Raw genomic sequence first — 57671 nt, forward strand, 5'->3', positions numbered from 1 at the left:
TTGTCTGCATGTTTCCGCATCCTCACAGACAATCGCAAACTCATCCCCACTGAAACGAAAGACACGTGCAGTGGGCTGCTGCTTTTCCAGATAGGAACATATTCTCATCAGTAAAACATCACCGGCCTTCTGAGAAAAATGGTCATTGATAAAGCGAAAGCCCTTCAGCGACAGCACGATGATGGAATAGGACGCTGTATCCTTCATACGGATTTCCAAAAGGCGGTTAAATTCCTGACGGTTTAAAATACCGGTCAGCGGATCTGTAAACAGCTGCTTATTCTGCAAATACAGATAAATGATCAGCAGCGCGCTTGTCGCGGCAGTTCCCGTAAGGATGTAATTGGGGTACAGCAGCTGAAACAGGATCACTGCTGCCGAGAGCACCGGAAAGAAATTCAGAATGATGAATACGGCAGAATCCAGGTTACGGCGTTTGGAAATCGTAAAGAACACCGAAAATAATACATAGATATAAAAGACGATATAGGTCAGAGAAACCCAAGGTCCCCGCTCATAGCCAACGGCAAGATCCAGAGTAAACAGCAAATGCGTCAGCGGATTGCTCAGCAGGCACAGCAGATAGAGCAGAGCCGGTATCCCTGCAAACAGGATATGCTTTTTCAGCTTGTCAGGATCCTGTTCAAATACGGTGGTCAGCGTATAGATAAAGTACACAACGCCCATAAGCGGTGTGGATATGTAATTCAAATGCAGGAGCACCTGATTGATGAGGATAGTGGATGGAGAAAGCTGTGCCAGCAGCAGGGTTGACAAAATATTTGTCAGAATGGAGAGATAGGTTATCAAAAGGCAGGCACGAAAGGCCTGATTTTTTCGCGAGGGAAGCAGATTCCCCTTCCATGAATATACCATGATGATGTTAAGCATGATGACAGATACACACTCTGCCGAGATATCCCATTCCATAAATTATCACCTATGCAGATATTGTATCACACATCCATCACAAAGAGCTATGCAGGAAGGACATCAAATGTAAAAAAGATGAAAAAAAGGCACCTATAGCGGCTATAGATGTCGTTTCTCATTCTTTTCTTACCTAAATCACTGCTAATTTCTATTTTCCGTCGTCAAGCTCCAGCTGCAGGATGTAATCATCCATAATAAAGCCCTGCCCGATATCCGTTTGTACAGAGTCAATATCCTTAAACCCCTTCGCCCGATATACATCCAGACTGTGCTGATTGAATTTGTTGCAGGTCAGATAAATGGCTTTTTTATCCTGCTCCCTCGCAAAGGAAATCGCCCGCTTCAGCAATATGCTGGACAGCCCCTTTCCTCTGGCATCCTTATGCAGATACAGCTTACTGAGAAACAGACGGTCCTTTTCCGGCTTCACACCGCAAAATCCGATCATCGCCCCCTCCTCATAAGCAAGAAAATAGGTGTAGTGCTCCTCCTCAATGGCTTTCTTCAGTGCCGGATAGCTCTGAAATTTCTCAACCATATAATCAATCTGTTCCTTTGAAATGATGGCTGTGAAATACTCATGCCAGATTTCTGTGGCAAGTGCTGCCAATGCGCGGATATCCTCATCGCTGCTACAGACACGCAGTTCCATATACATTCCTCCCTTGTTTTTTTACCATTATAGAGCAAGGCTTACCATTTGTAAATGTCTATTCGTTGTGTAGATACGATACACAGGCAGCCGTTAATCCCTTTTCAATACGTGTTTTTAATGAAAAGCAGAACTCTTTATCCCTGTTCATCAGCCATATACAAAGCATATTACGGCTATCGAGTTCCTGTTCTGGTTTCCCCTACGATATTGTAACTTTAAGGTTTCTTTCGGATATCGCGGTGTGCAGCTATGCCCCTTTGTATGCAGTCCAGAAACCGCCTGCTACGGGAAGCCGCTCTGTAACAACCGCTTTGCTCTTTTTATCTGTGCTTGGACCGTATAAATAAAGGCGTTCTTTGCATTCACGTAAGGAGTTGTGCAATGAAAAAAAACGCAGCTGTACCCTGTGGCGATAGCATCTGCGTTATATTGTAGTACCCTTACCCTGCATGCGTAGTTGCCTCAGGATCCATTTGTATGCTGGTGCTGTCGTATGCTTCCCAGCATCTTCACATACCGCCCTCATGTTCCATCAGCGCCTGCTTCCACTGTGCAAACAAGGTCTCCTCACGTATACTGCGATTCGCATTGCTCGTACTTGGCAGATAGCTGCAGGGTAAAGCGATATCCGAAAAATGCTTCTGATACAGCGCATAGGCTTTTCTGCCGTTGCAGATTACCTTTTGCAGCGTAGGATACACCGCTGTCAGGTGTGCGATGTCATTCACCCTTTCCCGACGGATGGCGCTGTCTAAACTGCCCTCTCGCTCACACTCTCCAATCACATCCCATAGCAGAATATGATGCTGATACAAAATTTCCTTTTTCTGAGCATAGGTATCAATCGGCATATCAAATACCGCATGCAGTATCTTCCAGAACCGGTTATGGGCAAAGCCGTAATATTCCTGTTTATCCAGGGAGGTCACGCTGGGCATAGAGCCCAGAATCATCAGCCTTGGATGTTCGGGGATGATGGGATCAAAGCCCTTCAGCACACTTCCACTCCCTTGAAGTCATGCGGCAATGCCTCCGTGATCCGTACCTTTACAAAGCTTCCGTATTCGATAAAGCGCTCACTTTTAAACATCACGATACCATCGACCTCATCTGGTGCCGAGCTGGCTCCGCGTCCACGATAGATACCGGTAAGTCCTTCCTGATCCTCAACCAGAACCTCAATGACCTCACCGACCATCCGGCTCTGATTCTCCAGTGATATTTCCTCCTGACGCTTCATCAGCTGAGCTAAACGCGCTTCCTTGATCTCCTCATCCACAGCCCCTTCCATGGAATAGGCAGGGGTATCCTCCTCAGGAGAATAGGGAAAGGCTCCCATGCGGTCCCAGTGGATATCCTCTACAAACTGCATAAGCTCCCTGAAATCCGCTTCCTCCTCTGTCGGGAACCCAACAATGAAGGTCGAACGCAGCGTTGGATAGGAAAAGGTTTCCCGAATCTTCTTCACCAGAGCCGCAACCTCTTCCCTACTTCCTCTTCGATTCATCAGATGCAGCATTCGATTGGACGCATGCTGCATCGGAATGTCAAAATAAGGCAGCACCTTTGGCAGCTTTGCCATCCCCTCGATCAGCCGGGCATCGATTTCATCCGGATACATATACAGAATACGGATCCAGTGGAAGCCTTCGATTTCATGCAGCCTCTGCAAGAGATCAAGCAGTGCTCTTCTGCCATACAGATCGACACCGTATTTTGTCGTATCCTGTGCAATCACCACCAGCTCTTTGACACCGCGCTGCGCCAGCTGTTTCGCCTCGTCCACCAGCTGCTCGATTGGAAAGGACACATTATCCCCGCGAATCAGTGGAATCGCACAATAGGTGCAGTGATTGCTGCAGCCCTCGGCAATTTTCAGATATGCTGTCCACGGCTTGCTGGACACCTTCCGCTCACATTTGTCGTAGCTTACCAGATCATGCCCGTCCAGCAGCTCCTGTAAAATTTCATGCAGGTGCGGATATTCCCGGATGCTGATCACTGCATCGATTTCCGGTATATCCTGCTCCAGCTGTTCCTTATAACGCTGTGCCAGACAGCCGACAACGATCAGCTTTCTGCATTTGTGCTTTTTATATTCCGCCATCTGAAAAATCGTCTGAATGGCCTCTTCCTTTGCGGAATTGATGAATCCGCACGTATTGATAATGATTGCCTCTGCCTCATCCGCATTGTGGACAAGCTCATGGCCGCCGCTATTGATCATACCCATCATTTTTTCACTGTCTACCAGATTTTTGCTGCAGCCTAGTGATATAAACCCAATTTTCATATAAAACACCTCGATTACTACTATACCATGAAGACCGGCTTCATGAAAGCCGCAAATTATGTAAAATTTTGTTATTGTCATGCTGGAATCATATAAATTCCTTCTGTTCTCTGCTATAATTATATTCAGAATATCACAGGGAGGTAACGTATGTACGGACGAGTGGAAATCGATGATGAAACAAAAAAGAAGCTGTCGCTTCTATTAAAATATTATCGCAAAAAAGCAAATCTGAACCAGCGTGACTTCATCACCTACAACGGGGCAACGATCTGTTCTGCCGATACCTACAGTAAAATAGAAAATTGTAAAATCATCAAAAGCAATTCCATCTATCATTATCTGCTGGTACAGATTCATGCTGAGCTCAATCTTCCTTCCAGCTGGTGGGAGCCCTGGAGCACCTATTTTCAGGAGCTGCTGGAGCTGGTGACGCGCTATGACCTTGCAGGGCTGGCAGAGCGATGTGCCGCCCTTTTTGCACAGCTTGGGGAAAAAACCGATATTTTTGCAGTTGAGTATCGGGAGCTTCTGCAGCTGATGGCTTCCTATTATGAAAACTGCAGTGAAATGAATGAGGAACAATTTCAGAAATACATGGAGCTACTGCCGGTCTTTGATATAAGCATACAGGAGATTTTGAAGGATATGCTGTATACATATACCGTTCACAGACATCGTGATGCAAGAAAAAACGCTGCTGTCTTCAACCGCCTGCATATGGCGGAAAGCACCTCACTGCTCAATATATTGAATCGCAGCTACCAGGCCTATTATGAGGAGCGCTTTCTGGATTGCTTCCGGGATTCCCTGTATCTGGAACAGACATTTTTGAAGCAGCACAATTACAATCGTCTGCTGGATGTATACGATGCAATCGTCCTGCTGTATGCAGATGTACAAAAGGATGCGGCCAATCATGAATATGTCGAAAAACTCTTTGCCATCGTTCGTGACCACGCTGGGGAGCTGCACCGCAACAAATATCTGCAAAGCCTGTACCAATGTGGAATGCTATATTATGAAACAGAACAATATGAAAAAGCATGTGACTATTTCTGTGAGCTGGCGAAGCAGGACGATTATCATTTTCTGCCTGCCGCACTGCTTGCCTGTATCCTTTGTGAGCAGCTAGACCGCGAATTTCCTCCTGAAATATTACAGGAGCCGCGCTACCCCGAGCGTTTCCCGCAGCATGTAACTGCCTACCACCGGTATTGCCGCTTCAAGCAGCGCGAGCACGATCCCTTCCTGCGGGAGGACTACTTTTTGAAGCATGTGATAACCCAGATATACAGTGAAGATCAACTGATTTGGGAGCCTGCCTGCAGAGAGCTGGAACAGCTGATTCGATCAACTCGCCATTATCACCTGAAAAAACGCATACAGAGCAGTTGAATTCAGAAATTATACAATTTTATACCGAATATCTGACAAAAATCACATATTTTTTCTAAATTTCAATTTTGTAATCTTTTCTTCTTTATTTCATGATATAATTTCTACATACAGGATACCATAATCCTGTGCAATCAAACATTTGATAGGGAGGACAATATGAAAAAATTACTTTGCGCTGCATTTGCCGTACTGGTATTAGCAGGATGCTCCGGAGGAGCAAAAACAGAAACAAAGACTTGCTCATTGGAAGAGAGCGGTATGAAAATGGATGCCACATTCACTGCTGAGGATGATAAAATCACAAAAACCTCTGTAAAGGTAACGATGGATCTTTCTGCTGCAGGTCTTGGAGACAAGGAGCTGACAGACGATCAGAAAAAACAGCTGGAAACTGCTGTATTAAGCCAGTTAGGCGTTGAAGAAGGAAAAGGTGTAAGTGTCAGTGCGGAATTCAAGGACAAGAACATCATTGCAACCGTTGACGTAGATATGAAAGACGGAGATACAGCTACCCTGAAGAAGCTGGGCTTTGGTGGAGAAGCAAGTCTGTCCAAGACGCTGGAAGAAGCAAAAGACGGCGGAGCTACTTGTAAATAATCTTTGAAACTCAGGGCTAAGCTCTGAGTTTTGCCATTATGAAAGAAAGGGAAAACGCTATGAAAAAATTAGTATGTGCTGCATTTGCAGTTGCTTTGCTGGCAGGCTGCTCCGGCGGTAAAGAAGAAACAAAGACGATGACCTGTACAGCAGAACAGAAATCCAATGGTTCTACCATTACACAGACCATCAAATTCGACTATCAGGGTGACAATATCACCAAGCAGGATCAGAAAACTGTCATCGTTGCTCCGGATAAGAAAACCTATGAAGCTATGCTGCCAACGCTGAAGGGTGCTTCCTTGGAAGACAAGGCGAAGGGTGTTGAAGGCATGAGCTACAGTCTGAAAGAGGATAAGGATAAGTTCTCTATAACAGAATCCATTGTTTTTGATATCACGAAGATCGACCCAAAGGACTATGGTTCCTTTACCAATCAGAAGCTGAGCGGTAAAAAAATGGTGATGGATCTGGAAAAGACAAAAGAAAACATCGAAAAGGGCGGTTTAACCTGTAAGAAATAAACTGATAAATCCATGAAGAAATCGTAGATGCAAGCTGAAGAAGCTCTCTGTTGCATAGCCAATAGAGAGCTTTTTTACGCCTTACAGCAGCCGCAGTTCACCATGAGGATAGAACGGGCATCCCCTGTTTTACCTGCTGGCTCTCCTCTGTCTACACATTCATGCGATGTGCCACACGCCTATGCACCTTATCCTGCCTGTGCAATTCAGAAAAGACAACATTTTTGGTTGAACTTATCGAATATATCTGCTTTTATCTATCATAAAGTGATATAATTACAATATCAAAAAACATAAGATATATGAACGGGTGGTGGTTCCTCCCGCCTCTTTCAGCTTCGTATGTCCATCGCACTGAACCAGTGGCTACAGGGCAGGGCGATCATGCTTTATCAGAAAGGCTGGCTGCAGGAATGCTATCCCATATATATAGTGTTCCACACAAAGCGGTGAATGCAGCATCACAGCTTGCTTTACAGCAGGGAATGGAAAGATCGGAGGATTACGGGCATGCGGATGAAACTTAATGAGAACAATTACAGCTATTATATTTATCGCAACCTGATCTGTCTGGCGATCCTTCTGCATATCGTCTATACCATGCTTATGGGATGTTTGCACTATGGCATTCCCCTCTTCTATAATATATGCAGTGTCCTGTTTTACATCGGTATGCTGTTGCTGGTCATGAAAAGAAAGCAATATGCTCTTGCCGTATCTTTGATTCATCTGGAAACGATCTGCTTTGTTGTATTGCACACCGTGCTGTTTGGATGGCATTCTTCGTTCTTTCTCTTTCTGATTGCAATGGCCTCTCTTGTGTATTTCTGTCCCTATCGCAGTCCCTATATCCCCTATCTGTTTTCCATCCTGCATATGCTCACCTTCTTTTTGCTGTATGTTCAAAGCAAGGAAACGATCGTCTATCCTCTGCCTGCTGTTTCCTTACAGCTTTTATTTCTATGCAACAGCTTTGGGGCGTTTCTTACCATCCTCTATGTCGCTTATGTTTCCAATGCCAGTGCCGATATTGGCAAGGAGGTTTTGAAAAAGCAGAATGAAAGTCTTTTGCAAATTGCTAATTACGATTCTCTCACCGGGCTGTACAATCGCACCTATTTGAAAAAAACAGCGTCTCAGCTTCATCTGAAGGATTGCTGTCTTGCTATTGGCGACATTGATGATTTTAAACAGATCAATGACACCTATGGGCATTTATGCGGGGATGCCATCCTAAAGCAGCTTGCAGAGCATATGCGAAGCAGGCTGGATCCTGCGATTTTCATCTGTCGCTGGGGTGGCGAGGAATTTGTCTTTCTCTTCCACGATACAAAGGAGCAGGACGCCCTGCAGCAGCTGAGAGATTTCTGTCACTGGATGAATCACACCGAATTTGAATACGGGGAACAAAAAATCCGAGTCACCATGACATTTGGTATCTGCTGCCATCAACAGCTTTCTCTGGATGAGCTAATCAATAAAGCAGATCAGCTGCTGTATCAGGGAAAGCAGAAAGGGAAGCACACGGTCGTAAGCGAATAAAGCGGCTTACAGCTGCATGAAGCGTTGCCTCCAATACCATAATACCAATAGGAGTGGTTACAATGATGAAACAAATCCTGCTGGCAGGTCTATTGCTTCTATTGAGTGGCTGTACGAAAAAAGCAGAAGCAGGTGGTGTAAGCAGAACAACATGCCGTGGTACCCTGATGGACACATTGATTGAAACGACAATGGAGGCAGAAAATCAAAGGATCGTAAAACAGAGCATTCAGCTGCATACAGATTACCATACGCTTGGCTACAGCAAGCAGCAGGCACAGACCTGTATACGGCAGCACCAAAAGGAGTATGCGAACATCAGAGGCTTGACCTATCAGGCGTCTGTCACAGATAAAGAAATGAAGCAGCTGCTTGTCCTAACGCTAACGGACATCGACACCGCACAGCTGAAGAAGCTGGAATTCATTCAGACCTCAGATGAAGCTGTCTTCGATTTACATACTGCACGAACCGTTTATGAACAGCAGGGACTTAGCTGTCATACAAAGCCCGCAGCGTAACTGCAGTACAGCCCTTAAACAGGTGAACACAAAACACGAGAAAAAGTCCTTCTATCGCTCAATTCGTACATAAGAAGTGTATATTTCGCCTTCCCAAGAGCTGTCTTTGCTTACATAGAGCGTATGCAAAAGCAGGCAAGGCCTTCCTATATGCTTTAGGACCCTATGATGAAAAGCAGACGATTCTGCTTTTTTTCTCATTTCGTATTTCTCTGCTTTTTTTAGATGTATCTGTCTTACATTTTCTTTATGTAGGCAATTCACAGATCATGAAAAAAATCAGATATCCCACGTTCAGGCATCTGATCCTTTTTTTGCATACCTATTTACGGCAGCTCATTCGTTTGTAATTTCCTTTCGCTCCCATGCTTCCCATGTCTCAGCGATGCGACGCAGCGCTTCCTGAAGAATTGACTTCTGTGTTCCGATATTCAGGCGTACCCAGCCATAGCCATCCTGCACAAAATAGCTGCCGACAACCATAGAAACATTTGCCTTGATAAAGAAGGCACGCATTTCATCCTCATCTGCAAACACGGAACGCATATCGATCCAAGCCAGAAAACTGGAATCACTTCGCATTACGCTTGCCTGAGGCATGTGCTGTTCAAACCAGTCATATACAATGGTGAAATTCTCAGCGATATACGCAGTCAGCTGATCCAGCCATTCCTCTGAATCATTGTAAGCCGCAATGATAGCCGGTACTGCAAACACATGCGGACTGGTGACATACACCTTTTGCAGATAGCTTAACAGGCGCTCCCGGATTTTCTTATTCTTCACAATGATATAGGAGGATTTTAAACCGCCGAGGTTAAAGCCCTTATTCGGCGATACACACATAATCGATGCATCCGCAATATCCGCATGCGCATTCCATAGCGTGGTAAAGCTTTCCCGTTCAAAAATCACATCCCTGTGTATTTCATCACAGACAAGCAAAACGTGGTGCTTCAGACACAGCTCGCTGAGCTGATGCAGCTCCTCCCTCGTCCAAACGCGTCCGCTTGGATTTTGCGGTGAACAGAAGATAAACAGCTTGACATCCTCTTCTATCATCTGGCGTTCCATCTCTTCAAAATCAAGATAATAGCGCATATTTTCCAGCTTCAGGGAATTGCAGATCAAACGACAGCCGCCGCGTTTTACCGCTTCTGCGAAGGGATCATAGGCAGGGGTATTGATCATAACTGCATCCCCCTCGTTACAGAAGCACTGCACGATATAATGCAGGGTGCCGCAGGTTCCAAAGGTCAGCTTGATCCATTCCTTTTCAATATCAACATGAAAACGGCGCTTGTTCCAGTCAATCAGAGCATCATAATATGCATCATACGTATACGTATAGCCATAGTCTCCCAAAGCGGCACGCTCGATCATCGCCTGCTTGATTGCCGGCGCACATTCAAAATCCAGATCGGCAAGATCCATGGGGATCGCTTCTTCATTCAAACCGAATTTTTCCTTCAAAATGGTATTGTCCCATTTTCTGCATTTTCCAAGCTTGCGGTCAATGACATGGTCAAAATCATACTTCATATTCGTTTCCCTCCAAAATGATGAGTTCCTTTGTTGTGGCATTCAAGGGAACACCGCGGCCGTTTTCAATGAGGACATCATCCTCAATTCGCACACCGCCAAGACCAGGAACATAGATTCCCGGCTCACAGGACATGATCATGCCCTCCTCCAGCACGGTTTCACTGCCTGCATTCAGCATGGGAAGCTCTCCATCCCCCATGCCCATGCCATGACCAAGACCGTGTGTAAAATATTGTCCATAGCCATGTTCCTGTATGATGCCGCGCACATGGGCATCCACGTCCTTACCCCTGATACCGGCTTTGATAAAGTCAACACCGGCACACTGTGCTTCCAGCACAATATCATAAATTTTCTTCAGCTTTGGCTTCGGCTCCTGAATACATACCGTTCTGGTCATATCGGACTGGTAGCCCTGATAGGTGATACCAAAATCAATCGTGATGAATTCATGAGCTTCTAAGGTTTTCTCACTTGGCCGTCCATGTGGCATACATCCGCGGACTCCGCTTGCGACAATCGTATCGAATGCCATAGCGCTGGCGCCGTTTTTGATTGCCAGATACTGCAGCAACGCACTGATCTCCGTTTCCTTCATCCCGATGCGAATTGTAGAAATCGTTTCCTGAAAAATCGCATCCGTAATTTCACAGGCCCTGCGCACCAGTGCGATTTCCTGCGCATCCTTACAGCGGCGTGCTTCCTCCAGCTCATGCTCCAAAAGCACGGTTTTCAACCCGTATTCCTGCATGGTCAGATATTCCTTCACGAGTACCTGTCCCGCTTCAATTCCAATACGGGCATGGCTCCCCAGAAGCTGAACCACCGCATCCAGATAGCTGCTGCCCTGTTCATGCACGATTAGGGTAAAGCCGCTTGTTGTTTCTCTTGCTTCATTGCTGTAACGCCCATCCATGATCTGATACAGCGCATCTCTTGTCACCAGCACCTTGACGCCGCTTCCCGTTAGTGCACCGAGATAGCGCTTGTTGGAACGGCTTTTGATCAAGATGGCGTCGATTTGTTTTTCCTCCAGAATGGAGCGGATTTTTTGGATTCTCTGCATACTGCTTCCTCCTTTTATGATATACCTCTGCACCGGTATTTCGCCTTTGTGCAGCTGTATGGAAAGCGGCACCCGCAAACGGATGCCGCTGGCTATGACTAGAAATCAAGATCCAGATCGTTCAGTAAAGCCTCTTCATCATCCGAGAAGATGTTTTTTGCTTCCTCAGCTTTCTTCGCTCTTGCTTCTTCCTCACGCAGCTCCTGACGCTCCATGATTTTAAAGAACGGCAGATAGAGCAGAATAGCCAGAATCAGCTGTGCACCGCACGCCAGAATAACTCGCCAGTCACCGTTTGTCAGGAATCCCTCTAGGAAGACACCGACATAAGGCGGATCGAAGAACGGCTTGTCCAGCAGACCGTAGTGCATTAAGAACATTGGCATCGTACCGATGATGGCACCACCGAATACGAATGGAATAAACATGATCGGATTCAGGATGATCGGTGCACCGAAGAGAATCGGTTCATTGATACCGAACAGCGATGGGAACAAGGCGACCTGCCCGATCTTACGATAACGCTTGGATTTGGACAGCATACATGCCACTACACATCCGATGGTGATACCGGCGCCGGTGAATCCAAAGAACGCACTGGAGGTACCTGCCGTATAAAAGTGTGGCAGAGGCTCTCCGGCCTGTCTTGCGATGATGTTTTCCGCAATGAACGTAGCCATGATCGGACGTGTAATCGGTCCGAAGACAGATGAGTGAATACCGAAGAAGAAAATCAGACAGATCATGAAATGCAGGAACAATACTGCCCACGGGTTGTCCATGGAACCAACCAGCGGTGCCAGAAACTGTGTCAGAATCTGCGGAGGCAGTGCTCCGAAAATCTGCTGAGAGAAGAAGCGTACAGCAATGAAGGTTCCGGCAACGATGATAGTTGTAGGAATCAACTCAAAGGATTTGGATACGAAGTCCGGTACCCCCTCCGGCATGCGGACCGTCAGATTCTTTTCCTTGCAGAAGCGATACAGCTCTGTCGCAGCCATACCGACCAGCATGGCACAGAACAGTCCCTTTGCCCCGAAATTGGTGATGCTGATACCGCCCTCTACGTTTTCAGCAGCTACAAACAGGAAGGCAAAGGTGGATAGGGTGATACAGCCTGGAATATACAGCTTGTAGTGATTTCCCAGATTGTATGCAATACACATAGTTACGTATACACTCATCATACCGATGGATAAGGTAACCGGCAGGTCAAGCAGCTCCGCATTGTTCAGAATGAACTGACTGAATGCGTTATTTTCTCCAATCATGTTTGGTAATGCGGGGATAATAGCGAAGAAGCTCCCCAGAATCGTAAATGGTGTCATAGCCACCATGGATGCCTTAATGGCACTCAGATGACGCTGTTTATCTACTTTTTGAGCAATTGGCATCAGCCATTTGTTCATAAAGGCCTCAAATTTATTAAACATACTAGGTTCCTTTCTATTGCTATATGCTGTCTTCACATAACACAGCAAGTGAACATTCCTGAAGGTATTCACCTGCTTATCCATCTCATAGCCTGATGAACAGTATGAGATTAGCTGCCAATGAAGACGCATAGCATTTTATGATTCTAAATCAGGGATTACTTTCCCATTTCGTGTTTCTTGCGTGTAACCAGAGCGAGCTTTAAAACGGTAGCTCCATCCATCTGTCCGTATACATCCTTGTCAATGACTGCAAACGGCACGTTTTTCGGTTTGCATACAGCCTCGATGAAGTCAATCTTGTGGGATACCTGCGGCCCTACCAGAACCACGTCCCAGTTATCGATTTCCTCCTCCAAAGAGTCTGCAGGAATCGCCGTAAACTTAAAATCCTCTTCGTTCAGCTTAGCACTTTCCTTTACTACCTTTTTCATGTTCTGCATCAGCATATTGGTGGAGAAGCCACCTGCACAGCATAATAAAATTCTCATGTTAGTTTCCTCCTTCTTTTGTTTCAAATACATCTACCAGCGCCTCGATGACATCTCTTGCCAGCTGGCTGGTCATATAATGATCCTGCGCATGAACCATGAGCAGTGACAGCTCCGGCTTTTCAGCCTCCGGATCCATTTCCGACTGGATCAGCTTGGTCTGGATTTTGTGTGCCTCCAGATCGATTTTTCTGCTTTCCTCAAGCAGTGCGCGAGCTCCCTCATAATCGCTTTCCTTTACCTTGCGAAGGGCTTCAAATGCCTTCCCCTTACTGTCACCGGCAGCGGAAATAATACCGATGATCTGCTGTTCTAATTCTGTCATGCTAGACTCCTTTCAAAAAATTTGTTGATGTACGATACGCTGCTTCGTCAAAATTGGCAATCAGCTCTGTAAAGATGTCGATGGCGTCCGCAATATCCTGCAGATGTGCGATCGAATAGGCGCAGTGTCCATAACGCACCGGCAGGCAGCTGACAGCGGTCGGTTTCCCATCCCGGCTCTTATGAGCCTCGCCGCCATCGGTTCCTCCTCCATTGAACATATCCAGCTGCAGTGGCTTATGCAATGTATTTGCCGTGTCCTTGATACGATGAATCAAGGCACGATTGGGAGCAAGTGTGCGATCGAAGTTTGTCAGCATCATCCCCTTGCCAATCTGGCGCTGATTGGTATGATTGCGAACAAATTCATCGTTAAAGCAGGCAACATCAAGCGGGAATACCACATCCGGATTCACTTTGTAAACTGCGGTTTTTGCCCCGCGTATCCCGACCTCCTCACTGGAGGTGCCCACCATGTAAACGGTATTGGGATGATCGATGCTCTGCAATCGTTTCAATACCTCCCCCATTATGAAGCAGCCCAGACGGTCATCAAACGCCTTTCCTGCCACAACATTCGATAAGGCGAAGTGCTCAAATTCTGTCGTATACGTTACCATGTCTCCGACCTGAATGCCCAGATCATAGACCTCCTGTGCACTCTGTGCCCCCAGATCCACATAGACTTTGGTGGCGGCGTTGTTCTCATAGGTTGCCTGGATGATACCGTGAATCTTCTTACCATCCTCTGTCGTGATACGAACCCTTTGCATAAACTGCGCCAGCGGCTTTACACCGCCCACGCTCATCAGCATGACCTGCCCCATATCGGATACACTGCGCACGATGAAGCCGACCTCATCAATATGTGCGCACAGCATGATCTTCGGCCCCCGGTTCCCCTTTTTGAAGATAATACTGCCAAGATGATCCGTGGATACTTCATCGGCATACTCCTTCAGCTCCGCAACCAGAACATCCCGTACCTCCTGCTCATTGGATGCAATGCCGTCCGCATTCGACAGCTTTTCTAAAAATTGTATATTCATATAGTCCCTCCTTTAAAATTTCAGATGCGATATGCATTTCATGAAATCCTCATACGATTCTGCACGTCGCAGCTTTTCAATCAGTGCCGTATCACTCATAACCTCAAACAATACTCTGGTTATATTCTGATGCAGCTTTAAATCCCCCTTCTCCAGATCGACCAGAAAGATGACCTGAACCGGCAGCTCGCGGACCGATGCCTCCTGCTTCACAATTCCCACCGACAGAATGTTTCCTCTGCCGCACATTTCCAAGGGATGCGGAATCGCAATACCATTGTTATACACGGTGGACAATACTTCCTCACGCTGTTTCACGGAAGCCGTGTAGCCTGCCTCACAATATCCCTCCTGTTCCAGCCTTGCAGCCATACAGGAAACCATATCCGCATAGCTACCCTCCTGAAAGATGTGGAATGCGTTTTTGCGAAACAAGGAGGTGAAGGAGCGCTCCTGCAGGACAAGGGATGCGTCTGTTTCCAGCATATTCTTGATTTTTTGAATATCCGCATCATCCAGCAGCTCCTTGATGAGAACGATGGGAACATCGAAGACCTCATCCAGCTTTTTGATAGTGAAGATAATATCCGGCTCATAGGAGCGAACCTCATCCAGCTCCAGCAAAGAGAAGGTTTCAATATTACTGGAGGAGAAGATCGTTTCCAGCTTCAGCTTGATTAGAAAGGCACTTCCACCACCGCTGGAACAGATGATGGCGATGCGGTGATACAGATTCAGCTTGTGATGCAGCTCCTTTTCCATATGAGCGGCAAAGTGTGTTGCGATGAATCCGATTTCATCCTGTGTGGTCTTCACATGATATTTCTCCTCCAGCATACCGGCAAAGCGGATACAGATATTGAAAATCACCGGATACTTCACACTGATTTCGTGAACCAGCGGATTGGAGAAGGAAATGCTTTGATGCAGCCGGTCCAACAGCAGGGATACATGTGCCAGAAGACTCTTTTTAAACTCTGCATCGGCATTGAACTGTGTATGATACTGTTCATCGGCATCCTGCAGAAAGACCTCGATATCCTGAATCAGCCCTTCATCATACAGATAGACATCGCTCGGCTTTGTCTTCTGCTTCAGATAATTGCCGATATCACAGATATCTCCGCTGCTCAGTGTTACCTGATAGATTTCCTGAATCACATCTGCCAGCTCAACTGCCATCTGCTTATGGACACTGCTGTCTATCGCGCCTGCAGCGGATTCAATGCCCTTTTCCGCCAGAAGCACCGTGACCTTCAGGAACAGGTCGATTTTTTTCAGCTCGATATAATTGGTGTTCAGCCGATATTGCTTCAGCAGGGCGATCAGCCGCTTTTCCAAATGCTGTATGTGCTGCTGGGATAAGTAATGATCCATGATCTTCTTCATATAGGGATTGTCTTTTTCCTGCAGCTCCAGCAGATACAGCTTGCGCATCATGCCCTCACACGATAAGCTGATTCCGTAATGTGCTTTTTTAATCAGGGAAATGCTGTGCTCAAACAATGCCTTTTCTACCTTGGCCATATCAACCTTGATGATGGATTTGCTGACTGCCAGTGTATCAGCGATTGTTTCCTGCGTGATGTAGTCACCTTGCAGAAGCAGCAGGGCGATGATGGTGTCGACACGCTCCTTGCTGCTGATGGTCATACTGTCTTCATCATTTTGCATGTACTGCTTGAATTTCTGGGGTGCCGTAATTTCCAGATAGTAGCCGAAGCGCCGCTTCAGATGGATGCGAAAACCGTTACGCTCACCATCCTGCATCAGATATTTGATATCATTGCTGATGGTTCTGGTCGATACCTGCAGCTGTCTGGAGAAGTATTCCAGACTGCAGTACTGATCTGCATGCATGAGCTCTTCCAGTATTCGTTTTTCTCTCATTTGGCTGTTTCCTCCTTTCCTCTGGATGGGATTGCTGACGCTTAGGTGAAAGCGTTATCAGCTTGCATGGTTAGTATATCGAAAGTTTCTAAAAATAAAAAGATTAACTATTTCACAAGAAACATGAAAAATTTATCCACAAACTGGAAAAGCGCCGAAAAAAAGCGGTAAATAAGCGCTTTTGCGTCTATTTACCGTCTGAATTTTTGTATCTGCTTTTATAAAACGAACGATTTTCCAATGCAAATACCCGTTGTGTGAACTCTCCGGCCTGTACCGGTTCCAATGCCTTATGCAACGTATTCATGCGTGCATCAATGTTATCGATCATATGCAGCATTTCTGCTTCCGGTATCATCGGCAGCACAGGAGAACCGTATTCATACACTCCGTGATGGGATAAAATCATATGACGAAGCAGCATGGCTTCCTCATGATTCTCCAGCCCCAGCTGCTTTGCTTTTGCTAAGACCTCAGCCTGCATAATGGAAATATGTCCCAGCAGCTTCCCCTGTGTGGTGTATTCACTGACAATGGCACCACTCAGCTCCACAGTCTTTCCTACATCGTGCAGGATGACACCGCTGTACAGCAGATCCCTGTCCAGCATGGGGTATAAATGACACAGCTGCTCTGCCAGCTGCAGCATCCCCAGTACATGCGTTGCCAGTCCGGCATAGAAATCATGGTGATTTTTTGTCGCCGCCGGATATTCAAAGAAATCCTTTTCATGATCCTTCAATATCCCGCATACCAGCTGCTTCATGACCGTGTTTTCAATTTCATCGATATAAAGCTGGATGCTTTCCTGCAGTGCCTGCTGGGAAAACGGTCCTTCCTTTACATAATCGGAAATATCCGCAGCATCCGCCAGCTCTTTCATCTGCTGCACACGAAACTGCAGCTGCTTTTGATGACAGAGCACATCTCCGCTCATTTCCACCAGCATACCTGGTTGAAATTTATGCAGCAGCTCCTCGCTTACATTCCAGTATTTCGCATCAATGCTGCCGCTTTTATCCTGAAACACAAAGGACAGGTACGGTGCTCCCTTTGCCGTGACACCGCGGTTCATACTGATGATCAGCGCTGTCAGCTCTCCCTTGTATCCGTCGTATAACTCTTTTATTTTATTGCTCATCACGCCACTCCATTTCATTTAGATGGTTCATGATATCCTCATGCAGAAAGCCCTTCTGCATGCAATATACCAGAACCTTGTTTTTCAGCGGCTGTCCGCTCAGCTTGCGGCTGTATGTACGAATTGCCTTGGCAATCGTCTTGTTCAGCGCTTCACTGTCATCCTCTTCTTCAAAATTCAAGCGCTCCGAGGTACTTCTGGCGATATCACTGTCAAAGCCAAGTGATATCAGCTTTTGTACGATGGTCTGCTTTTTCATTTTTCTGGATTTATCTTTGATGGTAGCCATCAGCTTTTCTGCCATTTTCAAGGCACGCAGACGCTCCTCCTCATCATCCAGACCGGACAATGCCTCATCGACATCCTCCGCCTGTATTCCTTTATTGATTAGGGTCCGCCGTATATTCCCCTTTCCACTCAGGGAAAACTGCATCTTTTCAATTTTCTGCTGCATATACAGCGCATCATTGATATAGCCCTTTTCCTCTAGCTCGGATAACAAGCCCTCGACATCCTCAACGGATAAGCCAGGCTGCCGATGCAGCCAGGTGCCCATTTCCTTGCGGGTATAATCACGCATACGAAGCTTGCGAATCGCCCCGCGATAGGCCTCCAGCACAATTTCCTTCCGTTGGAAGTGCGCAACGGTATAGCGGTCAAGCATTGTATGCAGACGAATTTTATAGGTGAAGTAATCATCGAGATCTATCAGAAGCTTCTGCGGCTGATCCTCCTTGTCGTTCTGCACATAAATGCGTACATAATCATCCAGCGTTTTGATTTTGATAACCTCGTAAGCATCCTCAAAGTCATTGATTGCCTGATAATATACACTGAGCACCTTGGAATAGAATACCTTGGAATCGTATTTGACGATCTTGCTCAGCGCACGCTGGGAAAAGGCTCTGCGTTCTTCAGCGCTTCGGTGCATAAAGTCCGTCAGCTTCTCTGCAAATTCCTGCGGTGTTTCAAACAGAAAGCCGCTGTCCTCTTCAATGACGAGATCCTTTAACACATCATCATAGCGGGCAAAGACCGGCAACCCGCACGCCAGCGCTTCAATATAGGTCATCCCCTGCGTTTCCGTCAGGGATGCGGATACAAAGCAGTCCGCACAGGCATAATAGGCCGGTATTTCCTCCGGCAGCTTTTTATCTGTAAAAATCACCTGCCGCTCCAGATGATAGCGTTGCACCAGCTTCTGCAGCTCCTCCAGCTGCGGTCCTCCCCCGACGATCATCAGCTTGATTTTCGCATCGCTTACATAGCGAAAGCCCTCGATGGGAATCTCAATGCTTTTTTCCTGTGCAATCCGACCGACAAATACAATCAGGCGTTCATCCTCCTGAATACCGTATTGTCTGCGGATTTCCTGCACCCGGGCAGGATTGATATTATCCGGGTGAAATTTCTCGAAATTCAGCCCTGTCGGTATGACGTAGATCGGAGTCTTCACCCCGTACTTCAACAGCGTTTCCTTCGTTTTTTCACTTGGTGAAATCACCGCCTGCGCACTGTCGGATATCGAACGGGAAAAGGTGGAAACCACCTTCTTCGTCACCTTATCCACCTCATCGATTTCAAAGCGGTTTACATAATGTGTATAATCCTCATACATTGTATGATAGGTTGTCACAACCGGAATATTCAGGTATTTTGCAACGATGCGGCCAAACATGCCCACACCGAATTCCGTATGCACATGAATCACATCCAGCTGCATATTTCTGATTTCATCACGGGCACTGAAATGATAGGGTGTAGACAGCTTATAGCCGTACAGCCATTTCAGCTCCAGTCCGGGAAGACGCAGTACATTGCCTTCCTTTTTCATCGTCATTGCCTTGTGATTGGTGATGACGTAAACGTCATGTCCGTTTTTTTCCAGCTCCCTTTGCAGCGTTACAATACTGGAAACCACACCGTTGATGTCCGGTGTATACGTATCGGTAAAAAGCCCGATTCTCATGAATCCACCTCCCTGATGTCTTTCGGTTTCTTCCTTCTTCTATATTTTTCATCATCGTAGGTTCTTTTTAAATGCAGGAACACAAACGCTCCTACCAGAATCACGATGTGATACGTGGAAAATCTCCACAAGATCATAATTCCGCTGGCCTTCAGTCCGCCGACCAGATATTTGAACAGCTGGACGAATACCAGCTCGGTACCGCCGCTTGCCCCCGGTATCGGAATAAATGCATTTGTCATCAGCACGAAGCTCGCCAACGCCAGACAATCCACGAACTTATCCAGCCCCAGATTCAGGTTCAGCGCATAGGCTATGAAAAACGGCAGAGAAAACTGCACCGTCATACGAATCACATTCCACAGCACGGTTTTGCATATGATTTTCTTCTCGTGCTTCATTTCCTTGATTTCTTTGGTAAAGCCCTCGACCTGAATGGTCCAGGAGGCAAGCGTCTTTTCCTTGTTTTTCACAATACGCAGCTTCGCCAGCAGCGTCACGGCATGCCCACTCAGCTTCACATAGACACGCGGAAACAGCGCCATCGTCCACAGGATACTGATTACACATACATTTACAATATAGCCGATCAGAATCCCCAGAAACGCCGGCCCGATAATCGCCATATAATGCGTATAGCGCAAAAGAAACAGAATCGTGACATAGACCATCATCGTCGTCTGATAAACGATAAAATCCGCCCACAGAATACTCGCCCCGTCACTGTATTTGATGCCCTGCTTTTTGAATACGTATGCCTGACCGAACTGTCCGCCGGTGGCACTTGGTGTAATTCCGCTGAAAAACGTTCCGACAAGCGCATTGCTCAGCCCCTGCCGATACGTGTAATCCTTTTTATAGCGCCGGGCAAAGATCATGATGATCTGCCCTAAAATCATGACATAGATCATTCCCCACAGGAAAATGATGAGCAGCCAGTACCAGGAGATACTGCTGATGAGATGCATGATTTCGTGATAGTTATCCTTCAGTGCAAACCACAGAGAAACAGCGGTCAGTCCGATGATGACTACAAAATTTAAAATATAACTCCGTAATGAACTTTTCATGAACCCTCAACTGCCTTCCTGCCTGAGCGCGAACGCTGCGCTTCTCTACCCCCGTTTGCGTTCCTGCAGCTCCTCATATACACGCGTATAAAATTCTTTCCAGATGCTGAGCACATTCTCCTTGGAATAATATTCGCTGATATAGGCACTGTCAGCTGCACAGCGCGCATAGTAGGCCGGATCCTCATGCAGCTTACGAATCAATTCAGCAAAGCTGTCATTATCATCGGCCATCTGGTATTTCTTAAATAAGATATCCTCATACAGCTCCAAAGAGCGCAGCACCATCGGCCTGTGCAGATTGACCGCCTCCAGTATCGCCATTGGAAACAGCTCATTGTAGGATGGCATAAACAGCACATCCGCCATATTGTAGATATCATTCATTTCACTTCTTGGGACGATTCCTGGAAACTGTACGTTTGCCGGCGGATTTTCCACAACCTTCTTTAGCTCCTCATAGCCGTCCGTAATTTTCCCAAATGAAAAGCCTCCGCACCAGACAAAGCGCACATCCGGCAGCTTTTTGGCAACATCGACAAAGTCCAGCACGCCCTTTCGTGTCTGTACCTGTCCGACGCCGATCACAACAAATTCATCCGCTTTGATCCCATACTGCTCACGGATGGCATTGCGCTGCTCCACCGGCTTCACATAAAACTGCTCCTTGGATACATAATTCGGAATATAGATCATCTTCTCCCGGGCAATTCCGTATTTCTCCAGCTCCTTCATAAAAATCGGATTTACAACAATCAGATAATCCGCTGTTTTATAGAAACTGATCACATATTTTTTAAACACCGAAAACAGTGCCTTCGGAAGCTGTATACTTCCATTCAGCGTATCCGGTAGAAAATGCACATAGCATACGTTGGCATTTTTATTATTCTTCATCTTCAGATAATTCTGCGGATCAATGGTGTGAGAGTGTATGATATCAGCCTTCTTCCCGCTGTTGATTTCAACGGTAAACAGATCACTCGCGCCTTCCTTTACCAGATTAACCTGTTCCAGATAGGCACTCCCCACACCCTGTCCTTCCACCTTGTCGGCACTGGACAGCATATTGATTACGATTTTCTTATCCAAATCCATTCCTCCGCTTCCTGTTCACATGGTTTTCATAACCACCTTAAAATATTATACCATAAACCGATAGACGTTGAAACTCATAATGCAAGTATTACAAGTTTGTAACTATGAGCGTTCCTTTAAAACCTGCAGATGCAGCAGGGCTGCAAGGTGCAGACAGGAACGGCGAAGCCTTCGATTCAGCGTGCTTTCCACAATGTCTCCCTGATGGCGCAATACCAGCTCCCGCTTCAAACCGCGCACATACACATCCAGTAAAAGCTCCTTCTCCTGCTCCTCCAGCTGCAGGATACCCTGCAAGAGAATATAGGCTCGCTGATCCTGTTCCATCACCCTTTCCTTGGCTCTGCGCTGTCGCTCCATCGCCTCCAGCACGGGATCTCTATGTACATAGCCGCCGTTTTTTGATGTCTGTACGATACTGCGGGTATAATTCAGATAATCACTGAGTTCATCCTCCACCTGCAGCTGAACGCATTCCTCGCCATACAGCACGCTGTGCAGACGCAGCGAGGCTGTGTACTGCTTTAAAAACAAAAGCTGTCGCTTCATCGTGCGGATAGTCTGTGCTTCATCGACACATTGCTCATAAAAAAATTCAGTCTCCTTCATCCATTTACCTCCTATATACTCTTATATACGAATGAAAGGTACCGAATTCCTAAATTTTATTGAAATATTTGATTTTTTTCAAATATACTGAAGACAATTTCCTTCTGACGGCCATGCGAATCCCAGCGCGCTGCATTGCCTGCATAGTCGTAGGCATGTCCGTTTTCCAGCTTGGATAGGATTGCCCCAAGCAGAATATCGCGAATATTGCGGGTATCGGAGAAATACGCAAGGGCTTCTCCCTTCATACAGGCCAAAATGGCATCGGGACATCCCAGCTCCTGTTCACTGTCATCTCTGACCTGAAATCCGCGTTCCCTCAGCTGCTGTACGATCTCCTCGGACAGACGGCTGTTTTTGTATATGACAGAGGGTATTTTCTCGCATTGTACAGACAGCACTTCGCCATCGGCTGCCGTACACTGCTTCAGCTGATGATATACCCTGCAGCCCTGACCATCCACATAGGTATACATGCTATCGCGTTTTGGAAAGTAGACAATCGCGAGATGTACCTCATGCTCATGCAAAACGGCACTGCAAATCGACCAGGTATCCTTCTGGTGCAAATAATCCAGGGTTCCATCGATCGGATCCAGTACAAGCGTATAATCATAGTCCTGTTTCAAAAAGCAGGTGCGACTTGCCGTATCCTCCTCCACATCCAGACTCAGTACAGCCTGATATTCCGGAAGTACAGCCTGCAACAGAATTTCCTGAACGATTTCATCGGCTCTGGTTTTGGCTTCCCGCATGCGCAGATGACGTTCATCCTCATCCTCCACCGCTTCCACCTGTTTGCCCTCATTGACGATGGTCGCCTGCATCATATCCGCAACAATACCGGCGATACGAGTTGCGGTAAACAGGCATTCATATAGCTTCTGATACTCCATGCGTTTTCTCCCTTCCTGATGACTGTGCATGTGCATTTGCAGTCATATCCTCATTGGTATGTATGAAGCTCAGTATACTATCGGCGATTGCAAAAAACAAGTCCTTCGCGAATGATTGCTTTACATTTCACGCTTCACATACCCCTATACGAGTTAATTCACGTATGAACTGTTACATATCCCGGTTGTTATAAACATACACAGTCACATTTCTATCGGACAGCTTTCTTTGCGAACACGCATAGCCTGTGCAAAAAAAGGAATTCAAAACAGATTGCTTATAACCTGTATGAATTCCTATCTGGACGTTAGGAAGCTTCCTTTAGCTTCCGCTTTCCATGAACAGCTTCCTGCTCTGTGTTTAGATGACGAAGGATATACATAGTGACAAGTATTACGAAAACAAAGGAAATACAATCAGCCAGCGGAGCAGAATACAAGGCTCCTTTCACACCGAATATGGTTGGAAGTAAAAGGATAAAGGGGACACTTAATACGAAATCCCTTAACAGCGACAGCCCGATTGAGAGCGTCGGTTTGCCTAGGGACTGCAAAAATATACTCATTGCTTTCTGCATACAGCATAATACAATCGTTCCTAAATACAAGCGGAAGGCCAGAACTGCGAATTCGTTATACAAGCTGTTTTCACTGCCAAAGATATGAATGATCTGAAGCGGGAAAAATTCAAAGCAGACCATCGCGATCAATCCCACGACAAGCTCTGCCAGCATCATGATTTTAAAGAGCTTCTTTACACGCTTCATTTCCCGTGCTCCATAATTATACCCGACGATCGGCTGTGCACCGGCTGCGATCCCCACAACAAAGGAAATCACAATCTGAAATACCTTCATGACGATACCGACAACAGTTAACGGGATATCAGCACCGTATTTGGACTGTGCACCGAAAATAACCAGGACATTGTTCATGACCCCCATGATGACAACAATGGAAATCTGTGTAAGAAAGCTGCTGATGCCCAAAGGCACAAGTTCCTTCAACAGGGAAAGCCGCAACTGAAAGCTGTCTTTTTTTAGCTTCACAGACTTGAAATGCTTTCCATAATACATTGCCAGTAATGCGGTGACAATCTGTCCGATGATCGTCGCCAGTGCAGCTCCCTTCATCCCCCATCCCATAATAAAGATGGCGATTGGATCCAGAATTATATTGATGATACATCCTGCCAGTGTTGACAGCATCGCGAATTGCGGACTCACATCTGCGCGAATGATGGAATTCATCATATTTGCGAACATAAAAAACGGTATTCCCAGAACAATATAAGTGAAGTATTCATCTGCGTATGCGTACGTGTTTTCTGTTGCGCCAAAGCCAAACAAAACCTGTTTTCTGGTCAGCATTAACATAATTGTTAAAAGAATTGCCACCAGTACGGTCAATACGATTGCATTGCCAACACTGCGATGTGCATTCTCTTCATCCTTTTTCCCCTGACAGATGCTTAAAAAAGCAGCGCAGCCATCTCCTACAAGCAACGCCAGGGATAGTGCAATAATCGTAATGGGAAATACCACATTGGTAGCCCCGTTTCCCAGATAACCGATTCCTCTTCCAATAAATATCTGATCAACGATATTGTACAAAGCAGATACCAGCAAAGACATGATGCATGGTATGGAAAACTTCAGCATGAGTTTTCCGATGGGTTCCTTAGCTAAATAACAATTTACATTTTGATTCATATAATCCTCCATTTCTGTTCAACATAACAAAAAGACCATAGCGGTAGCTTGCCACGCAAATGACCTTCACGTGTAAGCAACAGTTACAGTCTCTTTATGAATAAGTATAGCACACGAAAAATTTTCGTGTAAGCATTTTTTTATTTGCATAACCTGCTTTCTTATAGTATTCCAATGCTTATCAAAAATCAATGGCATGCCTAAGATAACTTCTATACGTTTGAGGAATTCATTACAAGGCAGTATGAGAATCTGCACGATTACTTCCTGCGGTTAAGCGTTCTACACCAAGCTTTTTCGTCTTTTCAGCTCATGCTATTACGACAGCGGTTCTCATCTCTATTTTTAAGGAATTTGCTGCAATATTAGCCACTGCGTGCATTATTTACCAGGATCGTTATTGATCCATGCATCGCTGTTTGACAGGCGAAGATTGTATACCACCCTTGGCATCCTCCATAGTAATTACAGCCCTTGCAAAGCATAACTACTTACAATACAGTTCTGTATGCATGCATTTATCTCAAAAAGCTTCCTCTGGCCCCATACATCCTGAACAGGTGTTAATTACAGAAAAGAGCTGTACTTGCACAGCTCTTTAGGTTATGGGTCATATTGCTATTCAGGAATGCTGCAGAGATTGTAAAATGGCAGGTCGGATATCATCTTCGACATCCAGCATATTCATCGCATCTACTGCACTGACATTGATTCTCTGCATCAGTTTTTTTACATGAAGAATAGTCGCTTCCACTTTTCCTTCTGCCTTCCCTTCTTTTTTACCTACAGCTATTCCCTGTAATAAGCCTTGTTCTATCCCTTGTTCCAGGCCCTTCTCAATTCCTCTCTGCTCGATAAAATCACTAAAGTTGCACATATCCATGACCTCCTCTTCTATCTCTCTCTCCATCAGTATACCATACCCCTTCTGCAATTGTTCCTTTTTATCCACTATTGCGAGATTTTTTATGAACAATATTTTTAACAGCTCCAGCAGTCTCTGCTTATTCTCATCCTTCTGCTTCACTGCATTCGCTATTTCCTTCTCTGTTTGTACGGCTTCCTTTTTCGGATATACCATGACTGCCGTTATCAGGTCGTAGTCCTCCTTCGCTGCATGCCATATGTTTGTTTCACATGTTTCCTGTATCCTATAGGTATTGATGACATCATCCTTTTGCAGGGCATGATTGATACAGATCCAGATGGAACAGACCTTTTTGATCCTTCCATAATCGGAATGCTGAAATCCTTCCTTTGGATGCTTCTGCTTTGCCATCAATCTGCCGCAGTAATACAAGGCACGCTTGATCAGAGGATACCCGGGATTATCCTTTGCCTGACTTTCCAGGTTGATGATCATGCGAAGTCGCTCTTTAGTGCATGATCTCTTTCCTGTATCTTCTTGCTTCGTGGGTAGCGCTGCTTCAAACTGGATATCGTATTTGATCTGTGATCCCGGTATGGATTCATCCGTTACCTCGATCTGCTTATCATCGATATACGTGCACGCAGCAGTATTATTTATGGAAGACATTTCGATATAGGACGGTATGTCCTTCAGTGGAATATCTGCAAATTCCGGAATGCAGCCCTTCATGACATAGGCGAGTATCTGTTTGTTTGACAACAGCTTTTTACAATACATATCATATGTTTTTTTATCATCGTAATGGGTAATCATAGACGCAGCTTCTGTGTGTTCCTTCACAATCATATCCCTTCTTTCTCTGCGATTCTCTTGTACTTCAGGAATATAATTCGGTGGAGCCCTTGTTCTGCTTTTGCTTTCATAAACAAAAAGAGCTGATGAAAGTCCGTATCTACAGACGGTAGGCGGTGCTGCATAGACAAGACAGACCTTACCGCCGACAGCCGATGCTCAGTGATGGTGTGCTGTATAAGCAGCGAAAAGAATCAGTCAATAGGTTAGAAGCATAACAAAAAAAGCTTCTAGCAGGCAGTTCTACAATAGCAAGGCCGGGGCTTTTGCGTATGGAATGCATGTGGCATGCTTGTATCTATTATATCGTTTCTCATGGGGCAGCCCCTCCTTTTTTCGTAACTACAGTCTAGCATATATCCTCATGAAAATACAGAGAAACAAAAATTTATGTGCTGTAAAGAGCAGCTCCTTCGTTTTACTTTTAGACAGGACCTTGACAAAACGCAGAAATAGAATAAGTATTTCTTATTATAAAATAAAAAGCCAGTCGCTAGGACTGACTGCTAATACGGTAACGCTTTAAAAATTCTTTGGTTCGCTCCTGCTTTGGATGCTCAAACAGCTGCTGCGGAGTCCCCTCCTCAGCGATAACCCCCTTGTCCATAAACACGACACGGGAGCTGATATCATGGGCAAACTGCATTTCATGAGTAACAACGATCATCGTCAGACCCTCACTGGCCAGATCCTTCATGACATCCAGAACATCGCCTACCATTTCCGGGTCAAGAGCACTCGTCGGCTCATCAAACAGCAGAACCTCCGGTTCCATGCACAGGGCACGGGCAATGGCAACACGCTGCTTCTGGCCACCGGAGAGCTGCATGGCACTCGCATTCGCAAAGGACTCCATACCGACCTTTTTCAGGTACAGCATTGCCTTCTCCTTCGCATCTGCCTTGCTTCGCTTCAATACCTTGATCTGTCCCAACATACAATTTTCAAGCACGCTTTTATTATTGAACAGATTGAAGGACTGAAACACCATACCGACATGCGTTCGATGCTCATTGATATTGATTTCCCCCTTCAGGATATCCTTATCGTGATACAAAATTTCTCCTGCATCCGGTGTTTCCAGCAGATTGATGCAGCGAAGCAGTGTGGACTTGCCACTCCCGCTGGATCCGATGATGGTGATTACCTCACCCTTGTCGCAATGAAAATCAATATCATTCAAAACCTCCAGAGAACCGAAATGCTTCTTCAGATGCTTGATTTCTATGATGGAATTCATATTACTCACTCACCCTTTCTACCGGTACGCTCTGGGAAGATGGACCGGATGATTTCGGCATATTCATGCGTCCCTCAACAAAGGAGAGAAGCTGGGTTGCCAGTGTCGTCAGCAGCAGATACAAAATGGCCGCTACGATAAAGGTCGGTACATACAGCATCAGACTTCCTGCAACGGAGCTGGACTGGAAATACAGTTCAATCACACCGATAACATTCAGCATGGAGCTGTCCTTGATATTGACGATAAATTCATTTCCGATGGAAGGGAAGGAATTGCGAATCGCCTGAGGTAATATTATGCTCATCATCGTCTGTGTAGAGGTCATTCCCAGACTGCGAGCCGCCTCATTCTGTCCCTTGTCAATCGACTGGATACCGGCACGGATAATTTCAGCCATATATGCTCCCGTATTGATGGAAATAATCGTAATACCGGCGGTTACCGGTGACCAGTTCAGCACCGGACGAAGACCGTGATATATGATCAGCGCCTGCACCATCATCGGTGTTCCACGGAAAATCCATACATACAGACCGACAAAGCCGTGCAGTATTTTCTTGCTTATGCGGGATAGCGGTGCATCGCGTTCTTCAATGCGCACAGCACGAATTCCTCCCAGCAGCAAACCGATCAGCAGACCGATCAGTGTACCGCACACCGCAAGAAGCAGTGTTATCTTAATCCCATACCAGAACAGCGGAATGTTGTCCTGAAAAATCCACCAGGCCTGGGCAAACATCCCATCCGGTTTTGCGGATGCTACTATCATCATGGTAATCTCCTATTCTTTTGTTATTCTGTTTTCGGCTGACTCTCTCTTGCTTCCTTCATCCACTGATCTCTTGTTTCCTTGGAAATTCCATCCAGTGATTTCTGTACGGCATTGAACAGCTCAGAATCACGGCTTCCCTCTTTCAAACCGACAGATACAGAGGTATCGATATCAAAGCCCTTGCCCTTCGCAAAATGTACGATCGTTAAATCCTTGTTTGCTTCCACAGCCCCCTCGGCAACCGGAAGCTCTGCTGTGATTCCATCCACTTCCTTATTTTGCAGAGACAGAATCATTTCCGGGTACGTCGCCTTTGGTGTCGCATGCTTTACACCCTTGATCTGATCGATGATCGTATCGTAGTTCGTGCTTTTCTGACCGATGATGGTCTTGCCCTTAAACTGCTGAATATCATTGAATTTCGCAGCCTTATCGCCCTTACGCACGATCATGACCATTTCCGATTCATAATATGGAGATGTGAAGTCAATTCCATTTTCACGTGTTTCATCCTTCGTCATACCGGCGATAATCGCATCAATTTCACCGGATTCCAAAGCCGGCTGCAGGCCGTCCCAGGATACCTTTTTGATGACGATTTCACGATCGAGATCCTTTGCAATCTGACGTGCAACACGTACATCATACCCGTCACAGAAGCCGGCCCCGCCAATAGAAACACTCGTTTTTGTCTGTTCCTTCGTCTGCCAGTTGAATGGCGCATAATTGCACTCCATGCCAACTGTAAAGGTTTCCTTTCCCGTATTTTTTGAAACATCCTTGTCGTCATCACTGCTGCCGCAGCCTGTCAGAAGCAATGTCATGGCAAAAGCTGCCGTTACTAATTTTTTCATAATGTAGTCCCTCTTTCTTTTCTTTCGCGTATGCCGCCTGTGGAATATCTACCGCTCATCCATGCAATTCCATAGATAACAAAAAAGCCGTGCTATTACACGACTCACTCACACAAAGCAGAGTTGTTAATAGCTCCTCTTCTTAACGAAGGAGTGCCATGAGTATTTCCCATGACCCCAGAAGTGCATCCGCCAATGCAGCCTCTTCGGCGATGATTACCTTTCAAAGCTATCCCAGTCTGCCGACTCCAGCCTTTACTCTGACGCATCGCTGCCTCTATACGATTTTTCTGTCTTATATACTTTAGCTTAAATCCCGACATTTGTCAATGGCCTGTGAATATTTCATGAAAGTTTTTCATACTCTTTCATTTTCCTTCTGCGTTGCAGATACAGGATAAGAGCAAGCAGACCCAGCCCGAGCGCACCACCTGCTGTATCAATCAAAACATCCTTGAGCTGCCCGCTTCTGCCCGGTACAAACAGCTGATGAAATTCATCCGTTGCCGCATAGGCGGCTGTAGCTGTCAATGCCAGAAGCAGCCACGGCTCCTTCTTATATTCCCGTATCGTAAGTCCCAATAAAATGGCCAGTATCGCATATTCACTCATATGTGCCGCCTTGCGTACCAGAAAACTGGTCATATCCTGAATGATTTCATTCTTCATGATATCCAGTGAGAACAACGCATCCAGAAGGCGTACAAAGAAATCGCTCATTTCCTGTGAATCATCCGCAACCTGTGCAGAGAACCAGAAAATTACAAGCATCCAGAAAATGCACAGGATCGCATAGCAGTGTTTCTTTTTCATGCATATCACCCTGTGCATCATTATAGAATAAGATCAATAAAAATACCAGTATATTTTACCTCAACCATCCCGTTTATGAATAGAGCTGTATTATTTCTCCTGAGAATTTGAAGGTATGGTATCTACGGTTTTAAAGCTATAGCCAAGGTCCTTCATATTTTTGATAAAGGTATCCATCGCTTCATAATTTCCTTTATTGCTTGGATGCAGCAGATAAATCGCCCCCTCGTGATAATGCTCCATCATCGTCTTCAATGCCTCACTGCCCGGCACGTCACTTGCATAATCGTAATAGGCATGACTCCAGAAGTAATTGCTATAGCCAAGATCCTTTACCAGCTTCATCGCACGTTCACTGCTGCCGCCCTTTGGAAAGCGGAAGACCTTTTTCATCGGCTGCCCGGTTACTTCCATATACGTTTTTTCCGTTTCCGTTATCTCTGCGACAAATTTATCTATGCTTGCGGCATTTGCAAGTGTTGTCATATCGTAATGATGCCAGCTGTGGTTCCCGATCACATTGCCGTCCTGAACAAGCTGCCGGATGAAGTCTGCTTCTGTTTTTATATAATTTCTCGTCAAAAAATAGGTTGCCTGCACATCATTCTTTTTCAGAACCTCCGCAATCTGCTTGATATAGGTGATATCATTACCACCCTCATCAAAGGTCAGATAGATCACCTTTTCTTCTGGTCCCTCATAATAGGAATCGTATTTCTTTAACAGCTTTTCATCCTTGGCACCCGTTGTCCGCTGATGATCCTTGCTTTTATTAAACCACCATTCCTCCATGGTATTGTCATAGCTGTCATGATCATAATACAGCTTGGTATTGGTCGGATCAGCACATACCTGAACTCTGCGCTTTACACGTGCACTATTGCCGCTGGCATCCTTTGCCGTATAGGTCAGTGTGTAGGTACCCTGTTTCTTCATATTTACACTGCCTTCGCTTTTTACGCTTTTGCTAACATCACCATCATAATTATCACTCGCCTGATAGCCCGGCTCCTGATAGCTGCCATTCTCAAATACCCGGATAGACGAGCCACCCTTTAAATTGATTTTCGGAGGCGTCGTATCAATGACATTGACCTTACGCTCCACTGTTTTCTGATACTTGTCAAAGGTATAGGTCAGCGTATAGGTCCCCAGCTTCTTCGTGTTCAGATTCCCCTCTACCTTCACCTCATCACTATAATCCGAAAAGCGAAACCTCGCCCGAGCTCCGGGATCCTGAAAGCTGGTATTCACTTCCACATCCATGGTCTTCGCGCCGTTCAGCGCCAGCAGCGGCGTAAACAGTCCGCTGAAAAACAGCAGTTTTATCAGCAGGGCAGCCACCATGACTCCAATCAATCCTATAATTCCATATATCATATTCTTGCAGCGTCTGCTCACATGCATCACCTCTACACTAACGATATGATAAGCAGCTGCGATTTATGCCGTATACAAGCATAGGATAATATACTTATCGTATCCGTACCTTTAGCAAATCCAGTTCCATACATTCGTAATGATTTAGCATATGCAGTATATGAAAGCATGAAAATTACAACAAGCCGCTGATGAAAAATATCGCTCCACATACTGTATTCCGTAAATAACCATAATATAATAAAGCATATGGCAGGTGATGTGCATGAAGAAAATCCCTATTGGGTTAAAGGATTATCGCAAACTGAAGGAAGAAAACTATTATGTTGTGGATAAGAGTCTGATGATTAAAGAATTTATGGACCGGGGCAGCGCGGTTACTTTAATCACACGGCCAAGGCGTTTTGGGAAGACCATCAATATGAGCAGGCGCTGCCCGCCCATGGCGTGCTGGCAGAATTCTTTGATGTCATAAAGGACTCCCGAGATATTTTCAAGAACACTGCCATTATGCAAACAGAATATGCAAAGGATATCAATTCATATCCGACTATTTTTCTATCCTTCGCAGATGCAAAGGGTGATAAGGATAATATTGTCATGCAGATGAAGCTCCAGCTATTAAAGGAATATAAAAAAAATGAGCAGGTGCTTGAACATATCGATCGATTTGAAAAGCCTGGATTTGATTTAGTTATGAATGGTATGTCCAATTTACAGGATGGCTCCTTACATGCAGTTGTAAATGCGATCAGCTTTCTGATGACATAATGCCATCAGTATTACGGAAAACGGGTAATGCTGCTCATAGACGAATAGGCGCTGCCCGCCCATGGCGTGATACACCGTTTATCGAAGCACATACACAGGGGTTCTATGACGAATTGCGCAACGCTCTGGCATCCATGCTTCATACGTCTTTAAAAACAAGCAATGATTTACAATATGCAATGCTAACGGGTATACAAAGAGTTGCGAAGGAGAACACGCCTAAGGCGGGCAGAAGCCTCTTTTCAGATTTGAATAATCTTTTACGTATGCACTGTGAATGACAGCCCCTATACGCAATATTTCGGATTTACTGAAGTAGAAGTCAAGACAGCCTTACAAACCTACGCTATACCATTTACACAGGAATTAAAGCAAATGTAGGCGCTGCCCGCCCATGGCGTGACGGGTACAATATGGGAGGCATCGACATCTACACTGCTAGTGGGCAGAGCCTAATCCATGGTCAGTTATAAATTACCTGGATAGAAAGCAGTTAATTCCTTACTGGGTTAATACCAGTTCAAATAAAATGATAAAAGCTGCTATGCGTGCGTGTGATAAAACCTTCAAAGAAGGATATGAAGAGCTGATCGAACGTGGTACCGTCACAGCTTTAGTTAATTATGAAGCATCATTTTACGAAATCAAAAATACCAGCAGCCTTTGGGGGTTGTTTGCGCCTCAGGCGGGCAGTGCCTGAACGCCGGTTACCTGACAACAAAAACTACGCTGGATGCGTTAGAAGGAAGATATGTGTTAAGAATACCAAACAAAGAAATAAAAAGAGAATTCCAATCACTGACAGCCTATTATTTTCATACAGACGAAAGCAGTGTAGCTATGCTGCTGGAGGATCTTTTACAAGGAAATCTTGAGAAGTTCGCCTTGCGCTATCAAACCATCTTGGAGGATACCGCCAGCTATTACGATCTTGTGAACGAAAACTCCTATCAGGCCCATTGGCCCGCAGTGCGTACATTACGTTTAGGTATGCTAATGCCTTTAGAAAACAGCTATAAGATCATCAGTAACCGTGAAAAGGGGCAAGGCAGATTTGATATCTGTTTAGAAAACAAGAAGCAGGACAAACCATCCTTTCTGTTTGAATTGAAATATACAAAGGATGATTCTGTTAATCTCAAGAAACTGGCCAAGCAGGGATATGAACAGATTCTGGCAAAGCAATATGATCAAGGCTTGCATCATGCGATGCGCATTGGTCTTGCCCATCGCGGCAAGCAGGTGGAATTATACACGGATCTGTAATAACACGTAAAAGCGCAGGCTGAGAGTAGGCTGCGTTTTTTTCTATATCATCCATTCATCTGCTTATAGGAATCTCTATCATGAGAATACTCTTTCATACGTATGCCTACAAATTTAATCACAAGCAGCTTCTTTTGTATAATGATACATTGCAATAAGCTGTTCCGCACATCGAATTCCATCAATCGCCGCGGATACAATTCCCCCGGCATATCCCGCTCCTTCTCCGCAGGGATACAGACCGGAGACGGATAGACTCTGCAAATCCTCTTTTCCTCGTTCCAGACGAACGGGGGAGCTGCTTCTTGTTTCCACTCCGGTTAAAACAGCATCCCCCATCGCAAAGCCCTTCAATCTGCGATCCATAGCGGTAATGGCCTCTTCCATGGCGCTTGTTACATATGCAGGAAGTATCTCATGCAGGTCACAGGGGGTTACACCAAGTGCATAGCTAGGCTGCACACTGCCCATTGCTGTACTTGCACGATGCTTCAGAAAATCTTCAACTCGCTGTGCAGGCGCACGATATGCTCCACCGCCAAGTACAAACGCTTTCTTTTCCAGCGCCTCCTGATAGGCGATTCCATCCAGTGCCTGCTCCCCATAATCCTCCGGGCGTATTTGCACAAGCAGTGCGCTGTTGGCATTTTCCTGATCACGGGCATGCTCGCTCATTCCGTTGACGACCACACCGCCTTCTATGGAAGTAGATGGAACGACGCTTCCTCCCGGACACATACAGAAGGTATATACACCGCGTCCATTGGATGCGGTATGCGTTAATCTGTATTCTGCCGCAGAAAGCCGCGGATGTCGGGCAAGCGCCTTATACTGCGCCTGATTGATCAGCGTCTGCGGATGCTCGATTCTGGCACCGATCGCAAATGCCTTGGGATGCATGGTCACACCACGCTCATGCAGCAGCCGGTATGTATCCCGGGCGCTGTGTCCGATTGACAGGATCAGCTGATCCACCGGTATTTCCTCATCGTTGACGATAATCCCGCGCAGCTCTCCCTGCTCAATTTTAAGATCCTGCAGGCAGCTGGAAAACCGCACCTCTCCCCCCAGCGCTATGATTTCCTCACGCAGGTGCTTTACAATATCACGCAGCAGATCTGTGCCGATATGCGGATGTGCCGTATACAGAATATCCTGTGGAGCACCGAAGCGGACAAGCTCCTCCAAAACCTTATGTACACGCAAATCCTTGGAACGGGTAGTCAGCTTACCATCAGAAAACGTACCGGCTCCCCCCTCCCCAAACTGCACATTGCTCTGCGGATTCAGCTTACCGTTCTGCCAGAATTCCTCCACGCTTTTCACACGCTCCTCCACACACTGTCCACGTTCAATAACAAGCGGGCAGTACCCCATCTGTGCCAGAAGCAGAGCCGCAAACATACCGGCCGGACCAAAGCCAACGACTACGGGACGATGCGGTAAGCCAACGACTCCTTTTTTCGGATATACATAACGATACTCCTGCACACGGCTGATATCCTTAGCGTGCTTTCTAAGCACCTGCTCCTCATGCTTCACCCTGCAATCAATGCAATAAGTAAAATGCACATCCTTCGCCTTGCGGGCATCGAGGCTTTCGCGATAGATTCGCCAAAAGAGCAGCTCCTCTTTCGGGATATGTAGTTTTTTAACAATTTTATCCGACAGCTGATCCAGTGATTCTTCAAGCGTCAGCTTGATTTGTTGTATACGCAGCATGACAATCCTCCTATTCAGGCATAAAGATGCTTTAAAAACTTAACTTTTTTGGAACAAATAATTATAAAGCAGGACATACTAAGCGTCAGCAGCATAACCAGACCATATACAGCCAGAGAGTTCATCAACGGCCATATACGAAGCAGCACATTTACAAACATGATATGCATGACATAAATCAACAGAGATAACACGCGCAGTGTCTTGTATACCTTGCTATGCGGCAGATGGATGCGCAGCAAACCCAGAAACAGAAAGAACATACAGGGCAGCAGCATAACATACATGCTTGTCAAATCGTGCATGAAGCCGTTATCCCTGAGTGTGAAGCATTCCGCAAACAGCAGCACCAGGCTGAGCAGAAGTCCCAGCAGCACCTGCCAGTTTTTCAGATATAACGTACGCTGTGCAAACAAGGCGCCCATGGCAACAAATATCACACCGAAGAACAGACCGTTGCGCGTGGTGGAAAATACCTGCAGATATACCTGATACACGGTTTGTATCCCCGGAATCTGCAGCAGATATCCGCCGTAAACATTCCCCGCCATACCGATCAGATACAGAAGGAAGCCAAGCAGGATCGTTTTCCCAAGCCCCAGCTTAAACAGACAGAAATAAACGATTGGAACTGCAACCAGCAGCGCAGGCAGAAACCAGAGATGATAAAAGCTTCCTGTAAAAAAGAAATCACGGACATACAGCAGCAGGCTGTTCACGGTGATACCATCCTGCCCCTTTAACAGCATATAGGTAAAGGGCAGATACAGAATCGTCCAGATGATATATATTTTACATAGCCTCCACAAATAGTGCTTCAGCTGCGCTTTGTTCTCATAATCGTTGTATTCCCGCTTGAAATCCAGCTTACGGAAAAACAGAAAGCCGCTCGCCACAAAGAAGAACGGTACCGCCAGTCTGGCCAGAATCTGTACAAGGATAAAGTTGCCGGTGGCATCCACATCCAGCAGCGGTCCGGTATGAATACAGACCACTAGAAATGCACTGATGAATTTTGCGACATCCAGCGCGTAGTAAGTTTTTCGTTCCACGATAATCAACCATCCCTTCTCTTGAAAAATAGCCACACCCGCTGTGGCTATTTGTATATTCTTGGTACCCGCTGTGAAATCCAGCAGAGTGTTTCGTTGTTTATGGTATGTGCAAGTCTGCTGAGCTCATCGACTGCAAGGAATTCGTCTCCATCACACCCGATCAAAGTAGCGACATCCCCCTCACGAACACCATCAAGTCCGGTGATATCCACCATCATCTGATCCATACAGATATTCCCGATGATGGGAACACGCTTTCCATGCAGCAGCACACAGGCTCCCTGATTGGATACACTGCGCGGATAGCCATCCGCATATCCGACAGCCAGTGTCGCCACCCTCGTACAGGCTTTTGCCTTGAAATGACGGCCGTAGCTGACTGTAACACCGGGCTGGATATCCTTTACCAGAGAAACATTCGCCTTCCATTCCATAATCGGCTGAAACTGCGGTGCAGTGCGGATTTCCAGTGCATCATCACTGGTAACTCCCATCCACAGCAGACCCGGACGTACGTAATCATAGTGCAGATCCGGATAATTCAATATTCCATAGCTGTTTTGCAGATGCGTTGTGCCGGGATGAATCCCTGCTGCCCGCAAATCCGCCAAAACACGTTCAAACAGGGCAATCTGATGATCCGTGAAGGCACAGTTTTCCTCATCCAGACAGTCACTGACGCTGAAGTGGGAGAAAATACCGCAAACATCCAGATGCTCAAGCCGATACAGAGCTTTGATATCCTCAATGTGATATGCATGATCCTGAGCGATGATTCCGATTCTGGACATCCCGGTATCCACCTTGACATGTGCCTTGATTATCAATCCCTGCTCAAGCGCATATGCGTTCAGCTTTTCTGCATATTCCTTTGATACCAGCGTCTGAATCAGGGAAGCCTCGTTCAGATAATGAAAATGAACAGGCGGCGTATAGCCCAGCACCAGGATCGGACTCTTGATGCCGTTTTCGCGCAGTCTGACACCTTCATCCACACTGCTTACACCGAAAAAGTCGATACCCTGCTGTTCCATCATCAGGGAGCATTCCACATCGCCGTGCCCATAGCCGTTCGCCTTGACGATTGCCATGATCTTGCTTGTCGAGGGAATCAGCTTCTGTACTTCCTTTATGTTATGTGAGATCCTGGACAGATCGATTTCCAGCCAGGAACGCGTATTGCTCTTCAGCACATTTTCCACCTTCTTTATTATTCCATTGCCAGTGCAACAAGCTTGTCAATCAGTTCCGGAAACGGAATACCGGCTTCCTTCATCATCGTCGGATAACGGGAGGTGTCGGTAAAGCCCGGAATGGTATTGACTTCATTCAATACGATGGTATCCTCCGGTGTCACAAACATATCAACACGGGTCATTCCCTTGCAGTTCATGGCACGATATGCCTTTTTCGCAATTTCCCGTGCTTCCTCAAACAGCTTCGGGCTGATTCGTGCCGGACAGTAGATATGCGAATCCACCATCTCATATTTTCCTTCATAATCGAAGAACGGCGCAGCTGTTTCGATTTCATCCACACTGCCCGCAAAAAGCTCCTTGTTTCCCATCACAGCTACTCCGATTTCAAAGCCTTTAATGGTTGTTTCCAAAATGACCTTGCCCTTCCCGTCATGATAGAACGCATCCTTCATCGCTTCCTCAAAGCCGTCAAAGGATTCCATCTTATGAATGCCGAAGCTGCTTCCGGCATTGGCCGGCTTAATAAAGATCGGAAGTCCCAGTGCTTCCTTCGCATGCTCGTATACTTTGCGATAATCCAAATCATCAGCCTCATATACACAGACAAACGGTGCACATGTTATACCGGCATGCTCCATGACGATATGTGCCATTTCCTTATCCATGCAGATGGCGCTGCTCATATGACCGCAGCCGACATAGGGAATGCCACTGAGCTCAAACAAGCCCTGAATCGTTCCGTCCTCACCGTTTTTCCCATGCAGAACCGGGAAGATACAATCCACCTCCATGCGTGTAAAGGTTCCATCCCCGTGCAGCTTTAAAAAGCCTTTGCAGCCCTCGCTGCTGGATAATACACACGGGGTGCAGTGCTCCTCACACAGCCAGGTATCATGCTCGATTCCCTCTACATCACCATCATATGCATACCATTTTCCATCCTTGCTGATTCCGATGAACATAAGCTCATAACGCTCTTTATTGATTTTGTGAATCAGACTTCCCGCTGAATGCAGAGAAACCGGATATTCACTTGACTTTCCTCCGAATATAATTGCTAATTTAATCTTTTCCATATATATGTACTCCTTACTGTTGTTCACTGACAAGTGCATCCACCACTTCATCCAGCTTCATTCCGCGACTTCCTTTCACCAGCAGCATGCATTCCTTATGCATGTAGGGCTTGAGGTAGCTCAAAAGCTCTTCCTTATCCGTAAAATGACGCACCAGTGTATGCTCCATATTATCTCTTGCCCCCTGAGCGATGTAGCAGGCCATATCCCCAATCGTGAGGACCTCCTGCAGGTGATAGCTGCTGATCTCCTTACCAAGCGTATAATGAATCATGTCACTTGTTTCTCCAAGCTCCAGCATATCGCCCAGCACCGCCAGTTTATAGGGTATGTCAAATTCCTCCATCGTATCCACCGCGGCTAAGGCGCTCTGCGGATTGGATTTATAGGAATCATTGAGAATCAGACACTGATCCACCCTGACTAGCTCATTGCGCAGTCCGGTTTTTTCCACGCTTGCAAAGCCCTCGGCGATTTCATCCTCATCCATACCCAGTGCTCTGGCTGCCATCCATGCAGCTGCAGCATTCATCGCCTGATGCTTTCCGATCATATCCAGCTCATATTCATGGCCCTCAATAGAAAAGCGTAGACCGTCTGCCAGCTGATGCACCTCACGAACAACCACATCATTGCGTTCCGACTTTCCAAAGGTACGGATCTTAATATCGCCCGGTATCTGTTTTTCAACAGCGGCATTACGCAGAAGCTGCTGATCTCCATTATAAATCAGCAATCCATGCTTTCTGAGTCCCTCTGTAATTTCCATCTTCGCTCTGGCGATATTCTCCATCGTTCCCAGATTTTCCAGATGCGCAGTGCCGACATTGGAAATAATAGCGATATCCGGACGTACGATTTTCGTCAGAAAGGAAAGCTCCTGCAGATTCTCCATTCCCATTTCCACAACCGCCGCCTCACAATTCTCCGATAAAGAGAGCAGTGTTAAGGGTACGCCGATTTCATTATTGAAATTCCCAAGCGTTTTCTGAGTAATAAAATGCTTTGCAAGAACGGAGGCAAGAATATCCTTCGTACTCGTTTTTCCATTGCTGCCGGTAACTCCGACAACCTTCATATTCAGCTGATCACGATAAGCCTTCGCAAGCTTCTGTAAAGCCATCGTCGTATCATCCACCAGAATTACGACGACAGCTTTGGGCGGGTTTGCTTCCCTGCGTTCCCACAGCACAGCTTTTGCGCCGTTATCAATGGCCTGCTGCACATAGTCGTGCCCGTTGTTGTTGACTCCATGAATCGGTATGTAAAGGTTTCCCTCCACTACCTTTCTGGAGTCGATGCAGACACCCTGTATTTTTTCCTCAATATCTGCATTTTCTATGTAATCCGCATCCAGCATGCGGATAATAGCGTCTATCGATCGGATAATCATATGGCTCATCCCTTCTGTTTCCTATCTACCTAAACGTTCCTGTTCGCGTAAAACGAATAGGACTATATACACGCTAAATATTATATCATAAGCATGCAGCGTTGAAGCAAAGAATTTCGTAAAATTGTTCAGCTTCCCTAATTCGTAAGAATGTAAGCCTTTAACAAGCAACACTGCAAAAAAAACCACTGCCTCCCTAGCGGTACAGTGGTTTAAGAAGCTGGATCAAGGATTACAGACACGCAATCCCTGCTTGCGCATGCAGACCATCTTTCATGGAATACAGCAGGCAATGTCAGCACTTCACAATGGGAGAATAAATCTCGGTGATATTCTCCTTTAAATCCGACACCTCATCCGGATGCGTGATGTAAACATCATACGGTGGAAGCCGATAGGTATAGCCTTCCGTCTCCATCCATTCCTGATGTCTGGCATAAACCGATGGAATCTGATGATAGCTCCCCCTGCATACGGTGCGGATACACAGCCCCGGTGAGAAATCACGCGTACCGGTAACCCGTTCCTTTACCGGAATGGCGAATTCCATATCAAAGCCCTCATCCTGATACTCCTTGCTGTGATACATGGAAAGCGGCGCCTTACAAATGGTCAAATGCTCGCGGCGGATGCGTTCAAACAATGGCTCATAGAAAGGGATATAGCCCTTTGCACAATCCTCCATGTTTACCATGCGGCGTGTGGATAAAAGAAACATTTCCGGTTCCTCAACCAGTTGAATATCAATGTTATCCAGATAGGACATTACCGCCTCTTTTTCCTGCAGCGTTTCCACATCGGTTTCCAGCTCATGAAGCGTCTGTTGCAAGAAGAGGAGCTGCTCCTGCAATACTCTTCGATGGGAAAGCAGGGCATCCTGCAGCAGCTTTGCTTCCCCCTGCTCCTCCCATTTCAACAATGTACGAATTTCATCCAGCGAAAAGCCGTATGCCTTCATACGATTGATAAACAGCATACTCTTCAGCTGCTCAATGGCATAATAGCGATATCCGCTTTCTGCTTTGATACAGATTGGATTCAAAAGATCAATGGTTTCATAGTATCGCAGCGTTTTGGTAGAAACCTTGCATATTTTAGAAAATTCACCGATTGACAGCATACACATTCCCTCCTGTTATTCTTTATAATACACCCTTCCCCCAGGGATGAGTCAACCCGCAAAAATACCAGTAGCGTATACGTTATACAAAAATCAGCCGCTATCGTTATGGGTTCCATAGCTACCCGGCTTCTTACCCTTTTGCATTATATAGCCATTCCAGCGATTTGCCTGCTCATAAAAAAGGAAAGACGGGTATGCTTACAGCAACCTGCTTTCCTTTTATCCCTTTATCCCTGCAACTATCAACCAAATCCAATAGCAGCTACCTACACGGAAAATCCGCTTCTTACAGCTCCTCCAGATAAGCCTTTAAAAGTGTAAAGGTCGCATCAAAGGATGCCAGATCCAGCGCTTCCTGCGGCGTATGAATATCCTGCATCTTCGGTCCCATCGTGACGATGTCCATATCCTCATCCATCGCCTTGAACACACCGCATTCCAGACCACCGTGTACCGCTACCAGCTGCAGCTCTTTTCCCAATACCCTATGGCATACCGTTTTCAGGCATTCCCGCATTGGTGAATCCGCACGATAGCTCCATGCCGGATAGCGTGCCTCATGCTCGCTATGAAAGCCGAATACCTCCGCTAGAGCATCCATCTCCATCGCCAGTGTATCTACATAGGATTCCATGGCTCCGCGTAAAGATGCATTGATGGTGAGTGCTTCCTCATCCGTCGTCACAACGCCAATATTGCTGGAGGCTGTACTCAGACCCTCGATGCTCATGGAATGATGACGGAGTCCGTTTGGCAGGGTCATGAGGAGTGTGATCACCTCTTCACTGTCTTCGATGCATAGGACAGCGTCAAGTGCTATTTCCTTTACAGCCAGATCCACACCGGCATCACTGAACTCCAGCTCCCTTGCGAAAATCGTTTTCATTTCCTGCACGCAGGCAGCAACCGTTTCCAAATCTGCCTGACACACAAATGCCGCCGATGCCTCTCTTGGAATCGCATTATCCTTGATTCCCCCCTGCATCCAGCTCAGCTGCACACCATAACGCCGGTTCAGTGTGAACAATACTCTTGCCAGCAGCTTGTTTGCATTGCCATGTTCCTTGTCAATTTCGCCACCGGAATGTCCGCCATGAAGTCCGAACACATCTATCTGATAGCCGTTTCCATCTGCCGGTACCAGTATGCGTTCCTTTCTCATAATGACATTGACACCACCGGCACTTGTTGTACAGGTCGCATTTTCTCCACCGTCATCCAGGTTGATCATCCGCTTTGCCTGAAAATATTCCTTTTTCAGTGCCATCGCACCATATAGTCCAACCTCTTCCTGCACCGTAAATACACATTCCAGAGGCGGGTGCTTCGCATGTGGATCACCAAGCAGTGCCAGCATGTAGGCAACACCGACACCATCATCTGCACCAAGCGTAGTTCCCTTCGCTCTTAAAAAGCCGTCTTCAATATACAGCTGCAGCGCATCCTTTTCAAAATCAAAATCCGTATCCTTGTTTTTTTCACATACCATATCCGTATGTGCCTGTAAAATGATAGGAGCATGATCCTCATAGCCGGCTGAAGCATCCTTATACACAATGACATTATACATATCGTCCTGTATCCATTTCAGCCCGTGCTCCTTTGCAAACGCCACCAGATACTCACTGTATGCCTGCTCATGATAAGAGCCGTGCGGGATTGCCGTCATTTCTTCAAAGTATTTCTGATGAGCCTTTTCATGATTCAAAATATGTTCCATAGCTTACCTCCGTTGTTCTCTGCTATTGTACCACATTTCATAAACAAAACACTATTTCACACCTCAAAAAGCCTGTTTTTCAGGATAAAGAAGGGGATCTACTGATATATAAATACGCCAAGCAGACCGGAAAGCAGCATCAGTGCAATCGGATTGATTTTCCATGTTCTGCTGATGCCGAAAATAACAGCAAAGATCAAAACTGCCGATAGCTGTAAAGAGGACAGCGACAACGCTCCATTTTTGAAAAAGGCAATCGCAAGTATGATCATTGCAGCTGACATGATCAGGCCCAGCGAAGCTGCCTTTAAGCCCTTCAATATTTCCATGAAGATGACAGAGCTGGAAAACCGCTGAAAGATATGATAGAGTACATAGGAAATGAGCACGCCCATACAAATACAGCCTATGGTAGCTGCCAGCGCTCCGCTGATACCGGCTACCCGCATTCCGACAAACGTCGAGGTATTTACCGCCAGAGGTCCCGGCGTCATCTGCGAAATGGTTATAATATCCGTAAATTCCTGCATACTCAGCCAGTGATTGGACAGCACCACCTGATCACGAATCAGCGGAATGATGGCATAGCCGCCGCCAATACTGAACAGGCCGATATGGAAAAAGGCAAAAAACAGCTGCAGCAGCTTCATATGCATCCCCTCCTTCTTTTCCAATAAACACGCAGCACGCACAGCAGCGCACTAGCGATGATGAGAACAGCCACGTTTATCTGAAAAAAATAGTTTAAGATACAGACAAACGGTGTCATAAGCGTAAAAAAGATTTCCTTTTCCTTACGAATCAGCGCATACATATCCACGATCAAATCCACAATCAGGGCTGCCACCCCGGCCTCCATCCCATGCAGCACTGCCTGTACGAGCGTATTGTCCTGTATTACGGAATACAGCGCTGAAACAACTGCCAGAATCAGTAATGGCGGTAAAATCGCTGCGATACAGCTGATGAGCAGCCCAACAGCTCCTTTCACGCGATAGCCTGCCAGGGCGCTCATATTGATTGCGATTGCGCCGGGCGAGGATTGTGCGATTGCCGCAATCTTCATAAGCTCATCCTCATCAAAATAGGCTTTTTTCTCCACATAATATTTTCGTATCATCGGTATCACCACATAGCCTCCGCCAAAGGTAAAGGCACTGATGAATACATTGATACCAAACAGCCAGACGATATCCTTATAGTTTTTCATGTTATCACCATCTCTATGATAGCATTTGACATTGGATACATAAAATTATATTATTTCATAAGATAGATAACCAAATGGTTATGGAGGTGAGCATGGATATACGCAAATTACGGATTTTCCAGACAGTGGCACAGGAAAAAAGCTTTACAAGAGCAGCCCAGCAGCTGTATATGACACAGCCGGCAGTATCCAAGGCCATCCATGAGCTGGAGGAAGAGCTGCAGCTTTTATTATTTGAACGGTTTCCCAAGAAAACGATTCTAACTCCGGTCGGCGAACAGTTTCTTCAGCAGGTGCTGCAGCTGCTGCAGCAGTATGACAGCATGGTGCAGGAAGCAGCTTCCCTACAGGAATCATCGCTGCTGCAAATCGGCTCCAGCATTACGATTGCAAACGAATACCTATGTCCGCTGATCAAGCAGCTACAGCAAGCATATCCAAAGCTGCAAATCCGTGTTACCGTAGCAAGCACCGCTGCGATTCTGGAACAGCTGCAGCAGCATGCAATCGATATCGCATTTCTGGAGGGTGTCATACAGCAGGAGTCCCTGATCGTTCAGCCGCTTTCTACTTATCAGCTCAAGGCGGTTTGCAATCCGGATTTTCTTAAGCATCATCCCGTAAACGACCTTCGCACCCTGAGCGAGCTTCCGCTGCTGCTACGGGAAAAGGGAAGTGCAATTCGTGAAACCTTTGACAGCCTTATGCTTTTACACGATCTATGCCCACAGGCCGCATGGACATCGACAAATTCCACGGTTCTGATGAAGGGGGCGCAGGAAGGCTTTGGAATCGCCATATTGCCGGAGCGGATGGTAACAAAAAAGCTGAAGCAGAAAGAATTATGTGAAATCCAGCTGCCGCAGCTAACGCTCATGAATGTTAATCATATTGTCTATCTAAAGCATAAGCATCTCAACGCCCCTATGCGTGAGCTGTTGAAGCTGGCAGAAAAGCAGAAAGCTTTCATGTAACTCCATTCGTTTTTCTCGCGCATAAAACTAGCCATTTTATCCATAAGCTTTTATTCTATGAAACACCTCTCCCTTCAATAAGCAAAAGGACAGCAGGATATAAATCAGCGTTTGGTAAAAAACAAGCCGATATAAAAAAATATCAATATTGTATATCCCATACATCTATTGATATTTTTTTCTTTTTATAATCTTATATACAGCTTAACTACCTTCTTCATTTTGTGATATCCATCGTATCATGTATAACGAACATGTAGGAAAGAGAATCTCTTTCTTTCCAGGCAGATCGAAATACTTCCATCCTTAGAAACGCAGTATGGATAATACGACCATCACGGCAACGACCATGAGTATCAGAATACGGTAGATTGCCTTTTTCATGAATCCCACCTCTATTTCGCTATTTTTACCTTTGTCCAGTAATCGGAAATCAGCTTCTTCGTCTTTTCGTTATATTCAAAGATTTCATCCTTCGGATAACCGACACGCGGCATATAGGCATTATTTCCATAAAATTCGCCATCCTTGCCACTCAGCTCATCCAATACCTCGCCATTGCTGGAGGCATAGCCGACAAACAGTGAATTCTTCATACTCTCTTCATATTCCAGAACAAAGTTGATATATTCATTCGCCAGCTTTGGATTTTTGGCATCCTTAGGAATCACCATGGCATCACTCCAAAGATTCGTTCCTTCCTTCGGCATGAAATACTCCATATCCTTGTTTTCGGACAGGATGAAGGCTGCATCGCCGCTGTATACCAGTGCCAAATCCTTATTGCCGTTGATCATCGCATCAATGACCTCATCCGTCACAATTTCCGGGTCCATTGTGGATACTGTTTTCACCAGCCATTCATAGGCTTCCTGCAGCTCCCTTTCACTGGAGGTATTCATGGAATAGCCCAGTGCCTTCAGAGCCATCATGAAGCTGTCACGTTCTGAATCATACAGATACAGTCTTCCTTTGTATTTTGTATCCTGAAAGATATTGAAGCCCTCTTTTTCCAGATCGGCCTTTGCCACGTTATTTTTATTATAGACAATACCGACCGTTCCCCAGAAATATGGTGCGGAATACGTATTGTCCGGGTCATAGCTCAATCCCTTGACACCATCTGCCAGCACTGCCAGATTCGTGACCACACCTTTATCCAGCGGCTGCAGCTTCTCTTCCTTGATCAGACGCTCAATCATATAATCACTCGGGACAAGAACATCGTAGCTTTCGCCGCCCTGCAGCTTGGTATACATCAGCTCATTGGAATCAAAGGTATCGTAAATCACCTTTACCCCATACTGCTTTTCAAAGGCTGCATTGACATCCGGGTCCATATACTCTCCCCAGTTGTACACCTTCAGCGTATCACTGCCATATTTCGCAACGGCATCCTCTGTTGAGGTATTGCCGACGCCGCCCTTCAAAGCAAACAGCAGTCCTCCGATCACCAGTACAAAGCACATACCGACAATACCGCTGACCTTATAGGAAATCGGCTTATTGTTGCGGGCCGCCTTTTCACGCACCATAGGAACGATATTCACAATCAGCAGGGTAATCGTAATCATGATGACAATCAGTGTGGACAGGGAGTTGATACTCGGATTGATTCGCTTACTCATCGTCCATACCAGCGTAGAGATATTTTTCACACCGTTACCGGTCACAAAATATGAGATTATGAAATCATCAAAGGACATTGTAAAGGCGATGAGCGCACCGGATACAACTCCCGGCATAATCTGGGGAACGATGACCTTCCACATCGCCTGCGTCGGTCTTGCGCCCAGATCCATCGCTGCCTCAGCCAGATTGGGATCCAGCCCGCGAAGCTTCGGCATGACACTTAGGATTACATATGGCGTACAAAATGCGATATGTGCCAGCAGCATGGTCAGAAAGCCTTTTTCCATATGCAAAGACACATAAAACAGCATCAATCCCACAGCGGTAACGATTTCCGGATTCATGATAGGAAGATCGTTGATCTGCTGTACAACCTCCCGTACAATACGGCGGGACTTGCTCAACCCGATGGCGGTAATCGTTCCGACAATCGTAGAAACAAATGTCGCCACAACAGCGGTAACCAGCGTATAATAGATGGCCTCCATCATATTGCGGTCATTGAACATCTTGTGATACCACTGCAGGGAGAAGCCGTCAAAGCTCGTCAGGGAGCGGCTGCCGTTGAAGGAAAAAATCAGCATATATAAAATCGGAAAGTAAAAGAATACCATCACCAGCCCAAGGATGATTCTTCTGGAAAGCTTGCTGTTTCTCATTGCACATTCCCTCCCCGTTTTGCACGTACGCTGTCATCTCCCTTATCCAGACGACGTGTCACATACATACTGATCATGATAATCACTGCCATGATCATGGAGATGGCACTTCCGAAATTCCATTCACCTACTGTGATAAACTGATTTTCGATAACATTACCGATCATCATGTATCCACCGCCACCCATCAGCTTGGGAATGACAAAGCTGGACACCGATGGCAGAAATACAAGCGTGATACCGGAAATAACACCGGGCAGTGACAATGGAAAGGTGATCTTACGAAAGCGCTCCACACGGTTTGCGCCAAGATCATTTGCCGCATCCAGCAGCGAGCGATCCATTTTCGCCAGCGAGGATTCAATCTGCAGAATCATAAACGGTATGAAATTGTATACCATTCCCAGCACCACGGCGCCATCCGTATACAGCAGCTTCGCCGGCTCCATACCGAAGTAGGTCAGAATGTGATTGATCAATCCATTGTCTGCCAGAATCCCGATCCATGCATACGTACGTACCAGCATGTTGATCCACATCGGCAAAGTAACAAGCAGTATCAGAAGATTGCGTTTACTGGACTGTGAAATCGCATACGCCACCGGATACCCGATCAGGACACACAATACCGTTGTCATTAAGGCAATCCGCAGGGAAAGCCACAGCGTTTTTAAGAAATCAGGGTCTGTAAAGAATTTTTTGAAGTGCTCCAGTGTAAACTGCAGCGTTGCCACATCATTGCCCTGCTTCGTGAAGGCATACACGATGATCAGAAGCATGGGAATGACGATCATGGCCGTAATCCAGATGATATACGGATACGTTAATCGCTTAAAGGTCTTCATGTCAGTATCCCATCTTGCTCATGACATGGATATCCTCCGGATAGAAGCTCAGACCCACTTCGGCTCCTTCCTCGGCGATATCCGTTGTATGAACCTTAAATTCCCTACCCTGTGTAGAGAAGGTAACCTGATAGGTACCTGCGGTAATGTTATCCGGATCGAAATCATAATCCACATCGGAAATTTCCACATCGCTTTCATCACTCAGCTTCCAGCTCTGTGCATTTGCCCAGGTTTTCAAATCGGTATCAATGGCTGCACTTTCCTTTAGCTCATCCACTGTTTTAAAGAAGTTGAAGGCGGAAATCGCTTCATTCGCCTTTGGATTTTCCACGTATTTCTGCTGCACCACAAACACCTTGATGGATACACTCGTTCCGGAGCTGGTGGAGAAGGTTACCGGATACGTACCGATTTCCTCCGGTATATCATATTCAATCTTATTGATGGAAATATATTCATCATCCTGCGGACTCCATGCCTGTGCATCCGCACGGGCGATGATTTCCGCATCGTTGAGCTCCTTCACATCCTCGATATCCACATAGAAATCATTGGCGGAAATACGCTCCTTGGCATCACTGCTGGCAACGTCGTGCTCCTCCGTTACATTCATCATGACACTAACCGTGGTTCCCGGAACGGTTTCCACCATAATCTCGTAATGCACACCCTTAAACAGCACACTTTTTACGATGCCTGTCATTTTGCCGTCCTCTTCCTTCACGATATCCAAATCCTCCGGACGTATGACGACATCCACCTTTTCATTTTTCTTAAAGCCGAAATCCACGCAGTCAAAGCTGATATCATCAAACATCACCCTGTAGTCATCCAGCATAACACCCGGGATGATATTGCTTTCCCCAATAAAATTCGCAACATAGCGATTCTCCGGCTCATTGTAAATATCCGTCGGTGTTCCTACCTGCTGAATTTCGCCATCCTTCATGACCACGATTTTATCCGACATCGTCAAGGCCTCTTCCTGATCATGGGTTACATAGATAAAGGTGATGCCCACCTCCTGCTGAATCTTCTTCAGCTCATACTGCATTTCCTTGCGCAGCTTCAGATCCAGTGCACCAAGCGGCTCATCCAGAAGCAGCACCTTCGGTTCATTCACCAGGGCACGCGCAATCGCGATACGCTGCTGCTGCCCTCCGGATAATAGTGTGACATCCTTTTTCTCATAGCCCTCAAGACCGATCAGCTTCAGCATCTTCAATACCTTCTGCTCGATGACATCCTTGCTCATCTTCTTGATTTTCAAGCCGAACGCAATATTATCATATACATTCATATGCGGAAACAATGCGTATTTCTGGAATACCGTATTCAGCTCCCGCTTATAAGGAGGCACATCCGTGATATCCTCCCCATCGAAGATCACATGCCCCTCGCTCTGATTCAGAAATCCCCCAAGAATACGCAAAAGCGTCGTTTTGCCGCATCCGCTGGGTCCCAGCAGTGTCACAAATTCATTCTCATAAATATCGAGATTGATTCCCTTCAGCACCAGAGTACCGTCAAAGTCCTTCACGATATTCTGAAACTGTATCAGTTTTTTCTCTTCCATACGTTACGCCTCCTTAAAACAGCGGCGGAGTGGTGATCCACAATACCCGCGCCTCATTTTTTCCGTTGTTTTTCAAATAATGCCGATATTTCCCGTTAATATAAAAGGTTTCCCCCTTTTTTACAGGATATTCCTGATCGCCGTTCACCAGCGTTATTCTGCCCTCCAGCACGTATCCGAATTCCTCCCCGTCATGCGGATCGAATTCCTTACTGCTGCCCTGCGGTGACAGCTCCAGCAAAATCGGCTCCATTTCATTTTTCTGCGCATTCGGCACGATCCAGTGGATACAATATTCCTCATGCTCATCCACGAAATAATCTTCCTTTTTAAAGACGACCTTGTTCTCCTTGCTGTCTTTAAAAAAAGACGCCAGATCGGTACCCAGCGCCTCTAAAATATCCTCCAGAGTGGAAACGGAAGGGGATGTAAGGTTTCGTTCAACCTGCGACAAAAAGCCCTTCGTTAATTCACTCCGCGACGCGAGTTCCTCCAAAGTAAGATTGTTCTGTGTACGTAACTGCCTTATCTTCTGCCCGATATCCATACATACCTCCCTTTGTTTAGTAATACTAAACTTTGCGTATTATATTTGAAACAGGATGATTATAACATAAAACTGAGCATATGCAATACCCTGCAAACAAAAAGTTTAATATTTTAAACTTTTTGTTTAATAGATAGCAAAAGCCAAACAGGTTTCCTTGGCAAACAGGGAAAATTCCGACTTAATCACATATTTTCACACAATTTACATATCTTTTAACTATATCTTTTTATTATAGTAACTGTGGGCAAAGATATTCTTCGCCTAGATAGAAAATAACTCCCCTAATTATTTTCTATACATTCTATCCCCTTAATAATTTATTGTATTAAGAAAAAAGGCGTATCCCTAGCGCTTTTTTTCTTGTTTCAGTCTTTGCATACAGGCAGCAATGCCAGTCTTCATAGCATAAGCAATACAGCTTTCACCATGGAAAAGAAAAGCGGTGTGATACAGCAGACATAGCCTCCCCATACAAACACATAATTTCTATGCCTATGTACAGCACACACACTGTTAATCGCTTACATCCCGCATGCATTCATTGTGCTCATGCAAATATAAACTTTTCATTAACTTGGATTTTTCTGCGGACATGAGCTTTACAAACGCTATGCCTTCCCTCTATAATGTTACTGTTGCCGCCCGTGAAGAAAGAAAGATACCTAGGCAGTATTTTTGCGGCATGCCACCAAAGGGTGGCTTTTTTTTATATCAGGTAGGCAGAGAAAGCAAGATTGCCCTGCATACCTTCACCACTGGGGAAACTGCTGAAGCAATTCGTCCTGAAGCTGCATAAATTCCTGCTCACTCAGCAGACCGCTGCTTCTTCTTACCTCCAGAATCCGGCGCTCATACTGCATTACCTCCTCATCCAGAAGCTTCCGGTCATTGGCATATTTGCCAAACCGGCAGACCTTCGCATATTCCTGACGATGTGCCTTCCAGATTTTTGAGCGGTACATGGGATCCCCCTCCCACAATCTGCTTTGAAATCGATACCGTTTCTTTTCCATGAAGTCCGGAAATGATAGATAAGCCATACAATCACCTCAATGCTAGTATAGACTGTATTGTTCCACAATATATGTAACAATACAAAAAAAACCGCAGAACCTTATGTATTCTGCAGTGTTTCCACAGTCTGTGCCGGCTCGTCCTCCACCCGTTCGATATAGCCCTCCTGCATCAGAACCTCCTCCATATGATAATCCATCATAACACCGATTCCGACGTCCATCATTTTTCGCAGACACTTCAAAAGCATGGCACCGCGGTTTGTCAGCGCATATTCAATCCTGGTCGGCTTCTTATGCACATGGACGATCCGGGAAACCAGTCCCAGAGCAATCAGCTCATCCAGCTGTTCCATGATTTCTTTTTTCAGCATGGAGGGAATGGCTGCACATAGCTCCTCCAGACGCTTCTTGCGCTTTTCCATTTCCCACAGAACCAATGCCTTTTCCCGCTCCTGTGCGATATCCACACTCAGGGTCAGCGGGTCTCTGTATGCAGTTACCTTCATCATCAACACCTCTTGCGTACATCCTATCAGAAACCTGCGGTTTGTGCAACTATGGTTCATGAAGTTGACAGTTTTTAGAAAAAACCGGTCTTACTGCAAAAAAAATGGAAAAAGCCGGTTAAGGGGGTCCGGCTTTTCCAAAAATTATGTTATTTAAGGGGATAGAAAATTGTATGAATTATCATTAGGGAGAATGATGAGTACATACAAGCAAGGTTAACTTCCTTGCTCGTGTAATAGTATATGATATTTATTTGGATAAAAAATGTTTGAAATACGTGAAAATATGTGAAGCATTTTACTAGGAATTAGACAGCAGCTTCTGCTTGGTCATCTCCAGAAATTCCTCCAGATATTCACGGTTTAAAGAATAGTACAAACGGTTGTTTTCCTTACGGAATTTGATAAAGCCGGCATTCATCAGAGCCTGCATATGATAGCTGATCGTCGGTGTTGTCAGCTGCAGCTCCTTGGCAATCTGTGCGCCATAGGCACACTGTCGGGATACATAACACAAAATTTCAAACTTGCTTTTATCACTGAGCAGCTTCAGGCTGCTGCAGATGGTATCAACGGATACGCCGGCCTTTTTATGCTTTAAAAGCAGCAGAATATCCAGCCCCCAGATCAGCGTTCCCTGTCCGTGCTCGCGCAAGTCCTGTGTCAGAAAGGACAGGGAGCGAAAGCCGGAAAAGGCAGGCAGAACGAGTAGCTCCTCGGTATCCGAAAGAACCTCCAGCTTCATGCCGGTAAGCTCCACCAGCTCCTTCAACAGCTCCTCCTGATGCTGTATCATATCCTCAAATTCCCGGGCAGCCTGCTCATACGCCTTGCGATAGCGCTTTAAAACGGCAAGCAGCCGGATAAACAGCTCCTCCCATTTATCCAGAATCGCAGGCATATTCCTGGATTTCATCAACAGCTCCCATTTATCCTCAGCAGTAAGAGAGGTGGCATGAAGATCTTGCAGAAGCTGCGTGCTGTCTGCTGTTCGATAGTCCTTATCCTCATCAAAATTGCTGACGTAGGCACGAAGCAGGCAGTCACTGTCCTCACTGCAAACCTTGCGCAGCTGCTGCAGCTGTTTTCGCCAGTCCGTTTCCTTCATATCAAGATAGCTGATCAGAAAGCTGCGAAAGGGAGTGATTTTTCCGGAGGTTTTGTCCTGAAACAGAATTTGCATATCCGTATAGTCCTTCTTGAAGATAGGATCCATCTCCTCACGAAGCTTGACCATAACATCGATGTGCGACTGGATACGCGCTTCCTCTTCAGCACTCAGATGCTCGCCCCGCAGCGTTTCCTCATAGCGTTCCTCTCTTTGGCAGTCCTCCAGCAGCCCACAGCATTCCAGCATGGGCTGAAACCAGTTTTTAAACAGGATTTTCACATGCGACAACTCCTTTGTATTACAGCTGTCTCAGCTGTTTCAGGAATATCATACCAGCAAATACAAGGAAAGTAAACAAAGCGAAGGATGCGAAGATGACAGGAAGCGATACATACAGGCAGATGGCGCTCATCGCAAAGGAGGTGAGCGGCATGGCAATGGTAGCTGCAGCATTGAAGATGGCACTGACTCTGGCAAGATAGCACTGCTCCACATGCTTCATCAGTGAAATACTGATGATACTGATCAAAATGGCGATACAGCAGCCAAAGAGAAAGGCCGCTACCGCCATGGCTGCATAAATGGCAGAGGGCTTTTGCAGATGCACGATCTGAGTCAGAGCCAGATAATAAAAGCCGGTGGAAACACCTCCGATCAACAGCAGGGGACGGTTGTGTATATGCTTATGCAGATACGGATACACAAAGGAGCCAATACCCATACCGATGGAAAGTGCCAGTGAGGAGACTGACAGCAGATCTGCCCCCTGATGCAAAATTCCGCTGATATAGGGTGCCTGAAAGGAATTGTACGGCACAAGCAGCATATTCATCAGCATAGCGCAGGCACAAATCACGATCAATAACGGCATTCCCTTCACATAACGAAAGCCCTCCTTCAACAGGTGTATGCTCTTGCGGACATCCACCGTCCCCTTCTCCGCTTGTTCTGAGCTATGGATAAAGCATATGATTATCGCGGATATGAAAAAGGATGCAACATCAAACAGAATTGCGCCGGAAAGACCAAGAGCGGCAATCAGAATACCACCCATACCGGTGCCAATCAGCTCACAGATACGAGAGGAGGATTGAGAAAAGGAAAGGCCGAAATCAAAGCATTCCCGATTGAGAATCAATGGGGTAAAGGCGGTAGATGCCGGATTGCGAAAGGACTCCAGCGAGTTGTTCAAAAACGTAATCAGCAGCAGCATCCATGGCTGCAGTGCTGACAGCATATACAGAACAGCTATGCTTGCCGTAAGAATTCCACGCAAAACATCACAGACAATCATGATGTTCTTTTTCTCCATACGCTCTACGATTGCTCCTGCAAAGGGCTGAACGAGCACATTCGGTATCATATTCACTCCCAGCATAATCGCAGACCAGCTGGCAGATCCCGTCAGCTCAAATACGAGCCACGTAAATGCGATCATATCAATGGAATCTCCAAAACGGTTGATAAAATTCGCCCCTGTCATTTTCATGAATTCCCTCTGCTTAAAAATCTGTCGATATCCCTGTTCCATATATATCTATCTCCTTTATTAGATAATCATATAATACAATGGAAATAGATAATTGTCAATCATATAGTTAGACATATATCTAATATAATAAACCTCAATTGTAACATCCTTGTCCCTTGTTCGCTTCTTCCAGCATGCGATCAGCCCCTGACCATGCTTTCTATGATGCTTCTGTTCCTGTTCTTCACACTACGCTTTACAAATCCATTAAAAAAGGACCTGAAGAACAGATCCTTATACCATAAATTGTAAGAAGTAATCAATTTGTTTTTTCCACCAGTACCAGTCATGGGAGACATCATATCCCCAGAAATCAATCCAGACATCAATATGCTTGTCGGCGAATATTGCCTCCATCTGATGCATACTGTCCTCCATCTCCTGTTCCCAGGCTCCCTGCCCGCAACATAAAACGATTTCCGAATTGCGATACAGCTGCATATACGGATGATCCTCCGGCGTATTCGGCAGATAATCACTTGGTGAATTGCGATAGGTCAGCTCGTCATGATAATCATGGAAGAAATAATCGGCATGATACAGACCGCTCATTGCCAGCACCCGATGAAAGAGATCCGGTCTGCGAAGGTAGATATTCAATGCATGAAAGGCGCCCAGACTGCAGCCGCAGGTCATCATATCTTGCGGCTCCCTTACACCGTTGGCATAGCTGCTGATTTCCTGTATGCGCGGTACCAGCTCATCAATAATGTAATGATAATAGCGTTCATGCTGTTCAATGCGTTCTCTAGGATTGCCATCCTCGTTGCTCCACGTTTCATCATCAATGCTGTCACAGCAGAAAAACTGAATTCTGCCGGCATCCACATATTCATGCGCAGCATCGATCATTCCGAAGTTTTCAAAATCATAAAACCGACCGTTCTGTGCAGGGAACACCAGACAGGGAATCCCCGCATGTCCATACACCTTAAATTCCATATCCCGATTCAGTTCATGACTCAATTCCTTATAATACTCCACTTTCATAAAGATACCCTCCTTGTTCTTGCACTATTATCATTTCATGTATTCAAACCACGCACACCTTCCATCTCCTCACACATGCAATCTGCCCACAGCTGATAGATGTCCGGCTGTTCCTTCAGCAACACACACCGATCCGCTCCGATGTGTATGTCCAAAAGCTCCCAATGTCCCTGCCGCTTCCATATCAGCATATGCAGAAAGCCGCAGCTCCACGCCTGTTTGCACAACTTCCTGCAAGCCTCTTCAGCAAACGCTGACAGCTCCTCCCTCTCCTCTTTTTTCATCTGCCGCTGTTGTCTTGCATAAAGATATCCTTCCGCAGTTGATTGGGGAACGCCTCGATGATCCACTAAAGCCTCCCATATATAAAGACTTCCTTCCAGTTTTGGCACCAGCAGCTGTTGACGTTCAGGCTTCCATGCTTTTACCAGCTCCTCCACATCATCGCTCGCAAACAGCTGTTCCATCTGGACATCGTATAGCGAGCAAAGCCAATTTCCATGTAGCTGCTGTAAAGTCAGCGCGCGTCTTGCCGGAGTGATTGCAACATTACATGACTTGATCCACGCACGCCGTGTCCCGCTGTCCAGAAATTGCTGAACCTCGGAAAGCATACAGCCGCTTTCCACATGAAAATCCGTCCGCAGGCGTGCATCGAAAAACAATCTGCTTTCCTGAAAGGATTCCATACCGTTTATCCGCCCATAGCGATATGTGAAAAACGCCGCTGCACGCAATACTGCATCATATGATTGATATTGTTGTATTTGTATGTAGTCCTGCAAAGCATGCCTGACCTCGATCCGCAATTCCTCATACGGTTCATAACCGATTCCCAGGGTGTTGATACCGTTTAGCTTTAGCCGGTCACAAAAGTTCCAGTTGGTTGCAGGAAATTGCGGGGATAGGATAAGAAAATTCATACATTCCCAGCTTTCTCTTTTGTTTATTATACCATACAAAAAGCGATTTTGAAAGGCATGTGTTTTTTTCTTTCTGAAACAGAATGAAAAGAAGGTCAGCAATCTCTGCTCTTCTTTTAGTTGGTCTTTGTGGGGGTGCTGCGGTGGACATACCGTAATACTGGCAGCATGTCCACCGCATACGCAATGGCTCCCATAGGTACAGGTTCCTGTACAAAGCAATCCAACTACCGGTGCTTTGCTGGAAAGAAGCGCAGTCCACATGACACCATCGCCCTGCTTTTATTGAGGTAGACCGTTATCTAGAAAGTCCTGGCACACCTCCACTCTTTCCTGCCTGTACGCACACATTGCAGCAGGCTTCAGGAATGGCGGACGTGCTTGCTGTAGGTATACAGATCCGACACGGTCACCAGCTGATACCCCTGCTCCTGCAGTCTTGGCACCAGCTCCTGCACAGCAGAGGCTGTAGAGGCATATAAGTCATGCATCAGGATGATGTCACCGTTCTGAACCTGCTTCAAAACGCGTTCCACAACAACCCTTGCATCCCGATCATGCCAGTCGCGCGTATCCAGCGACCAGGTGACGATACGTTTTCCCTTTGCGCATTCCAGAACCGTTTTATTCTTACTGCCGTAGGGAGGGCGTATGACATCCGGATAGCGATGCGTAATATCATAGATTGATTCCTGTGTTGCTATGATTTCCTCCTCAACGTTCTCCTTTGACAATGTCGTCAGCTGTTTATGGGAATACGTATGATTACCGATTTCATTTCCCTCCAGCACCATCCGCTGCAAAATATCCGGGAAATTATCCGCATTGCTGCCCAGTACAAAGAAGGTCGCATTAGCCCCATACTCTTTCAAAGCATCCAGAATTGCAGGCGTATAGCGCTTGCTGGGACCATCGTCAAAGGTTAGCGCAACCATCGGCTTATCCGGATCAATCTGCTTAATCGGCTCATTCAGAATATCCTCATAGGGTACAATCGTCTGCTGTGCCTCATTCTTCAAATCCACGGCATCCTGAAGGCTGTCATAGCTGCATTCAAAGGTAGCGGCTTCATCGAACAATGTTTTCTGCGGAAAGTAGAACACCATGCGATCCTTTTTCAACACAAAACGATCAAAATTTTCCTCCACTGCGGATATATGGGAACGGAAACGGTCATTATCACATTCATCGGGAAAGCGTTTTTGAAAGTAATCGAATGCTTTTGCGGAAAGCTCCTGTATGTGCTCCGCACGAAAAATGTCGTATAGATGTATAA

53 protein-coding genes, 1 pseudogene and 1 riboswitch (2 of these 55 cut by a window edge) are annotated in these 57671 nt (G+C 46.0%); of the genes and pseudogenes, 10 read left to right on the forward strand and 44 right to left on the reverse strand.

Features of this window, described 5'->3' with window-relative positions; genetic code table 11:
* From NE665_RS06005 to rimO, 4 genes are all read right to left on the reverse strand, one after another.
* Nucleotides 1-930 carry the 5' portion of an EAL domain-containing protein gene (locus NE665_RS06005; protein ID WP_117442015.1) on the reverse strand. Its footprint begins 1002 nt before the window's first position, so only the first 930 of its 1932 coding nucleotides appear in the window; the start codon lies at nt 928-930; its stop codon lies off the left edge, out of view.
* Nucleotides 931-1081: 151 nt separating this feature from the next.
* The gene (locus NE665_RS06010) at nt 1082-1585 is read right to left on the reverse strand and encodes a GNAT family N-acetyltransferase (RefSeq protein WP_117442016.1); all 504 of its coding nucleotides are present in this window, start codon (nt 1583-1585) and stop codon (nt 1082-1084) included.
* Between the two features lie 512 nt (nt 1586-2097).
* The gene (locus NE665_RS06015) at nt 2098-2586 is read right to left on the reverse strand and encodes a DNA-deoxyinosine glycosylase (protein ID WP_117442017.1); all 489 of its coding nucleotides are present in this window, start codon (nt 2584-2586) and stop codon (nt 2098-2100) included.
* Complete coding sequence (rimO, locus tag NE665_RS06020) at nt 2580-3881, reverse strand: 30S ribosomal protein S12 methylthiotransferase RimO (protein WP_117442109.1); 1302 nt, start codon at nt 3879-3881, stop codon at nt 2580-2582. Before rimO ends, NE665_RS06015 begins: the two co-directional genes overlap by 7 nt.
* Nucleotides 3882-4031: 150 nt before the next feature.
* On the opposite strand from rimO, the gene NE665_RS06025 reads away from it, so the two are divergent.
* The 5 genes from NE665_RS06025 to NE665_RS06045 all read left to right on the forward strand — a co-directional run bounded on the left by NE665_RS06025 (nt 4032) and on the right by NE665_RS06045 (nt 8466).
* The gene (locus NE665_RS06025; RefSeq protein WP_118654585.1) at nt 4032-5279 is read left to right on the forward strand and encodes a hypothetical protein; all 1248 of its coding nucleotides are present in this window, start codon (nt 4032-4034) and stop codon (nt 5277-5279) included.
* Between the two features lie 159 nt (nt 5280-5438).
* Nucleotides 5439-5879 carry a DUF1307 domain-containing protein gene (locus tag NE665_RS06030; RefSeq protein WP_118654584.1) on the forward strand — a complete coding sequence of 147 codons (441 nt, stop codon included), beginning with the start codon at nt 5439-5441 and terminating at the stop codon, nt 5877-5879.
* 59 nt (nt 5880-5938) lie between these two features.
* Nucleotides 5939-6403 (forward strand): lipoprotein, encoded by a 465-nt coding sequence (locus tag NE665_RS06035; protein WP_118654583.1) that lies wholly within the window; start codon nt 5939-5941, stop codon nt 6401-6403.
* 510 nt (nt 6404-6913) lie between these two features.
* The gene (locus NE665_RS06040; protein ID WP_118654581.1) at nt 6914-7945 is read left to right on the forward strand and encodes a GGDEF domain-containing protein; all 1032 of its coding nucleotides are present in this window, start codon (nt 6914-6916) and stop codon (nt 7943-7945) included.
* Between the two features lie 62 nt (nt 7946-8007).
* Nucleotides 8008-8466 carry a DUF1307 domain-containing protein gene (locus tag NE665_RS06045; protein ID WP_118654580.1) on the forward strand — a complete coding sequence of 153 codons (459 nt, stop codon included), beginning with the start codon at nt 8008-8010 and terminating at the stop codon, nt 8464-8466.
* Between the two features lie 336 nt (nt 8467-8802).
* Here NE665_RS06045 and NE665_RS06050 read toward each other — a convergent pair whose 3' ends face one another.
* The 20 genes from NE665_RS06050 to NE665_RS06145 all read right to left on the reverse strand — a co-directional run bounded on the left by NE665_RS06050 (nt 8803) and on the right by NE665_RS06145 (nt 31565).
* Complete coding sequence (locus NE665_RS06050; RefSeq protein ID WP_118654579.1) at nt 8803-10008, reverse strand: PatB family C-S lyase; 1206 nt, start codon at nt 10006-10008, stop codon at nt 8803-8805.
* Nucleotides 9998-11077, reverse strand: a complete 1080-nt coding sequence (locus NE665_RS06055) for a Xaa-Pro peptidase family protein (protein ID WP_118654578.1) — start codon at nt 11075-11077, stop codon at nt 9998-10000. Before NE665_RS06055 ends, NE665_RS06050 begins: the two co-directional genes overlap by 11 nt.
* A 98-nt stretch (nt 11078-11175) precedes the next feature.
* A complete protein-coding gene (locus NE665_RS06060) occupies nt 11176-12510 on the reverse strand; it encodes a PTS transporter subunit EIIC (protein WP_008817625.1) in 1335 nt (444 codons plus the stop codon).
* Nucleotides 12511-12668: 158 nt separating this feature from the next.
* On the reverse strand, nt 12669-13001 hold the full coding sequence (locus NE665_RS06065; RefSeq protein WP_002610128.1) for a PTS sugar transporter subunit IIB: 333 nt from the start codon (nt 12999-13001) through the stop codon (nt 12669-12671).
* 1 nt (nt 13002) lies between these two features.
* The gene (locus tag NE665_RS06070) at nt 13003-13326 is read right to left on the reverse strand and encodes a PTS lactose/cellobiose transporter subunit IIA (RefSeq protein WP_118654577.1); all 324 of its coding nucleotides are present in this window, start codon (nt 13324-13326) and stop codon (nt 13003-13005) included.
* A gap of 1 nt (nt 13327) precedes the next feature.
* Nucleotides 13328-14374, reverse strand: coding sequence for an aminopeptidase (gene ypdE / locus NE665_RS06075; RefSeq protein ID WP_118654576.1), 1047 nt, complete (start codon nt 14372-14374; stop codon nt 13328-13330).
* Between the two features lie 12 nt (nt 14375-14386).
* Nucleotides 14387-16264 carry a PTS sugar transporter subunit IIA gene (locus NE665_RS06080; protein WP_118654575.1) on the reverse strand — a complete coding sequence of 626 codons (1878 nt, stop codon included), beginning with the start codon at nt 16262-16264 and terminating at the stop codon, nt 14387-14389.
* A 187-nt stretch (nt 16265-16451) separates the two neighbouring features.
* On the reverse strand, nt 16452-17405 hold the full coding sequence (locus NE665_RS06085; protein WP_117442020.1) for an HD domain-containing protein: 954 nt from the start codon (nt 17403-17405) through the stop codon (nt 16452-16454).
* Nucleotides 17395-19374: a RecX family transcriptional regulator gene (locus NE665_RS06090; protein WP_118654574.1), complete on the reverse strand. Its 1980-nt coding sequence runs from the start codon at nt 19372-19374 to the stop codon at nt 17395-17397. Before NE665_RS06090 ends, NE665_RS06085 begins: the two co-directional genes overlap by 11 nt.
* On the reverse strand, nt 19371-20444 hold the full coding sequence (locus NE665_RS06095; RefSeq protein ID WP_233104641.1) for a lysylphosphatidylglycerol synthase transmembrane domain-containing protein: 1074 nt from the start codon (nt 20442-20444) through the stop codon (nt 19371-19373). Before NE665_RS06095 ends, NE665_RS06090 begins: the two co-directional genes overlap by 4 nt.
* Before the next feature lie 45 nt (nt 20445-20489).
* Nucleotides 20490-21542 (reverse strand): glycosyltransferase family 4 protein, encoded by a 1053-nt coding sequence (locus tag NE665_RS06100; RefSeq protein WP_118654572.1) that lies wholly within the window; start codon nt 21540-21542, stop codon nt 20490-20492.
* Between the two features lie 102 nt (nt 21543-21644).
* A complete protein-coding gene (locus NE665_RS06105) occupies nt 21645-22151 on the reverse strand; it encodes an elastin (protein WP_117442023.1) in 507 nt (168 codons plus the stop codon).
* 56 nt (nt 22152-22207) lie between these two features.
* Nucleotides 22208-23047: an inositol monophosphatase family protein gene (locus NE665_RS06110; RefSeq protein ID WP_117442024.1), complete on the reverse strand. Its 840-nt coding sequence runs from the start codon at nt 23045-23047 to the stop codon at nt 22208-22210.
* 308 nt (nt 23048-23355) lie between these two features.
* Nucleotides 23356-24759 (reverse strand): MATE family efflux transporter, encoded by a 1404-nt coding sequence (locus NE665_RS06115; RefSeq protein WP_117442025.1) that lies wholly within the window; start codon nt 24757-24759, stop codon nt 23356-23358.
* A gap of 622 nt (nt 24760-25381) precedes the next feature.
* On the reverse strand, nt 25382-26470 hold the full coding sequence (locus NE665_RS06120) for a hypothetical protein (RefSeq protein WP_256302482.1): 1089 nt from the start codon (nt 26468-26470) through the stop codon (nt 25382-25384).
* Nucleotides 26471-26975: 505 nt separating this feature from the next.
* A complete protein-coding gene (locus NE665_RS06125) occupies nt 26976-27722 on the reverse strand; it encodes an amino acid ABC transporter ATP-binding protein (protein ID WP_117444510.1) in 747 nt (248 codons plus the stop codon).
* Between the two features lies 1 nt (nt 27723).
* Nucleotides 27724-28497 (reverse strand): amino acid ABC transporter permease, encoded by a 774-nt coding sequence (locus NE665_RS06130; protein WP_117444511.1) that lies wholly within the window; start codon nt 28495-28497, stop codon nt 27724-27726.
* A gap of 20 nt (nt 28498-28517) precedes the next feature.
* The gene (locus NE665_RS06135) at nt 28518-29351 is read right to left on the reverse strand and encodes a transporter substrate-binding domain-containing protein (RefSeq protein WP_178760160.1); all 834 of its coding nucleotides are present in this window, start codon (nt 29349-29351) and stop codon (nt 28518-28520) included.
* Nucleotides 29352-29473: 122 nt separating this feature from the next.
* Nucleotides 29474-29639, reverse strand: a riboswitch (Lysine riboswitch).
* A gap of 57 nt (nt 29640-29696) precedes the next feature.
* Nucleotides 29697-30164, reverse strand: coding sequence for a VanZ family protein (locus NE665_RS06140; RefSeq protein WP_117444513.1), 468 nt, complete (start codon nt 30162-30164; stop codon nt 29697-29699).
* Between the two features lie 90 nt (nt 30165-30254).
* Nucleotides 30255-31565 carry an immunoglobulin-like domain-containing protein gene (locus NE665_RS06145; protein ID WP_117444514.1) on the reverse strand — a complete coding sequence of 437 codons (1311 nt, stop codon included), beginning with the start codon at nt 31563-31565 and terminating at the stop codon, nt 30255-30257.
* Between the two features lie 244 nt (nt 31566-31809).
* Between NE665_RS06145 and NE665_RS06150 the strand changes: the two genes are divergently transcribed.
* The 4 genes from NE665_RS06150 to NE665_RS06165 all read left to right on the forward strand — a co-directional run bounded on the left by NE665_RS06150 (nt 31810) and on the right by NE665_RS06165 (nt 33581).
* Entirely contained in the window at nt 31810-32019 is a 210-nt protein-coding gene (locus tag NE665_RS06150; protein WP_117444515.1) for an AAA family ATPase, read from the forward strand.
* Between the two features lie 35 nt (nt 32020-32054).
* Complete coding sequence (locus tag NE665_RS06155; RefSeq protein WP_233104754.1) at nt 32055-32315, forward strand: hypothetical protein; 261 nt, start codon at nt 32055-32057, stop codon at nt 32313-32315.
* Between the two features lie 529 nt (nt 32316-32844).
* Nucleotides 32845-33015 (forward strand): hypothetical protein, encoded by a 171-nt coding sequence (locus NE665_RS06160; RefSeq protein ID WP_178760162.1) that lies wholly within the window; start codon nt 32845-32847, stop codon nt 33013-33015.
* Nucleotides 33016-33068: 53 nt separating this feature from the next.
* Nucleotides 33069-33581: a PD-(D/E)XK nuclease domain-containing protein gene (locus NE665_RS06165; protein WP_117444517.1), complete on the forward strand. Its 513-nt coding sequence runs from the start codon at nt 33069-33071 to the stop codon at nt 33579-33581.
* Nucleotides 33582-33695: 114 nt separating this feature from the next.
* On the opposite strand, the gene NE665_RS06170 is transcribed toward NE665_RS06165, so the two are convergent.
* The 9 genes from NE665_RS06170 to NE665_RS06210 all read right to left on the reverse strand — a co-directional run bounded on the left by NE665_RS06170 (nt 33696) and on the right by NE665_RS06210 (nt 44079).
* The gene (locus NE665_RS06170) at nt 33696-35303 is read right to left on the reverse strand and encodes an NAD(P)/FAD-dependent oxidoreductase (protein WP_117444518.1); all 1608 of its coding nucleotides are present in this window, start codon (nt 35301-35303) and stop codon (nt 33696-33698) included.
* A 14-nt stretch (nt 35304-35317) separates the two neighbouring features.
* Nucleotides 35318-36355: an acyltransferase gene (locus NE665_RS06175; RefSeq protein WP_233104755.1), complete on the reverse strand. Its 1038-nt coding sequence runs from the start codon at nt 36353-36355 to the stop codon at nt 35318-35320.
* Between the two features lie 47 nt (nt 36356-36402).
* Nucleotides 36403-37551 carry an alanine racemase gene (alr, locus tag NE665_RS06180; protein ID WP_256302483.1) on the reverse strand — a complete coding sequence of 383 codons (1149 nt, stop codon included), beginning with the start codon at nt 37549-37551 and terminating at the stop codon, nt 36403-36405.
* Between the two features lie 17 nt (nt 37552-37568).
* Nucleotides 37569-38633: a D-alanine--D-alanine ligase family protein gene (locus NE665_RS06185; RefSeq protein WP_178760163.1), complete on the reverse strand. Its 1065-nt coding sequence runs from the start codon at nt 38631-38633 to the stop codon at nt 37569-37571.
* A gap of 13 nt (nt 38634-38646) precedes the next feature.
* Nucleotides 38647-40026, reverse strand: a complete 1380-nt coding sequence (gene murF, locus NE665_RS06190) for a UDP-N-acetylmuramoyl-tripeptide--D-alanyl-D-alanine ligase (RefSeq protein ID WP_117444543.1) — start codon at nt 40024-40026, stop codon at nt 38647-38649.
* Nucleotides 40027-40321: 295 nt separating this feature from the next.
* Nucleotides 40322-41146 carry a MerR family transcriptional regulator gene (locus NE665_RS06195; RefSeq protein WP_117444522.1) on the reverse strand — a complete coding sequence of 275 codons (825 nt, stop codon included), beginning with the start codon at nt 41144-41146 and terminating at the stop codon, nt 40322-40324.
* A 289-nt stretch (nt 41147-41435) separates the two neighbouring features.
* Nucleotides 41436-42869, reverse strand: coding sequence for a beta-Ala-His dipeptidase (pepD, locus tag NE665_RS06200; RefSeq protein ID WP_117444523.1), 1434 nt, complete (start codon nt 42867-42869; stop codon nt 41436-41438).
* Nucleotides 42870-42967: 98 nt separating this feature from the next.
* Nucleotides 42968-43519 (reverse strand): chromate transporter, encoded by a 552-nt coding sequence (locus NE665_RS06205; RefSeq protein ID WP_117444524.1) that lies wholly within the window; start codon nt 43517-43519, stop codon nt 42968-42970.
* A complete protein-coding gene (locus NE665_RS06210) occupies nt 43516-44079 on the reverse strand; it encodes a chromate transporter (RefSeq protein ID WP_117444525.1) in 564 nt (187 codons plus the stop codon). The genes NE665_RS06205 and NE665_RS06210 overlap by 4 nt, the downstream gene beginning before the upstream one ends.
* Before the next feature lie 92 nt (nt 44080-44171).
* Between NE665_RS06210 and NE665_RS06215 the strand changes: the two genes are divergently transcribed.
* Complete coding sequence (locus tag NE665_RS06215; protein WP_117444526.1) at nt 44172-45053, forward strand: LysR family transcriptional regulator; 882 nt, start codon at nt 44172-44174, stop codon at nt 45051-45053.
* A gap of 395 nt (nt 45054-45448) precedes the next feature.
* On the opposite strand, the gene NE665_RS06220 is transcribed toward NE665_RS06215, so the two are convergent.
* The 11 genes and pseudogenes from NE665_RS06220 to NE665_RS06270 all read right to left on the reverse strand — a co-directional run.
* Nucleotides 45449-47344, reverse strand: a complete 1896-nt coding sequence (locus NE665_RS06220; protein WP_117444527.1) for an extracellular solute-binding protein — start codon at nt 47342-47344, stop codon at nt 45449-45451.
* Nucleotides 47341-48189, reverse strand: a complete 849-nt coding sequence (locus NE665_RS06225; RefSeq protein ID WP_002610062.1) for an ABC transporter permease — start codon at nt 48187-48189, stop codon at nt 47341-47343. The genes NE665_RS06220 and NE665_RS06225 overlap by 4 nt, the downstream gene beginning before the upstream one ends.
* Nucleotides 48190-48766: 577 nt before the next feature.
* Nucleotides 48767-49768: pseudogene (locus tag NE665_RS06230) on the reverse strand (ABC transporter ATP-binding protein); the annotation flags it as partial.
* A 13-nt stretch (nt 49769-49781) separates the two neighbouring features.
* Entirely contained in the window at nt 49782-50315 is a 534-nt protein-coding gene (locus NE665_RS06235; RefSeq protein WP_117444529.1) for an XRE family transcriptional regulator, read from the reverse strand.
* Between the two features lie 752 nt (nt 50316-51067).
* Nucleotides 51068-51358: a hypothetical protein gene (locus NE665_RS06240; RefSeq protein WP_117444530.1), complete on the reverse strand. Its 291-nt coding sequence runs from the start codon at nt 51356-51358 to the stop codon at nt 51068-51070.
* A gap of 74 nt (nt 51359-51432) precedes the next feature.
* The gene (locus NE665_RS06245) at nt 51433-51843 is read right to left on the reverse strand and encodes a winged helix-turn-helix transcriptional regulator (RefSeq protein WP_117444531.1); all 411 of its coding nucleotides are present in this window, start codon (nt 51841-51843) and stop codon (nt 51433-51435) included.
* A gap of 298 nt (nt 51844-52141) precedes the next feature.
* Nucleotides 52142-53230 (reverse strand): winged helix-turn-helix domain-containing protein, encoded by a 1089-nt coding sequence (locus NE665_RS06250; protein ID WP_117444532.1) that lies wholly within the window; start codon nt 53228-53230, stop codon nt 52142-52144.
* A 19-nt stretch (nt 53231-53249) separates the two neighbouring features.
* Nucleotides 53250-54482, reverse strand: a complete 1233-nt coding sequence (locus NE665_RS06255; protein ID WP_117444533.1) for an MFS transporter — start codon at nt 54480-54482, stop codon at nt 53250-53252.
* A 234-nt stretch (nt 54483-54716) separates the two neighbouring features.
* Complete coding sequence (locus NE665_RS06260) at nt 54717-55472, reverse strand: alpha/beta hydrolase-fold protein (RefSeq protein ID WP_117444534.1); 756 nt, start codon at nt 55470-55472, stop codon at nt 54717-54719.
* 35 nt (nt 55473-55507) lie between these two features.
* Nucleotides 55508-56395, reverse strand: coding sequence for a hypothetical protein (locus NE665_RS06265; protein ID WP_233104756.1), 888 nt, complete (start codon nt 56393-56395; stop codon nt 55508-55510).
* Nucleotides 56396-56757: 362 nt separating this feature from the next.
* Nucleotides 56758-57671, reverse strand: the 3' portion of a protein-coding gene (locus NE665_RS06270) for a polysaccharide deacetylase family protein (RefSeq protein WP_117444535.1). Its footprint extends 400 nt past the window's final position; 914 of the gene's 1314 nt are visible here — the last part of the coding sequence; its start codon lies off the right edge, out of view — the gene reads right to left on this strand; its stop codon occupies nt 56758-56760.

This window comes from Clostridium sp. DFI.1.208, from assembly GCF_024463855.1.
GTDB lineage: Bacteria > Bacillota_I > Bacilli_A > Erysipelotrichales > Erysipelotrichaceae > Clostridium_AQ.

Coding starts and splice junctions, on each gene's coding strand:
- NE665_RS06010 (WP_117442016.1), bottom strand. CDS start 1,585: ATGGAACTGCGTGTCTGTAGCAGCGATGAGGATATCCGCGCATTGGCA.
- rimO (WP_117442109.1), bottom strand. CDS start 3,881: ATGAAAATTGGGTTTATATCACTAGGCTGCAGCAAAAATCTGGTAGAC.
- NE665_RS06025 (WP_118654585.1), top strand. CDS start 4,032: ATGTACGGACGAGTGGAAATCGATGATGAAACAAAAAAGAAGCTGTCG.
- NE665_RS06030 (WP_118654584.1), top strand. CDS start 5,439: ATGAAAAAATTACTTTGCGCTGCATTTGCCGTACTGGTATTAGCAGGA.
- NE665_RS06035 (WP_118654583.1), top strand. CDS start 5,939: ATGAAAAAATTAGTATGTGCTGCATTTGCAGTTGCTTTGCTGGCAGGC.
- NE665_RS06040 (WP_118654581.1), top strand. CDS start 6,914: ATGCGGATGAAACTTAATGAGAACAATTACAGCTATTATATTTATCGC.
- NE665_RS06045 (WP_118654580.1), top strand. CDS start 8,008: ATGATGAAACAAATCCTGCTGGCAGGTCTATTGCTTCTATTGAGTGGC.
- NE665_RS06050 (WP_118654579.1), bottom strand. CDS start 10,008: ATGAAGTATGATTTTGACCATGTCATTGACCGCAAGCTTGGAAAATGC.
- NE665_RS06055 (WP_118654578.1), bottom strand. CDS start 11,077: ATGCAGAGAATCCAAAAAATCCGCTCCATTCTGGAGGAAAAACAAATC.
- NE665_RS06060 (WP_008817625.1), bottom strand. CDS start 12,510: ATGTTTAATAAATTTGAGGCCTTTATGAACAAATGGCTGATGCCAATT.
- NE665_RS06065 (WP_002610128.1), bottom strand. CDS start 13,001: ATGAGAATTTTATTATGCTGTGCAGGTGGCTTCTCCACCAATATGCTG.
- NE665_RS06070 (WP_118654577.1), bottom strand. CDS start 13,326: ATGACAGAATTAGAACAGCAGATCATCGGTATTATTTCCGCTGCCGGT.
- ypdE (WP_118654576.1), bottom strand. CDS start 14,374: ATGAATATACAATTTTTAGAAAAGCTGTCGAATGCGGACGGCATTGCA.
- NE665_RS06080 (WP_118654575.1), bottom strand. CDS start 16,264: ATGAGAGAAAAACGAATACTGGAAGAGCTCATGCATGCAGATCAGTAC.
- NE665_RS06085 (WP_117442020.1), bottom strand. CDS start 17,405: ATGAGCAATAAAATAAAAGAGTTATACGACGGATACAAGGGAGAGCTG.
- NE665_RS06090 (WP_118654574.1), bottom strand. CDS start 19,374: ATGAGAATCGGGCTTTTTACCGATACGTATACACCGGACATCAACGGT.
- NE665_RS06095 (WP_233104641.1), bottom strand. CDS start 20,444: ATGAAAAGTTCATTACGGAGTTATATTTTAAATTTTGTAGTCATCATC.
- NE665_RS06100 (WP_118654572.1), bottom strand. CDS start 21,542: ATGGATTTGGATAAGAAAATCGTAATCAATATGCTGTCCAGTGCCGAC.
- NE665_RS06105 (WP_117442023.1), bottom strand. CDS start 22,151: ATGAAGGAGACTGAATTTTTTTATGAGCAATGTGTCGATGAAGCACAG.
- NE665_RS06110 (WP_117442024.1), bottom strand. CDS start 23,047: ATGGAGTATCAGAAGCTATATGAATGCCTGTTTACCGCAACTCGTATC.
- NE665_RS06115 (WP_117442025.1), bottom strand. CDS start 24,759: ATGAATCAAAATGTAAATTGTTATTTAGCTAAGGAACCCATCGGAAAA.
- NE665_RS06125 (WP_117444510.1), bottom strand. CDS start 27,722: ATGAATTCCATCATAGAAATCAAGCATCTGAAGAAGCATTTCGGTTCT.
- NE665_RS06130 (WP_117444511.1), bottom strand. CDS start 28,497: ATGATGATAGTAGCATCCGCAAAACCGGATGGGATGTTTGCCCAGGCC.
- NE665_RS06135 (WP_178760160.1), bottom strand. CDS start 29,351: ATGAAAAAATTAGTAACGGCAGCTTTTGCCATGACATTGCTTCTGACA.
- NE665_RS06140 (WP_117444513.1), bottom strand. CDS start 30,164: ATGAAAAAGAAACACTGCTATGCGATCCTGTGCATTTTCTGGATGCTT.
- NE665_RS06150 (WP_117444515.1), top strand. CDS start 31,810: ATGAAGAAAATCCCTATTGGGTTAAAGGATTATCGCAAACTGAAGGAA.
- NE665_RS06155 (WP_233104754.1), top strand. CDS start 32,055: ATGCAAACAGAATATGCAAAGGATATCAATTCATATCCGACTATTTTT.
- NE665_RS06160 (WP_178760162.1), top strand. CDS start 32,845: ATGATAAAAGCTGCTATGCGTGCGTGTGATAAAACCTTCAAAGAAGGA.
- NE665_RS06170 (WP_117444518.1), bottom strand. CDS start 35,303: ATGCTGCGTATACAACAAATCAAGCTGACGCTTGAAGAATCACTGGAT.
- NE665_RS06185 (WP_178760163.1), bottom strand. CDS start 38,633: ATGGAAAAGATTAAATTAGCAATTATATTCGGAGGAAAGTCAAGTGAA.
- murF (WP_117444543.1), bottom strand. CDS start 40,026: ATGATTATCCGATCGATAGACGCTATTATCCGCATGCTGGATGCGGAT.
- NE665_RS06195 (WP_117444522.1), bottom strand. CDS start 41,146: ATGCTGTCAATCGGTGAATTTTCTAAAATATGCAAGGTTTCTACCAAA.
- pepD (WP_117444523.1), bottom strand. CDS start 42,869: ATGGAACATATTTTGAATCATGAAAAGGCTCATCAGAAATACTTTGAA.
- NE665_RS06205 (WP_117444524.1), bottom strand. CDS start 43,519: ATGAAGCTGCTGCAGCTGTTTTTTGCCTTTTTCCATATCGGCCTGTTC.
- NE665_RS06210 (WP_117444525.1), bottom strand. CDS start 44,079: ATGAAAAACTATAAGGATATCGTCTGGCTGTTTGGTATCAATGTATTC.
- NE665_RS06215 (WP_117444526.1), top strand. CDS start 44,172: ATGGATATACGCAAATTACGGATTTTCCAGACAGTGGCACAGGAAAAA.
- NE665_RS06220 (WP_117444527.1), bottom strand. CDS start 47,344: ATGAGAAACAGCAAGCTTTCCAGAAGAATCATCCTTGGGCTGGTGATG.
- NE665_RS06225 (WP_002610062.1), bottom strand. CDS start 48,189: ATGAAGACCTTTAAGCGATTAACGTATCCGTATATCATCTGGATTACG.
- NE665_RS06235 (WP_117444529.1), bottom strand. CDS start 50,315: ATGGATATCGGGCAGAAGATAAGGCAGTTACGTACACAGAACAATCTT.
- NE665_RS06240 (WP_117444530.1), bottom strand. CDS start 51,358: ATGGCTTATCTATCATTTCCGGACTTCATGGAAAAGAAACGGTATCGA.
- NE665_RS06245 (WP_117444531.1), bottom strand. CDS start 51,843: ATGATGAAGGTAACTGCATACAGAGACCCGCTGACCCTGAGTGTGGAT.
- NE665_RS06255 (WP_117444533.1), bottom strand. CDS start 54,482: ATGGAACAGGGATATCGACAGATTTTTAAGCAGAGGGAATTCATGAAA.
- NE665_RS06260 (WP_117444534.1), bottom strand. CDS start 55,472: ATGAAAGTGGAGTATTATAAGGAATTGAGTCATGAACTGAATCGGGAT.
- NE665_RS06265 (WP_233104756.1), bottom strand. CDS start 56,395: ATGAATTTTCTTATCCTATCCCCGCAATTTCCTGCAACCAACTGGAAC.